Source organism: Pandoraea sp. NPDC090278 (genome assembly GCF_044772185.1).
Lineage (GTDB): Bacteria > Pseudomonadota > Gammaproteobacteria > Burkholderiales > Burkholderiaceae > Pandoraea.
This window is the reverse complement of the sequence record NZ_JBIVYJ010000002.1, coordinates 805,463-862,559: the sequence shown is the minus strand read 5'-3', so window position 1 is coordinate 862,559 and position 57,097 is coordinate 805,463. Positions and strand designations below refer to the sequence as shown.

General features: G+C 64.1%; 52 protein-coding genes and 2 pseudogenes (1 of these 54 only partly in view). 39 read left to right on the top strand and 15 right to left on the bottom strand.

The annotated features are described in order from the left end of the window. Window positions 1–640 carry the 5' portion of an ABC transporter ATP-binding protein gene (locus ACIQWO_RS12255; RefSeq protein ID WP_402823781.1) on the bottom strand. Its footprint begins 296 nt before the window's first position, so 640 of the gene's 936 nt are visible here — the first part of the coding sequence; it begins with the start codon at window positions 638–640; its stop codon lies off the left edge, out of view. Next, the gene (locus ACIQWO_RS12250) at window positions 640–1,761 is read right to left on the bottom strand and encodes an MlaE family ABC transporter permease (protein WP_402823778.1); all 1,122 of its coding nucleotides are present in this window, start codon (window positions 1,759–1,761) and stop codon (window positions 640–642) included. Before ACIQWO_RS12250 ends, ACIQWO_RS12255 begins: the two co-directional genes overlap by 1 nt. A gap of 239 nt (window positions 1,762–2,000) precedes the next feature. Between ACIQWO_RS12250 and ACIQWO_RS12245 the strand changes: the two genes are divergently transcribed. From ACIQWO_RS12245 to ACIQWO_RS12235, 3 genes and pseudogenes are all read left to right on the top strand, one after another. Then, complete coding sequence (locus tag ACIQWO_RS12245; RefSeq protein WP_402823775.1) at window positions 2,001–3,017, top strand: biotin--[acetyl-CoA-carboxylase] ligase; 1,017 nt, start codon at window positions 2,001–2,003, stop codon at window positions 3,015–3,017. Window positions 3,018–3,082: 65 nt separating this feature from the next. Beyond that, window positions 3,083–4,072, top strand: a pseudogene (locus ACIQWO_RS12240) (type III pantothenate kinase); the annotation flags it as partial. Between the two features lie 31 nt (window positions 4,073–4,103). Continuing rightward, a complete protein-coding gene (locus ACIQWO_RS12235; RefSeq protein WP_402823772.1) occupies window positions 4,104–4,970 on the top strand; it encodes an SPOR domain-containing protein in 867 nt (288 codons plus the stop codon). A 124-nt stretch (window positions 4,971–5,094) separates the two neighbouring features. On the opposite strand, the gene ACIQWO_RS12230 is transcribed toward ACIQWO_RS12235, so the two are convergent. The 3 genes from ACIQWO_RS12230 to ACIQWO_RS12220 form a co-directional block, all read right to left on the bottom strand. Further along, window positions 5,095–6,102, bottom strand: a complete 1,008-nt coding sequence (locus tag ACIQWO_RS12230; RefSeq protein WP_402823769.1) for an asparaginase — start codon at window positions 6,100–6,102, stop codon at window positions 5,095–5,097. After that, entirely contained in the window at window positions 6,099–6,602 is a 504-nt protein-coding gene (gene rfaE2, locus ACIQWO_RS12225) for a D-glycero-beta-D-manno-heptose 1-phosphate adenylyltransferase (RefSeq protein ID WP_402823766.1), read from the bottom strand. The genes ACIQWO_RS12230 and rfaE2 overlap by 4 nt, the downstream gene beginning before the upstream one ends. A 131-nt stretch (window positions 6,603–6,733) precedes the next feature. Then, complete coding sequence (locus ACIQWO_RS12220; RefSeq protein WP_174555920.1) at window positions 6,734–7,606, bottom strand: ferritin-like domain-containing protein; 873 nt, start codon at window positions 7,604–7,606, stop codon at window positions 6,734–6,736. A 716-nt stretch (window positions 7,607–8,322) separates the two neighbouring features. On the opposite strand from ACIQWO_RS12220, the gene ACIQWO_RS12215 reads away from it, so the two are divergent. The 3 genes from ACIQWO_RS12215 (at window position 8,323) to ACIQWO_RS12205 (ending at window position 10,098) form a co-directional block, all read left to right on the top strand. Then, window positions 8,323–8,919: a chalcone isomerase family protein gene (locus ACIQWO_RS12215; RefSeq protein ID WP_402823763.1), complete on the top strand. Its 597-nt coding sequence runs from the start codon at window positions 8,323–8,325 to the stop codon at window positions 8,917–8,919. 24 nt (window positions 8,920–8,943) lie between these two features. Then, window positions 8,944–9,381, top strand: a complete 438-nt coding sequence (locus tag ACIQWO_RS12210) for a nuclear transport factor 2 family protein (protein WP_402823760.1) — start codon at window positions 8,944–8,946, stop codon at window positions 9,379–9,381. A gap of 129 nt (window positions 9,382–9,510) precedes the next feature. Then, window positions 9,511–10,098 carry a LysE family translocator gene (locus ACIQWO_RS12205; protein WP_402823757.1) on the top strand — a complete coding sequence of 196 codons (588 nt, stop codon included), beginning with the start codon at window positions 9,511–9,513 and terminating at the stop codon, window positions 10,096–10,098. Between the two features lie 16 nt (window positions 10,099–10,114). On the opposite strand, the gene ACIQWO_RS12200 is transcribed toward ACIQWO_RS12205, so the two are convergent. The 6 genes from ACIQWO_RS12200 to ACIQWO_RS12175 form a co-directional block, all read right to left on the bottom strand. Next, window positions 10,115–10,981: an AraC family transcriptional regulator gene (locus ACIQWO_RS12200; protein WP_402823754.1), complete on the bottom strand. Its 867-nt coding sequence runs from the start codon at window positions 10,979–10,981 to the stop codon at window positions 10,115–10,117. A 53-nt stretch (window positions 10,982–11,034) separates the two neighbouring features. Then, the gene (locus tag ACIQWO_RS12195; RefSeq protein ID WP_402823751.1) at window positions 11,035–12,321 is read right to left on the bottom strand and encodes a patatin-like phospholipase family protein; all 1,287 of its coding nucleotides are present in this window, start codon (window positions 12,319–12,321) and stop codon (window positions 11,035–11,037) included. A 79-nt stretch (window positions 12,322–12,400) separates the two neighbouring features. Further along, window positions 12,401–13,360 (bottom strand): PhaM family polyhydroxyalkanoate granule multifunctional regulatory protein, encoded by a 960-nt coding sequence (locus ACIQWO_RS12190; protein ID WP_402823748.1) that lies wholly within the window; start codon window positions 13,358–13,360, stop codon window positions 12,401–12,403. Between the two features lie 87 nt (window positions 13,361–13,447). Further along, complete coding sequence (locus ACIQWO_RS12185; protein ID WP_150736572.1) at window positions 13,448–14,269, bottom strand: enoyl-CoA hydratase/isomerase family protein; 822 nt, start codon at window positions 14,267–14,269, stop codon at window positions 13,448–13,450. A 134-nt stretch (window positions 14,270–14,403) separates the two neighbouring features. Beyond that, a complete protein-coding gene (locus tag ACIQWO_RS12180) occupies window positions 14,404–15,555 on the bottom strand; it encodes an ABC transporter substrate-binding protein (protein ID WP_039395246.1) in 1,152 nt (383 codons plus the stop codon). Between the two features lie 293 nt (window positions 15,556–15,848). Then, on the bottom strand, window positions 15,849–16,835 hold the full coding sequence (locus tag ACIQWO_RS12175) for a fumarylacetoacetate hydrolase family protein (protein ID WP_402823743.1): 987 nt from the start codon (window positions 16,833–16,835) through the stop codon (window positions 15,849–15,851). 187 nt (window positions 16,836–17,022) lie between these two features. Between ACIQWO_RS12175 and ACIQWO_RS12170 the strand changes: the two genes are divergently transcribed. From ACIQWO_RS12170 to ACIQWO_RS12155, 4 genes are all read left to right on the top strand, one after another. Next, window positions 17,023–17,889, top strand: a complete 867-nt coding sequence (locus tag ACIQWO_RS12170; RefSeq protein ID WP_402823740.1) for an IclR family transcriptional regulator — start codon at window positions 17,023–17,025, stop codon at window positions 17,887–17,889. A 177-nt stretch (window positions 17,890–18,066) separates the two neighbouring features. Continuing rightward, window positions 18,067–19,152 (top strand): DUF3108 domain-containing protein, encoded by a 1,086-nt coding sequence (locus ACIQWO_RS12165; RefSeq protein ID WP_402823737.1) that lies wholly within the window; start codon window positions 18,067–18,069, stop codon window positions 19,150–19,152. 209 nt (window positions 19,153–19,361) lie between these two features. After that, on the top strand, window positions 19,362–20,156 hold the full coding sequence (gene pcaD, locus ACIQWO_RS12160) for a 3-oxoadipate enol-lactonase (protein WP_402823734.1): 795 nt from the start codon (window positions 19,362–19,364) through the stop codon (window positions 20,154–20,156). A 196-nt stretch (window positions 20,157–20,352) separates the two neighbouring features. Then, the gene (locus tag ACIQWO_RS12155; RefSeq protein ID WP_039395232.1) at window positions 20,353–20,610 is read left to right on the top strand and encodes a DUF3567 domain-containing protein; all 258 of its coding nucleotides are present in this window, start codon (window positions 20,353–20,355) and stop codon (window positions 20,608–20,610) included. A gap of 120 nt (window positions 20,611–20,730) precedes the next feature. Here the strand turns inward: ACIQWO_RS12155 and ACIQWO_RS12150 are convergent, their stop codons facing one another. Then, window positions 20,731–21,123: a rhodanese-like domain-containing protein gene (locus ACIQWO_RS12150; protein WP_402823730.1), complete on the bottom strand. Its 393-nt coding sequence runs from the start codon at window positions 21,121–21,123 to the stop codon at window positions 20,731–20,733. Window positions 21,124–21,267: 144 nt separating this feature from the next. On the opposite strand from ACIQWO_RS12150, the gene ACIQWO_RS12145 reads away from it, so the two are divergent. From ACIQWO_RS12145 to ACIQWO_RS12130, 4 genes are all read left to right on the top strand, one after another. Continuing rightward, a complete protein-coding gene (locus tag ACIQWO_RS12145) occupies window positions 21,268–22,359 on the top strand; it encodes a homocysteine S-methyltransferase family protein (RefSeq protein ID WP_402823727.1) in 1,092 nt (363 codons plus the stop codon). A 54-nt stretch (window positions 22,360–22,413) separates the two neighbouring features. After that, window positions 22,414–25,119 carry a methionine synthase gene (gene metH / locus ACIQWO_RS12140; protein WP_402823963.1) on the top strand — a complete coding sequence of 902 codons (2,706 nt, stop codon included), beginning with the start codon at window positions 22,414–22,416 and terminating at the stop codon, window positions 25,117–25,119. Window positions 25,120–25,377: 258 nt separating this feature from the next. Continuing rightward, complete coding sequence (locus tag ACIQWO_RS12135) at window positions 25,378–26,088, top strand: MgtC/SapB family protein (RefSeq protein WP_402823960.1); 711 nt, start codon at window positions 25,378–25,380, stop codon at window positions 26,086–26,088. Window positions 26,089–26,286: 198 nt separating this feature from the next. Further along, window positions 26,287–26,613: a hypothetical protein gene (locus tag ACIQWO_RS12130; RefSeq protein WP_150664076.1), complete on the top strand. Its 327-nt coding sequence runs from the start codon at window positions 26,287–26,289 to the stop codon at window positions 26,611–26,613. Between the two features lie 248 nt (window positions 26,614–26,861). Here ACIQWO_RS12130 and ACIQWO_RS12125 read toward each other — a convergent pair whose 3' ends face one another. Continuing rightward, a complete protein-coding gene (locus ACIQWO_RS12125) occupies window positions 26,862–27,179 on the bottom strand; it encodes a DUF1840 domain-containing protein (protein ID WP_402823723.1) in 318 nt (105 codons plus the stop codon). Window positions 27,180–27,411: 232 nt separating this feature from the next. On the opposite strand from ACIQWO_RS12125, the gene argS reads away from it, so the two are divergent. From argS to ACIQWO_RS12095, 6 genes are all read left to right on the top strand, one after another. Continuing rightward, on the top strand, window positions 27,412–29,175 hold the full coding sequence (argS, locus tag ACIQWO_RS12120) for an arginine--tRNA ligase (RefSeq protein WP_402823721.1): 1,764 nt from the start codon (window positions 27,412–27,414) through the stop codon (window positions 29,173–29,175). 60 nt (window positions 29,176–29,235) lie between these two features. Then, a complete protein-coding gene (locus tag ACIQWO_RS12115; protein ID WP_402823718.1) occupies window positions 29,236–29,916 on the top strand; it encodes an SPOR domain-containing protein in 681 nt (226 codons plus the stop codon). Window positions 29,917–30,196: 280 nt separating this feature from the next. Beyond that, on the top strand, window positions 30,197–30,877 hold the full coding sequence (locus ACIQWO_RS12110) for a thiol:disulfide interchange protein DsbA/DsbL (protein WP_039395208.1): 681 nt from the start codon (window positions 30,197–30,199) through the stop codon (window positions 30,875–30,877). A 55-nt stretch (window positions 30,878–30,932) separates the two neighbouring features. Then, window positions 30,933–31,754, top strand: a complete 822-nt coding sequence (locus ACIQWO_RS12105) for an SDR family oxidoreductase (RefSeq protein WP_402823714.1) — start codon at window positions 30,933–30,935, stop codon at window positions 31,752–31,754. A 90-nt stretch (window positions 31,755–31,844) separates the two neighbouring features. Further along, a complete protein-coding gene (locus ACIQWO_RS12100; protein WP_402823711.1) occupies window positions 31,845–32,324 on the top strand; it encodes a hypothetical protein in 480 nt (159 codons plus the stop codon). 254 nt (window positions 32,325–32,578) lie between these two features. Next, the gene (locus ACIQWO_RS12095) at window positions 32,579–33,898 is read left to right on the top strand and encodes an MFS transporter (RefSeq protein ID WP_402823708.1); all 1,320 of its coding nucleotides are present in this window, start codon (window positions 32,579–32,581) and stop codon (window positions 33,896–33,898) included. Window positions 33,899–34,009: 111 nt separating this feature from the next. Here ACIQWO_RS12095 and ACIQWO_RS12090 read toward each other — a convergent pair whose 3' ends face one another. Then, a complete protein-coding gene (locus tag ACIQWO_RS12090) occupies window positions 34,010–35,092 on the bottom strand; it encodes an MBL fold metallo-hydrolase (RefSeq protein ID WP_402823705.1) in 1,083 nt (360 codons plus the stop codon). Window positions 35,093–35,246: 154 nt separating this feature from the next. Between ACIQWO_RS12090 and ACIQWO_RS12085 the strand changes: the two genes are divergently transcribed. The 16 genes and pseudogenes from ACIQWO_RS12085 (at window position 35,247) to ACIQWO_RS12010 (ending at window position 53,153) form a co-directional block, all read left to right on the top strand. Then, complete coding sequence (locus ACIQWO_RS12085) at window positions 35,247–35,681, top strand: MerR family DNA-binding transcriptional regulator (RefSeq protein WP_150736906.1); 435 nt, start codon at window positions 35,247–35,249, stop codon at window positions 35,679–35,681. Between the two features lie 267 nt (window positions 35,682–35,948). After that, complete coding sequence (locus ACIQWO_RS12080) at window positions 35,949–36,422, top strand: PaaI family thioesterase (RefSeq protein ID WP_402823702.1); 474 nt, start codon at window positions 35,949–35,951, stop codon at window positions 36,420–36,422. A 118-nt stretch (window positions 36,423–36,540) separates the two neighbouring features. Continuing rightward, the gene (locus ACIQWO_RS12075) at window positions 36,541–37,722 is read left to right on the top strand and encodes an isovaleryl-CoA dehydrogenase (protein WP_402823699.1); all 1,182 of its coding nucleotides are present in this window, start codon (window positions 36,541–36,543) and stop codon (window positions 37,720–37,722) included. A gap of 94 nt (window positions 37,723–37,816) precedes the next feature. Beyond that, complete coding sequence (gene aceK, locus ACIQWO_RS12070) at window positions 37,817–39,637, top strand: bifunctional isocitrate dehydrogenase kinase/phosphatase (RefSeq protein ID WP_402823696.1); 1,821 nt, start codon at window positions 37,817–37,819, stop codon at window positions 39,635–39,637. Window positions 39,638–39,700: 63 nt separating this feature from the next. Beyond that, window positions 39,701–40,381, top strand: coding sequence for a carbonate dehydratase (can, locus tag ACIQWO_RS12065; RefSeq protein WP_150736557.1), 681 nt, complete (start codon window positions 39,701–39,703; stop codon window positions 40,379–40,381). Between the two features lie 132 nt (window positions 40,382–40,513). Further along, the gene (locus ACIQWO_RS12060) at window positions 40,514–41,698 is read left to right on the top strand and encodes an acetyl-CoA C-acetyltransferase (RefSeq protein ID WP_402823693.1); all 1,185 of its coding nucleotides are present in this window, start codon (window positions 40,514–40,516) and stop codon (window positions 41,696–41,698) included. Between the two features lie 72 nt (window positions 41,699–41,770). Beyond that, the gene (locus tag ACIQWO_RS12055) at window positions 41,771–42,448 is read left to right on the top strand and encodes an SDR family oxidoreductase (RefSeq protein WP_402823690.1); all 678 of its coding nucleotides are present in this window, start codon (window positions 41,771–41,773) and stop codon (window positions 42,446–42,448) included. Between the two features lie 113 nt (window positions 42,449–42,561). Continuing rightward, entirely contained in the window at window positions 42,562–43,167 is a 606-nt protein-coding gene (locus tag ACIQWO_RS12050; RefSeq protein ID WP_150736554.1) for a 2-hydroxychromene-2-carboxylate isomerase, read from the top strand. Between the two features lie 29 nt (window positions 43,168–43,196). Then, a complete protein-coding gene (locus ACIQWO_RS12045) occupies window positions 43,197–43,604 on the top strand; it encodes a YchJ family protein (protein ID WP_150736553.1) in 408 nt (135 codons plus the stop codon). 78 nt (window positions 43,605–43,682) lie between these two features. Continuing rightward, entirely contained in the window at window positions 43,683–45,290 is a 1,608-nt protein-coding gene (locus tag ACIQWO_RS12040; protein WP_150575285.1) for a carboxyl transferase domain-containing protein, read from the top strand. 42 nt (window positions 45,291–45,332) lie between these two features. Further along, a complete protein-coding gene (locus ACIQWO_RS12035) occupies window positions 45,333–46,124 on the top strand; it encodes an enoyl-CoA hydratase/isomerase family protein (RefSeq protein WP_233326887.1) in 792 nt (263 codons plus the stop codon). 319 nt (window positions 46,125–46,443) lie between these two features. Then, window positions 46,444–47,814: an adenosylmethionine--8-amino-7-oxononanoate transaminase gene (gene bioA / locus ACIQWO_RS12030; protein WP_402823683.1), complete on the top strand. Its 1,371-nt coding sequence runs from the start codon at window positions 46,444–46,446 to the stop codon at window positions 47,812–47,814. Continuing rightward, complete coding sequence (bioF, locus tag ACIQWO_RS12025; protein WP_402823680.1) at window positions 47,811–49,019, top strand: 8-amino-7-oxononanoate synthase; 1,209 nt, start codon at window positions 47,811–47,813, stop codon at window positions 49,017–49,019. The genes bioA and bioF overlap by 4 nt, the downstream gene beginning before the upstream one ends. Next, the gene (bioD, locus tag ACIQWO_RS12020; protein ID WP_402823677.1) at window positions 49,012–49,815 is read left to right on the top strand and encodes a dethiobiotin synthase; all 804 of its coding nucleotides are present in this window, start codon (window positions 49,012–49,014) and stop codon (window positions 49,813–49,815) included. The genes bioF and bioD overlap by 8 nt, the downstream gene beginning before the upstream one ends. Before the next feature lie 136 nt (window positions 49,816–49,951). Beyond that, a pseudogene (gene bioB / locus ACIQWO_RS12015) lies at window positions 49,952–50,941 on the top strand (biotin synthase BioB); the annotation flags it as partial. 190 nt (window positions 50,942–51,131) lie between these two features. After that, complete coding sequence (locus ACIQWO_RS12010) at window positions 51,132–53,153, top strand: acetyl-CoA carboxylase biotin carboxylase subunit (RefSeq protein ID WP_402823674.1); 2,022 nt, start codon at window positions 51,132–51,134, stop codon at window positions 53,151–53,153. Between the two features lie 45 nt (window positions 53,154–53,198). Here ACIQWO_RS12010 and ACIQWO_RS12005 read toward each other — a convergent pair whose 3' ends face one another. Beyond that, window positions 53,199–54,002 (bottom strand): AraC family transcriptional regulator, encoded by an 804-nt coding sequence (locus ACIQWO_RS12005; RefSeq protein ID WP_402823671.1) that lies wholly within the window; start codon window positions 54,000–54,002, stop codon window positions 53,199–53,201. 34 nt (window positions 54,003–54,036) lie between these two features. Between ACIQWO_RS12005 and ACIQWO_RS12000 the strand changes: the two genes are divergently transcribed. From ACIQWO_RS12000 to ACIQWO_RS11990, 3 genes are all read left to right on the top strand, one after another. Continuing rightward, window positions 54,037–55,134 (top strand): NAD(P)-dependent oxidoreductase, encoded by a 1,098-nt coding sequence (locus ACIQWO_RS12000; protein ID WP_402823668.1) that lies wholly within the window; start codon window positions 54,037–54,039, stop codon window positions 55,132–55,134. Between the two features lie 221 nt (window positions 55,135–55,355). Further along, complete coding sequence (locus ACIQWO_RS11995; protein WP_402823957.1) at window positions 55,356–56,570, top strand: porin; 1,215 nt, start codon at window positions 55,356–55,358, stop codon at window positions 56,568–56,570. 205 nt (window positions 56,571–56,775) lie between these two features. Beyond that, complete coding sequence (locus tag ACIQWO_RS11990) at window positions 56,776–57,069, top strand: hypothetical protein (protein ID WP_402823665.1); 294 nt, start codon at window positions 56,776–56,778, stop codon at window positions 57,067–57,069. Window positions 57,070–57,097 lie beyond the last annotated feature (28 nt).

The following is a 57,097-nucleotide window of genomic DNA, read 5'->3' as shown; positions in this document are numbered from 1 at the left end:
GCCCGGCCGTCGGTTCGTCGAGGAACAGCAGTTCCGGCTCCAGCGCGATGGCGCGCGCAATGCCGACGCGCTTGATCATGCCGCCCGACAACTCCGACGGCATGCGATTGGCCATGCGCCCCGACAACCCGACCATCTCCAGCTTGTACATCACCACATCGCGAATCAGATCTTCCGAGAGCGTATGCAACTCGCGCAGCGGTTGCGCGATGTTGTCGAACACCGTCATCGCGGAGAACAGCGCGCCACGCTGAAACAACATACCCGAGCGACGGCGCAGCAGATGCGCCGTGCGCCGGTCGATCATCGTGATGTCGTGCCCGAAGATACTGATATGGCCGCTGGTCGGCCCTTCCAGACCGATGATCTGCCGTATCAGGGTGGTCTTGCCCGACCCCGATCCGCCCACCAGCGCAATGATCTCGCTTTGACGCACGGTCAGATCCAGATGTTCGTGAATCGTGTGCGTGCCGTAGCGCTTCGTGAGATCGCGAACTTCGATGACCGGCTCGGCTTCGCCCGGCAACGTTGACGACACCGGCGGGCAACTGGCGGACGCACCGAACAGCACATCGCTCTGGGATGGCGGCGACGAGACCGCAGCGGGGTTGGCAGGATCGCGCACGATAGGTTCGCTCATCAGCCAATCCCCACATTGCGGAAGAGGATGGCGAAGACGGCATCCGCCAGAATCACCACGGTGATCGACGTAACGACCGATTGTGTCGTGCCCTCGCCAAGGCTCTGTGTGTTGGGTTTGACGCGCATGCCGAAGTGACATGCCACCAGCGCAATCAGCATGCCGAAGACAACGCCCTTACCCAGACCGATCCACAAGTTCGCGATACGAACGGCGTTGGGCAGCGTCGTGAAGAAATAGTGCAGCCCGATACCGAGCTCGTACTTCGCTGCGATGGCGCCGCCGAGCAGCGCGACGATGTTCGTCCACATCACGAGCAACGGCATGGCGATGGCCAGCGCAATGACCTTCGGTAGCACGAGTCGTAAACCATGCGGGATGTCCATTACACGCATGGCATCGAGTTCTTCGGTCACGCGCATCACACCCAGCTGCGCTGTGATCGCCGATCCTGAGCGCCCCGCGACGAGAATCGCGGAAAGCACCGGCCCCAACTCCCGGATCACCGACAGGCCGAGGATGTTCACGATAAACGTACTTGCCCCATACAACTTCAGTTGCTGGGCAGACAGATAGGACAGAACGATGCCAATCAGGAACGCGACCATCGCCGTAATGCCGAGCGCCTTCGCTCCGGCACTGTAGATGTTCGCGGACATCTCCAGCCATGGTGCGCGCGACGGATGGCGAACGACACGGCCGAGGTCGATCACGAATCGGCCGAACATCGAGATGCCGTCGCGCAGATGCTCGCCCAGCGTGAACAGCGAATAGCCCAGTTGGCTAACGGGATCGACGCGGCGCTTGGGCACCGGACTCTGACGCGTGCGGTCGAATTCGGCGAGGTGATCGAACAGCGCGCGCTGCGTGGCAGTCAGCGCGATACGCTGAGGGTACTTGCGTTGCCAGTAGCGCCACAGCGCCTGCGCCCCCACGTGATCGAGGCGCTCCACACACGTGAGGTCCCACGCCAGCTCGCCGTGCGGCAACGCACGCACCAGCCCGATGAGCGTCTTCTTGCGCTGAGAAAGCGCCAACGCCGTCCACAGACCGCGCAGCATGACCACCGGGCCTTGTGCCGAGGGGGTCAGCTCGAGAGTGGGTACGGCATCGAGGTTCAAAACGGGGGATCTCCTGACAACAAACTCGCCGGAATCCAGCGTGGATCCGGCATGGATCCGGCAAAATGCGCGGCAAAACGCGGTCATTGTACGGTACAGGCGCGGCCATATGATGGCAACCCGGTGGCGGCTGAAAACCTGCCGGAATTGTCCGATGCGCGCCTCGGATGATGCCGAAATACGGCCTTCGGCGCAGGACAGACCGGCGCGGCGCCAACCTCGCCGCTACAATAGCAGCCATGAATAACGCCGCACCTTCTTCGCCTATCGCTCCGCTCGACGCCACGGCCACCGGTTCGCCGGAAAGCCGCTCCGGCGCGGATGCAACATCTGCCCACGGCACCGCCGCGCGTCGGCTCGACGGTGAGCGCATTCGCTCGCGTCTGGCGGCGATTTGCCGCGACTGGCAGATCGAAGTCGTCGACACCACGGGCTCCACCAATCTCGACCTGCTCGCGCGCCTTCGTGAAGACGCATCGTGTGCACCGGTCGTGCGCGCCGCCATGCAGCAGACCGCCGGTCGCGGCCAACGCGGGCGCGCATGGCAGAGCTTGCCGGGCGACAGCCTGACGTTCTCCCTAGCGTATGTGATGTCCGGTGGCCCGGCACAGTTGGCCGGATTGTCGCTGGCAACGGGCGTCGCCGTGGTGGAGGGATTGTCGGATCTGCCGGTATCCGCCCCGCAGGCACTCGGCCTCAAATGGCCCAACGACGTCCTGCTGCGCGGCGGCAAGCTCGCGGGCATTTTGATCGAGACGGTCCCGGCAGGGCCGGGACGCATCGGCGTCGTCATCGGCATTGGCGTCAATCTTCGTCACGCGGGCGATGTGGCGACGCGCATCGACAGCGCTGCGGTTCAGAGCGCAACGACAACCGCGCCCAGCACCGCCACCCAAGCGGTTCCTGCCACGCCGCCCGCTGCGCTTGAATCGGTCCTCGTGGATCCGGACATGTCGTCGGTCCTGGTCGCCTTGGTTCAGCGACTTGCGGCCATGCTCGCGCGCTTCGACGCGCAGCGCTTCGACGCGTTCCGCGAAGACTGGGAAGCGATGCATGCCTACGGCGGGTCGTCGATTCGTGTGATCGAACACGGGCGCGACGTGTTGCACGGTGTCGCACTCGGCGTCGATTCGCAGGGCTGCCTGCGTGTCGCCACGACCGAAGGCGAGCGCACGATTGCCAGCGGCGAAGTCTCGGTGCGGTTGCTCGATCCGTCTACCGCAGCGACACTTCCCGGAACGCAGGGAGGCCGCTGATGTCCGCGCCCCGTAAAGCGTCGTCAGCCTCACCGAGGTCTGCAAGCATGCAGGGCACGGACGGCATGCCTGTCGCATCGAACGGCAGCGTCAATGGCAGTGCCGCTCCCTGGCTGCTGGTTGACGCCGGGAACAGTCGCATCAAGTGGGCATTGGCACCGGCTGTGCGACCGGCACACTGGCGCGCCGCATCGCCGTCTTTCCTCGCCAGCGGCGCGGTCGATCACGCCGAGTGGCGCACGCTGGCCACACAAATTCGCGCTGGCTGGTCGGCCCTAGCGGCCGATACTTCTGCGTCGACGGATGCCGACAGCACCGAGAGCCAAACCGGCGGTCGGCACTTCGCGCCCAACGATGCACCGCTCGCGATCGGGCAGGGCGGGCAGCATGAGGGATTCATCTGTCCGGCCCCCTCCGGCGTGTGGCTCACCAATGTCGCGGGCGACGCCGCCGAACAAGCCGTCCGCATGACGTTGCAGACGCTGTGGGGCATGGCGTCGTCCGACTGGCTTCAAGTGCTGCGCGCGAGCGACGCACGAGCGGGTGTGCGCAACGGCTATCACACGCCTTCGCAACTCGGTAGCGACCGCTGGGCCAGCCTGATCGGCGCGCACGCTGCTTGGCCGGGCGAACACCTCCTGATCGTGACACTGGGTACCGCCACGACCATCGAAGCGTTGCGCGGCGATGGCGACTACCTCGGCGGGCTGATCGCCCCGGGCCCCGCGCTGATGCTGCAATCGCTCGCGCAGGGCACCGCGCAGTTGCCCACACTCGACGCCACGATGCCTTCGGGTGGTCAGGCATTCGCGCGCAGCACGACCGAGGCCATTCTTCGCGGATGCGCTGCCGCTCAAGCCGGTCTCGTCGAACGCAGCTACGCACAGCTCGAAGCACAGCTCGGCGCCCCCGTGCGCTGTGTGCTTTCCGGCGGTGCGCGTCATGCACTCGCGCAAACGCTCGCGTTGCCCTTCACCGAGCACGATCAGCTTGTGCCGACAGGACTCTATGAAGTCGCGTTACACGCGGCTAAATCGTCGGCGGCAAAAACCACCGAGCCCCATACCCCGGTAGAGGCTTCACGCGATGCCGGACAAGCACGAGGAGGCGTTTGAGATGTTGCGCGCGTTGTTGCTCGTCATGTTTCTCGCGGCAAATGCGGCACTCGCGGCCGTGCAACTGGGCTGGCTGCAATGGCGCGACGTGCTGCCCGAAACCGGCCGCGAACCGGCCCGCGTCAAGACGCAACTCGACCCGACGCATATCCGCCTTACAGGCGCGGACATCAGTGGCGGGACGCCGGTACAGGCTTCGGCGGTGGTGGCAGAACCGCCGGACAGCGCAAGCGGAAATGCAGCGTCTCTTGACGCCACTGCATCGGCAGCGACGCAGGCGGTGGCTGCCGCTACGCCAAGCGTCGTCGCCAGCGACGCCAGCGCGGCTCAGGCCGCCGCAGCCGCCGCGACGTCGACCTGCCTCGATATCGGCCCGTTTGCCGCAAACGACGCGCAACAGGCGCGCGGTCTGTTGCTCGCTGCGCTGCCCGCCGGTCAGGGCGACATTCAGTCGGTCGCTGTCGACAAGCGCTACTGGGTGCATCTCGACCCGGTGCCGAACAAGGCCGCTGCGGACAAACAGGTGGCGCAATTGCGCTCGGCAGGCGTGACCGAATACTTCCTGCTCAACGACGAAGGTTCGAATATCGTCGTCTCGCTCGGGCTGTTCAACGACAAGGACCGTGCGACGCGTCTGATGGCGACCGCACAAAAGAAAGGCCTGACGCCGCAGTTGAGCGAAAGGCCGAATGCCAAGAGCAGGATCATCTATCGCATTGCCGGTATCAATGCGAACGCGGCAACGCAGGTGCGTGGCGTCGTCACGCAGCAATGGTCGGCACAGTTGGTGAAAGCATGCCCGGCACCGGCGGGAAGTCCGCCCGCCGGGGTGCATTAGCAGGCATTCGCGCGAGCCGACGATCACTCGCGGAAAACGACAGCGGTCAGTAGTTGCCGTGGCAGTCACTGTGGCGAGCGCTGCGCATGTCGCGCAGACGCATCGTCCGCCGTTCGTCAGGACTTCAATTCACCCGCTTCAAGTCGACGACAGGCCGCACAACGCCGGTTTGCGTACCCCGTGCGTTCTTGACGACGGGCGACACCCAAGGGGCAAGACCGGTGGCTTCCGGTGCATCGACAAGGCCCAGTGCTTTGAGAACGGCTACTGCTGCGGTGTAGAGCGCGCGCATGTTGCCGTCGACCACCTTGATGGCGATGCCCAGGCCAGCGGAGCGAACGCCGATGGTCTGCACACCGTCCGCGCCGATTTTCGCCACCCAGTCTCGGGGCGCCATGCGCATGAAGGCGAGGTCGTTGCGTGCGGTCCCGGACACCATCTCCGGCTGCTGCGTCATGGCGTCGAACAGCGTCGAGAGCGCTGCGTCGTCACTCGCTGCGAGACGCGCGTAGGCCGCCGCCAGCTTGTCGAGGGGCAATGCGTAGTTCGGTGCGGAGCAACCGTCGATGCCCAGCGGCAGCGCATCGCCCGAAACACCCACCACGTCGCCCACCCGTGCGCGAATGCGCTGCTGCAACGGGTGCGAGGGATCGAGATAGGTGTCGAGCGGCAAACCGTGTTGCGCACAGTACGCGAGGAAGCCCGCGTGTTTGCCCGAGCAGTTGTGGTGCAACGGCGTCGGCTTCAGATCGGCCGGTGCGCGCTTGCCTGTGGCGGAATAGAACGTCGGCACGTGGCATCCGCACTGCAACTGATGCTCGTCGCAACCCGCCTTGCTCAACAGGCTTTTCACACCGTCGACGTGGAACGACTCGCCGGAATGGCTCGCGCACAGCAGCGCCAGCTCGGGTTGCGTCAGACCGAAGTGCGCCACGCCGTCACCTTCCACGAAGGGCAGCGCCTGAAACGGTTTGAGCGTGGAGCGCGAGAACGTGAGGAACGACGGATCGCCTGCGGCATAGCGCAAGCGCCCTTGCGCGTCGACGACAGCCACCGAACCGTAATGGATGCACTCGACGGTATCGACACCGTTGGCACCGCGCGTGACTTCAACGAGAGGCGCGAGACTCACGATTGGGCTCGCACTTTCTTGAGCAGCGACGTCGTCGAGCGCTGATGTTCGAACGGAATGGCCACTGCCTTGCCGCCCCAGCCGCGCACCAGCGCAGACTCCGGCAGCTTGTCCATGTCGTAGTCGCCGCCCTTCACCAGAATGTCGGGGCGTACCGCTGCGATCAGCGCTTCAGGCGTCGTTTCGCCAAACGTCACCACGTAATCGACGCTTTGCAAGGCCGCGAGCAAGGCCGCACGATCGTTCTCATTGTTGATGGGGCGATCGTCGCCCTTGCCGAGGGTGCACACCGAAGCGTCGGTATTCACGCCGACGATCAGACATTCGCCGAGCGCGCGTGCTTGCGCCAGATAGGTCACATGACCGCGATGCAGAATGTCGAACACGCCGTTGGTGAACACCACCGGGCGCGGCAGCGTCGGCGCCAGCGCGGCAAGCGCTTCGCGCGAGAGGATCTTGGCCTCGAAATCGGCCTGAGGAATGACTTGGGAAGTTGACATGACGCTCGATCGAAGTGGACGCGCTATTCGCGAAGATGGTCGCTATTGTCCCACGAGCCCCACCGCCCCAAACAAAAAAGGGGCCGAAGCCCCTTTCTTGCTGATACCGCGAAGTCTGCCTGCGTATTGGATTACGCAGATGCCGCGACGGCCGGTGCCGGTGCGGTCACGGCCGCGAGGCGGACGGTGATTTCCTTGCGGTAACGGTTCAGGTCCTGCGCCGTCGCGAACGTGCGCTCGAACAGCAGCGACATGTTGTGCAGAATGCGCTCGACCACCTTCTTTTCCCAGCTGTCGTCGAACTTGATTTGCTCGTCGAGCCAGTGTTCGAGCCATTCCGGCTCCGGCAGACGCGACTGCACCGTATCGTTCGGGAACAGTTCCTTGTTCACGTGCAGATTGGTCGGGTGCAGCGGCTTTTCCGTGCGACGCGCGGCAGCCATCAACACGCCGATCTTCGCGAACGCAGCACGTGCGTTGTCGCCGAAGGTCGTCATGGCCTTCTTCATGTAGCGCAGGTAAGCGCCGCCATGACGCGCTTCGTCGCGCGAAATGACTTCGTAGATGTGCTTGATAACCGGCTCGGTGTGCCATTCGGCAGCACGGCGATACCAGTGGTTCAGGCGGATTTCGCCGCAGAAGTGCAGCATCAGCGTCTCGAGCGGCGGTGCCGGGTCGAACGGGAAACGCACGGCGTGCAGCTCGGCTTCGGTCGGCACGAGTTCCGGACGGAAGCGGCGCAGGTACTCCATGAGCACCAGCGAGTGCTTCTGCTCTTCGAAGAACCATACGCTCATGAAGGCGGAGAAATCGCTGTCGTCACGGTTGTCGCGCAGGAACATCTCGGTAGCCGGCAGCGCCGCCCATTCCGTGATGGCATTCATCTTGATGGTGCGCGCCTGATCGTCGGTGAGTTGGCTGGCGTCGAATTTGTCCCACGGAATGTCCTTCTCCATGTTCCAACGCACTGCCTCCAGCGACTTGTACAGTTCGGGATACAGCATTTCGGTCATTTCAATTACCCCCAAGGTCGCGAGACCTTACACCAGGACTCAAGATAGTATTGTGAAAGTTTACGCCGAATTTCGACAGACAAAACGGTGAGCGGGTCTCGGTCGGCCCCCGCCTTCCGGTTCCACGTCTTGAACCCTGCCGTCGCAGAAGGACGGCGATTTCACGCCTGTTTTCTGGCCGCATCCTGGCAAAATGGCTTAGAGCGACCCTACTAAAATATGGGCAAACTCTTGAATCATAACATAATTCCCCTTCATTTCCGTGACGTTTGACACTCACGTGACGGTAATGCGTCGTAATTTTGACGCCCGTCAAATTGTCACGCAAACCTCCTAAGCTGAGGGGGCGAGAGACTTCCCGGCACACCTCTCCTGATAGACGGTTGCACGCAGTCGATGCTTAGCCTGCCCCGGTCGTCCCGAGGGCGATTTCAGGTGAGGTGTCAGGGTATGTCCTTGTGCCACGGGCCTGCGCAGGCGGCGTCCCATGGTCTACGCTGAAAGCAATCGTTCCGAATTTGCGACGACACCCCCTCAGACCGGCCGCGGCAACCGCCGCTCGCCACGCCGCACTTTGAGGATAGTTCTCAGTCGCAATTACGCAACACGTATGACGGGCAGACGCACCGGCTGAACGAGCCAGGCGCCGCCATTGGGCCTACCGACTCGACTTAATCCTTGATCCCTTCACCGATAGGGAGCCGAGCATGGCACTTCGAGCACATCGGGCAAACCGGGCGCAGACAGTTCATCGTCCCCACTTTGCCGCCTGGTTGCGCACCGCCTGTTTTTTGATGGCAGTGGCGGCAGCGCCTGGCGCTCTGGCGTTCGACGCCGAGCAACTCGCCTCGCAGGAAATCCCGTCCGCACATCTCGTCGGGCAGGGATCGTTCTCGCGAATGGGCTTCCATCTTTACGACGCCGCCCTCTTCTCCGGTGCGAACCACCTCAGCGCCAACTGGAGCACGCATCCGCTCGTGCTAGATGTGCGCTACGCGCGAAGTTTCAAGTCCCACACGCTCGTACAACGCAGCCTCATCGAGATGAGCAAGCTGCAAGTGGGGACGGACGCCGAGCGCCAACACTGGGCCGAAGAGCTCGCGCGCATCTTGCCCGACGTTTCGGCAGGGCAGCACCTCACCGGCGTCTTCCGGCCGGGTGACGGCACACGCTTCTTCTCGGACGGCAAGCTCATCGGTCAGATCGCAGGCGACGCCTTCGGACGCGCCTTCTTCGCCATCTGGCTGGACCCGCGCACCAGCGCGCCCGACCTTCGCGCGGAACTGATCAGCGACGTCCGCTGAGCCCGCGCCCGGACACGCGTGCCTATGGACATCGATCACGCTGCCGCGCTCACGCGCCTGACCCACTTCTTCGAGACGTTGACCCGCCAGAGCATCGGGAATCTGGGGGAGTTCTACACCCCCAACGTCTACGTCAAGACACCGCTGCACGAAGTACGCAGCGCCGCCGAAGTCGCATCGCTCCTCACGCATCTGTTCGAGCGCCTCGACGTGCCGCGCTTCGAAATCACGGCGCACCTGCTTCAGCACAATCAGGCGTTACTCGTCTGGAACCTCCACTTCCACGCCAAACGTTGGCTCGACGACGAACAGGTCATTCATGGCGCGTCGCATCTTCGGCTCGCGGTCGACGGTCGTGTCGTCTACCAGCGCGACTATTGGGATGCGACTGAAGACGTTTATATGAAACTCCCCTTTCTGGGACGGTTAATACGCTGGCTGCGTGAGCGCATGTGTCTTTGAGCCACCACCGCCCGGCATAGAGCAGTTTTCTTCAATACACCGCGCAAGCCTCCCCCTACAGTCGGAACCTCACACACGCCGTCATGTGACGGACGTGATGTTGTGAACTTGTTCGCAATGAGGATTCCGATGACCGTTTTCTATTCGATGGCCGCGTTCGCGCTGGCGGCCTCCATCACGCCCGGCCCCGTGAACGTCGTGGCACTCGGCTCGGGCGCGCGCTACGGGCTCGTGCCGAGTCTGCGTCATGTGACGGGGGCGACCGTCGGCTTTGTCGCGTTGCTCGTCGCAGTGGGTTTCGGCGTGTACGAACTGCTGCAACGCGCGCCGGTGCTGCTGCACGCGATCCAGTGGTTCGGCGTGGCCTTCCTGCTGTACATGGCGTACAAGCTCGCCGTCGACAACGGTGAACTCGGCGACGCCAGCACACAACGCGGACCGACCCTGTCGCACGGAGCCGTCATGCAGTGGCTCAATCCAAAGGCGTGGCTCGCCGCGCTTGCTGGCATGGGCGCTTACACGGGCGGCGACCCCACACGCATCTGGCAATTCGCCGCGATCTACTTCGTCGTGTGCTGGTTGTCGGTTGGATGTTGGGCGGCGGCGGGCGCGATGCTACGGCATCACATGCGCGATCCGAAGCGGGTGCGACGGCTCAATCGCGTGATGGCCGTGCTGCTGGCGGGAAGTGCGGTGTATCTGGTCGCGGCGGGATGATGCGGTGAGATGACGCTCAGGCCACACGCGACTCGCGGTAATGTCCCGGTGTCGCGGCAAGAAACTGCTTGAAGGTTCGCTGGAAATGCGCCTGATCGGCAAAGCCCGCATCGAGCGCGACTTCGGCGATGGCGTGTCCGCGCCGTAGACGCGCCCGAGCATACTGAATGCGCTGGTTCATGAGAAACGCATGCGGCGTGAGGCCGAACTGCGCGCGGAATGCCCGCGTGAGATACGACGCCGACAAGCCCGCCGCCGCACTGATCTGCGCCAGCGTCAACGCTTCGCAGCAATGCGCGCGAATGAAGTCGGCGGCGTCACGCAGTTTGTGTGAATCGTCGCGCATCGGCTTCGGCGCAGGATTCAACCGCTCGTGCACATCGATAAAGAACTGCTGAACGACACTCTCGCGCTCCAGCCGATCGCGCGACGCGTCGGTGCAAACGTCGTAAAGCCGGTTCAGCCCGTCGTACAGCGCAGGGTCGGTCGACGACATCGGGTCGAAAAGATGCAGATCCTGCCCGTGCGCAAACCCCAGTTCGCGCTGAAGATCGCCCAACCACGCCGTGTCGACGAAAAGCATGCGATAAGCCCATGCCTCGTCGCCGATGGGATTGCAGGCATGTACCGCGTCGGGGTTCATTACGACGACGCTGCCGCGCCCCACCGTCTCACGTGCGTGGCCGTTCAGATACGTGCTGCGGCCGCCCGTCACGGCGCCGATGGAAAACGTCTCGTGACTATGCAGCGCGTAGCACACGCGCCGCCCGTCGAGCACTTCGCGGGCTTCGATGAACGGCAATGCCGGGTCGCGCCAGAACGTCGACGGGTAGGGACATTTAACGGCGGGGTATGCGACAGCAGAACGGAACGATTTCGACATACGCGCGACTCAGTGAAGACGGCAATGATAGCGGGACATGCAATCCATGCACCTCATGCCGCAGGCTTTCCGGTATCCGCCACGGCATCGGGATCGATCGACAGCGGCGAGTTGGCTGGCGGCTCGACACCACCGACCGCACCGGCTTCGACGTCGTCGAGCGGGCTCGTGCCATCGGCTTCAGCCACCAGCCACGCGGCAATCGCGTCGCGCTGCGCGTACGCATCGGCTTCACCGAGCGCGATCAGCTCCTGCGTGTAGGACGACTCGAACAGCAAGTAGCTCGCAAACGCCGCGCCACGCTCGGCATCCGCACCAATGGCACCGAGCATCGTGCGAACGGCGCGTGGCAGTTGCTTCAGATGTCGCGCCGCAATCGGCTCCAGACGCTGGCTCGGCGAAATCAGCAGCGTCTCGATGGGACGCCATCCGCTCGACGCGCGCTGCGCCTCCGGCACGTATCGCAGCACATTGTTGATGTGTTGCAGACGCTCGAGATCCGCCGACAACCCGTCGATGAACACGCTCGCCAGGGCCTGCCCGCCGATCTGCGCAAGGCTCGGATAGCCGCCGATGCGCTCGCCGCTGCTGTCGAGCCCATATTGTCCGTGCGACGCACCGATGATCAGCACACGCGAGGCCCCCAGATGAATCGGCGGACTGAGCGGCGCGATCTGACGCATCGAGCCGTCGCCGAAATACTCGGGCTGTCCGTCGAGATCGAGTTCGATGGCCGGAAAGAGGAATGGGATCGCGCTCGACGCGAGCAGGTGCTCGACTGTCAACGGCACGGCCCGTGCGAGCCGTAACGAACGCTTCCACGCCTGAATCGGCTCGGCGCTTTGATAGAAGGTGACGTGTTTGCCCGAGGAGTACGACAACGCTGTGACCGACAGGGCTTCGAGCGCACCGGAAGCGAAAACGTCCGGCAGCCGGTCCAGACGAATCGCCTGGCGCAGCATGTCCGCCAGCGGCGACCAGTCGAACAACGAGCGCGGCGAGCGGCGCAGCGCCCAGCCGAGGGAGATGGCGGCGAGCCAGCGCGCACCGGTGCCCGCCATGCCCAACGAATCGGCGCGAAACACCTGCCCCGCGTGAAACTGACGCCAGACTGCGTCGAGCTTCATCACACCGTGCTGGAAATCGTCTGCATGCGAGGCGAGTGCAGCGGCATTGATCGCACCCGCCGACGTCCCACAGACAATCGGAAACGGGATCGCCCGCCGCGACGGCAAGACCTCGCGTTGTATCGCGGCAATCGCCGCGAGCACGCCGACCTGATACGCGGCGCGTGCGCCTCCGCCCATCAGGACGAGACCGGTACGTTCGCCTGAGATCATGGGGGGCCTCCTCTGCCTTCGCAGTCGTTATTCTTCCCTCGCCGTCAGCCGTCCGGGCACGCGACCGAAGTCGCGCGCCCTACCACTTCCAGGCGGATTGTTTCCCTGTGCTGCCCGATGCGCGGCCCTTCGGTGTGTCGCCCTCGGTCTTTGCCGACGACGTGCGTCCCGTGGTTTTCGCGGATGTTTTCGCCGATGTCTTAGCCGCAGCGGATTTTGCAGGCGTCTTCTTGGCGGCTGGCGCACGTTTGGCTGCCGTCTTGGATGCCGTCTTCGTTTCCGGTGCGGCGCGCTTTGCAGGTGCCGCCGTCTTGTCCGATGCTTTCGCTGCGGACGGTGCGGCGGCCTTCGTGGCTCCCGAGGCCTTCGTTGCCTTGGCCGCCGCGTCGGACATTTGCGCCGCCGCAGCTTCGGTCATTTGCGCGGCCGAGACGCCTGCCGCCTGCGCAGCAGCGGCAATCTGATCGAATTGCGCGCGCATGGCGTTGAACCACATCGACGGATCCAGCGCGCCGTAGGCGCTGCTCGCCTGCCCAAACGGCGACGACGAGGCCCCCGCTTCGTTTTCTGCACCGGCTCCAGGTGCAGCTTCCGGCTCGACTTGCGGCTCAGGTTCGGGCGCACTCGCCTGCGGCTCCGGCTCGACGTCCTGCGCCGGTTCGGCGGCGGCAAACGGCGAACGCCAGAGGTTGGCCGCGGCGGCCTGTCCGAACGGGGACGCACCGGTGTCGGTCGTACCCGAAGCGTCCGTCGCGCCGAAGCTGCCCGTGCCGAACGCGCGCAGCGTCGCGTACGTGGCGCGCTGCACTTCGAAGGCCTGAATCGTCGAGCGCAGCACGTTCAGGTTGAGCGTGAGCCACTGCTCCACCGCACGCATCTCGGCAATACGATTTTCGATTTCATTGGGATCGAGCAACGGCGCGGCGCTTTGCATCAACTGCGTCAGCGGCGAGGTGAATGTCGCGGGCGGACTGAACGCCTCCCACATCTTCTTGAGAATGTCGAAGCCGTTAGGCATGGCACTCGTCGAATCGCTCATTACAGTCTCCAGTCGGGCACGGACGGCAGGTGAAGCACATAGGGCGTATGGCTATCGATCATACGCCGAGCTTGCGCCACCGGTGTGTCAAAAGGGGGCGTCGCCACCGAAGTCCGGCGCGCGGCGATCCCGCAGCGACGCCAGCCCCTCGCGCACGTCCGGCCCGGAGAAACCCATGAATTCGAGCGCCAGCGACGCGTCGAACGCCGGTCCGGCGCTGCGCAACCAGTTATTCAGCGCGTATTTCGTCCAGCGAATCGCCGTGCTGGAGCCGCGCGCCAGCTTGTCGGCCACTTCGAACGCCTTCGGCAGCAGGTCCGCTTCGTCCACGGTGAGCGACACGAGTCCGATACGCTCGGCCTCCTCGCCCGTCACCGGTTCACACAACAGCAGGTAGTACTTCGCTTTCGCCATGCCGCACAGCAGCGGCCAGACGATGGCGGCATGGTCACCCGCTGCCACGCCCAGTCGCGTGTGGCCGTCGATGATGCGCGCCGTCTTCGCAGCAATCGAGATGTCCGCGAGCAAGCCCGCCACCAGCCCCGCGCCGACCGCCGGGCCGTGCATCGCGGAGACGATGGGCTTGCTGCAATTGATCACGTTGTAGACGAGATCGCGTGCCTCGCGCCACACCCGCGCGCGCACTGCGAAGTCGTCGGCCATGTCTTCGACGAGCGACAGATCGCCACCGCCGGAAAAGCCCTTGCCCTCACCGCGAATGACGACGGCGCGGGTCTCGGCGTCGCGGTCGATATCGCGCCACACGTCGGCCAGTTCCTGATGCATGCGATGGTCGGCCGTCGACAGACCGCTCTTGTTCGCCCCGGCACCCATGATGAGTTCGAGCACGCCGTTCGGATGCCGCTTGAATTGCAGCGACTGGTAGTGTTGATACGGGTCTTGCGACATGGCTTACCGCTCCAAAAAAATATCCCCGCACAGGCGGGGATGGGAAACAGCGGCACCGGACATGCCAGCGCCGCCGACGGTCAACTGGTTGTTGCAGGACGAACATGACGTCCTGCATTCGGAAGTCTCAGTGATTACGGGGCGATCACCCACTTGCCGTTTTCGATCTTGACCATCACGCGGGCGCGCTGATCGAGGCCGAGGTGATCGGTCGGGCTCATGTTGGTGATGCCGTTCGTGACGTGCACGTCCTTGGTCGTTTCCAGCGCGTCGCGCAACGCCTTACGGAATTCCGGCGTGCCCGGCTTGGCCGTCTTCAGTGCAATCGGAATTGCACGCTCAAGCAGAATGCCAGCGTCCCATGCGTACGAACCGAAGGCCGCTACCTTGCCCGCACCGTACTTGGCGTCGAACTTCTTGATGTAGTCGAGCGCGACCGCCTTGGCCGGATGGTCGTTCGGCAGTTGCGCCGCCACGAGCACCGGGCTGGCAGGCAGATACGTGTTGTTGCAGTCCTTGCCGCACACGCGCAGGAAGTCGTTATTGCCCACGCCGTGGTTGTGATACACGAGACCCTTGTAGCCGCGTTCGGCGAGTGCCTTCGGCGGCAGCGCTGCCGGGGTACCGGCGGCACCCACGACAACGGCGTCCGGGTTGGTCGCCATGATCTTCAGGATCTGGCCGGTAACGCTCGGGTCGGTGCGGGCGAAGCGCTCGCTTGCGACCATCTCGATGTGATTCACCTTGGCGAACTTGGCGACTTCGTCATAGAAAGCCTCGCCGAGCGCGTCACCCTGGCCGATGAAGGCCATCTTCTTCACCCCGTGACGGGAAGCGTGGGCCACGATGGCCGAGGCCATCTGCGCGTCGGTCTGCGGGGTCTTGAACATCCAGTAGCGCTTGGCGTCGACCGGCTCGATGATGCGGGCGGACGAGGCGAGCGAGATCGTCGGCGTGGTGCCGGCGGCGATCACATCGAGCATCGCCAGGGTGTTCGGCGTGATCGACGAGCCGATGATGGCGTCGACGTGATTTTCGGAGATGAGCTTCTTGGTGTTCTGAACGGCGGTCGTGGTGTCCGACGCGTCGTCCAGCACGATCCAGTCGACCTTCTGTCCGCCGATTTCCTTCGGCAGCATGGCGACAGTGTCGCGCGCAGGCAGGCCGAGTGAGGCCGCCGGGCCGGTGAGCGAGATGTTCACACCAATCTTGACCTGAGCGGCAGCGCCGCCGGCCAACGCCAGCAACATCGCACCCAGCAGGGCAGTGCGCACGGGGTTTCGCATGGAATTCTCCTGGTCTGGCCCGCGCTTGTTTTTTGAAACGCAGATGCCCCGGGACGGACACCTCGCGCCGCGCCGGCGAAAGTAACGGCCGGTGCGCGAACCTGCCAAGCATGCGCACCGACTCAAGGAGACAAAGAATAGCGGAGGCAGAATTCCCCGCCATATCCGGGTTCACCCTATGGACGTATCGTCCGACACCCCGTGAAGTCACGCCGGATATGGCTTGCAGCCATCTTCACTTTTCCCGTCCGCGCGGTTGGGTGTACCCGTTGGCTGTACCGTTCGGACTACGATTACTCGTCCAGCGGCGCGACGGCCTGCTCGATCGCCCCGAAGATCGTCTTGCCCTGCGCGTCGAACATCTCGATGCGCACACGGTCGCCGTAGCGCATGAACTCGGTCACCGGCGCGCCCGTCTCGATGGTCTCCAGCATGCGCTTCTCGGCGATGCACGCGCTGCCACGGCTGCGATCCTTGTTCGAGATCGTGCCCGAACCGACGATGGTCCCGGCGCGCGCGTTACGGGTCTTGCACACGTGCGCAACTAGCTGACCGAAGTCGAACACCATGTCTTCGCCGCACTCCGGTGCGCCGAACTTCTTGTCGTTCCACTTCACCGTCAGCGGACGATGCACACGACCGTCGCGCCAGGCATCGCCCAACTCGTCGGGCGTGATGGCGACCGGCGAGAACGCGCTGGCCGGTTTGCTCTGGAAGAACCCGAAGCCCTTGGCAAGTTCGGCCGGGATCAGGTTGCGCAGGCTTACGTCGTTGACCAGCATGAGCAGACGCACGCCTTCGAGCGCGCGCGCCGGGCTCGCGCCCATCGGCACGTCCGACGTCACCACGGCAACCTCGGCTTCGAAGTCGATGCCGAAGTCTTCCGAGGCGCAGACGATGTCGTCCGTCGGCCCGATGAAGTCGTCGCTGCCGCCCTGATACATCAGCGGGTCGGTCCAGAATTCGGGGGGCATTTCTGCGCCGCGTGCCTTGCGCACCAGCTCGACGTGATTCACATAGGCCGAGCCGTCGGCCCATTGATACGCGCGCGGCAACGGTGCCATGCACTCGGCCGGGTCGAACGCGAAGGTGTTGCGCGCGCGGCCGTGGTTGAGTTCGGTGTAGAGCGAGTGCAGTTGCGGGGCGTAGAACGTCCAGTCGTCGAGCACGCGTTGCAGCGTGGGGGCGATGGCGTCGGCGATGCAGGCAGTCGACAGGTCGCGCGAGACGACGATCAGTTGACCGTCGCGCGTGCCGTCCTTACGGGTAGCGAGTTTCATGTGATGGCGTCTGCAGGCAATTACGGCAGTTTTAGCGGATTCGGATAAAGCGGATTCCAATTTGAGGCCCGACGATTTTGGCCCGATAGAATGGCGCTTGACGCCGACGATTCTACCTGAGGGCATCGACCGGGCACGGGTCGAGCAGCGCCTTGGCAAGCGGCCATGACAACTATTCAAGAGACACATGACAGCGCCAGAACATCACAACGAGAGCGAGATTGAGCGCGAGAAGGACGGCAGCGCAGCCCCCGACGAGGAGAAGACCCGCTCGGGCATCCAGTCCATCGAAGTGGGCTTCCGCCTGATCGAAGTCCTCACCGAAGCGTCGAACGCCATGATGCTGCGCGACCTCGCGCACGCGGCGGGCATGAACCCCGCCAAAGCGCACCGCTATCTCGTGAGCTTTCAACGGCTCGGACTCATCGTTCAGGACCCGATCAGCGGACGTTACGACCTCGGCCCCTTCACGCTGCGCATGGGACTCGCGCACCTCGCGCGCATCGACGCCTTCAAGGCTGCGCGCTTCGCCATGTCGGAACTGCGCGACGCCATCGATCAGACCGTGGGGCTGGCCGTCTGGGGCAATCAGGGGCCGACCGTGGTGCACTGGCTCGAATCGACATTCCCGATGCGTGTGCCGCTGCGGCTGGGCGACGTGATGCCCATGCTCGAATCGGCCGCCGGTCGACTCTTCGCCGCGTACTTGCCCGAACGTCAGACTGCGCCGCTCATCGACGCCGCGCTGGCCGACTTGCAGCACGCCTCGCGTCATCATCTGCCCGCGACGCGCGCGGAGTACGAAGCGGTGCTAGACGATGTGCGCGCGCATCGGGCGGCACGTGTCGAAGGCACGGTGCTGCCGTCCGTCAACGCGTTCTGCATGCCCGTGTTCGACGCGACGGGACAACTCGTGATGGGTCTCATGGCGCTCGGCCCCGAAAGTCGCTTCGATGCGCGCTGGGGCGGCCCCATCGACACGGCCCTGCGCACGCTCGCACAGAATCTCTCCGCCGACCTCGGACACGCACAGGCGCCCGGGGGAACGCGCTGAAAGTTGAGGGATGAACGGCCCGCAGCGGGTGCTGTCGAACCGTGGTCGTCGCAATATGAGATCCTGAGCTTCTGACGTCCCAATCGATTCCATCTCGTGTCTTCGCGCCATCCCGATACTCCTCGCCAAGCGCCATCCGACATGCCTGGGGCCCCCGATGCATCGGAGGCCCCAGGCATGGCTGACGCCTTTGGCCAAACGCCGGGCGGACCGTCAGGCACCGGGAGACAGGGCAGACGCTGGGGGCTGTGGGTCGGCGTGCTGGCGGCAGTGTTCGTCGTACACGTGTTCATCGCGTTTTGGGTCGCCGTCCATCGCACGACGCTCGACGACACGCCGATCCCCAGCATTCCGATCACGCTGATCCCGCTCAAGCCGGTCGCGCCGCCTGAGCCGCCAGCGCCGCCGCCGCCCAAACCGAAGCCGGTCGTCAAACCGCGTCCACCCGCCCCTGCACCGCCTGACACGCTCGCCGCCCCAGTCGCGACGGATACGCCGGGCCCTGTGGCCGCGTCGGAGACGGTGGCGGGCGAAGGCGACACGCCCGGCGCGAAGGCGTCTGACGCCGCAGCCGCACCCGGCGTGCCGCTCACGGCCGCCGCCGCGAATGGCGACAAGTTCGATCCGCCGCCCTCCGTCACGCTGACCTACGACGCGCTCATGAACGGTGTGCGCAACCAGACGGGACAGCTTCACTGGATCAACGAGAACGGGCATTACACGCTACGCGTGGCCGTGCCGATCATCTTCTTCGGCACGTTCGAGTTCATCAGCGAAGGCGGCTACGACGCGAACGGCATCGCGCCGTCCCGTTATGTGGAAAAACGCGGGCGTCGCGCGGAATACATCACCGATTTCCACCGTGACTCCACGCCCACGCTCCACTTCTCCCGCTCAGGCCAGTCGGTGCCGCTTGCGCCCGGCGCGCAGGACCGGTTCAGCGTGATGATGCAACTGGCGAGCTACGCCCGAGGCAATCCCGAACGCTATACCCAGGTCGGCGTGACGCACGAGTTCACCGTGGTCGACACGGATAGCAGCGAGGTGTGGCCGGTGCAGTACGTTGGCAGCGAGACGATGGCCACGCGCAACGGCTACGTCGAGACGCGCCACTTCACGCGTCTGCCGCGCAAGGCGGGCGATGAGCGGCGCGTGGATATCTGGCTCGCGCCGTCGCTCGACTGGCTGCCGGTGCGCGTGAAACAGACGGAGCCGTCCGGCAACGAGTTCGAGCTGATTTTCACCGAGAAATCGCCCCCCTGACACAGGGTTTTCCGTCTCGAAATCCGACGCAAAATTCCTTAGAATTTTGAGTGATGCAGGCTACATGCGGGTGAGCAGCGAAGTGTTGCCCAACTACGACGAAACGGTCTGCAAAATCCCGATGTTCCTGACATAATCAGAAACATCCCAGTGCATCGACGCCCATCGACATCACCTCGCAACGCATCGACGAACCCAGGGGGCCGCCCATGAAAGTCAGTGCCAACGGAGCATCGATTCATTACGCGGTGGACGGCCACGGTCCGTGGCTCACGCTGGCGCACCCTCTGGGTGCAGATCTCACCGTCTGGGACGACCTCGTCCCCGAACTGACGGCCCACTTCCGAGTACTCCGATACGACAGCCGTGGTCACGGCCGCAGCGATATCACGCACGGCCCTTATTCCATCGAACAACTGGCTGCCGACGCGACCGCCCTACTCAGTTCGCTGGAGATCCCCTCGACGCATTTCGTCGGCATCTCGATGGGGGGGGCGGTGGCGCAGCAAGTGGCGCTGGACGCCCCCGAGCGCATCGCCAGCCTGACGCTGATCGATACCACGGCCGGTTACGACGACGCCGATGCCAAGCTGTTTCTGGAGCGCGCAGCGACGGCCCGCGCGCACGGCATGAAGGATCTCGCGGCCGGTACGCTGGAACGCTGGCTGGGCGCGCACTTTCGCAAGCATCACCCCGCGCAGGCCGAGCGCATCCGCGCCCTCGTCGCGCATGCCGCCCCGGAAGGGTTCGCAGCGTCCTGCGAGGCGCTCGCGGCGTTCGACGTGCGGGCGCGCCTGTCCGAGATCGACGTGCCGACGCTGGTGCTGGTCGGGGAAAACGACCCGTCGACACCGCCCGCTGTGGCGCGCCGGATCGCCAACGGCATTGCGGGGGCGCAGTTGGAGATCGTGCCGGACGCCGCCCATCTGTCGATCGTCGAGCAGAAACAGTTCGTAACCAATGCCCTTGCAACGTTTTTGCTGGGGGCCGCATCTAACGTATGAACCCTGCAAAAAGAACGACTTGCAGGGGGTGTTTGCAGGACTTGTAGCGTGACCTTTACAAAAGGAGGGCCAAAACCATTGAATTCGTCAGCCGGTGTGCCGATAAGCGAATCATGGGGCGTTGCCTCTTGAAATCGCGCCGCGTCGCCCCTATGTGGGTTACTCAGGACCATGCAGGAACACCAGGAGAGTTGCCATGCTCATGATTTACAACAGCCCGAACTACTGTGTCGTTGAGTTTGCCGCGGATAACGGCAATCACTCGCTGTCCGCCGGCGGCTATGAAATCGTGGACAAATCCGCCGGCCGCGAGATTTTCCTCGACGGCTCGCTTGCCCGGCAATTCCGTGAAGAAGTGCAGAAGTTGATCGCCAGCGAACCCTCCGAGGACGAAGTCGACGAATTCCTCGGGCAGTTCGACACCTTCATGACGAACCCGGTTGTGCTCCACTGATACCGACTCCATTCGGTAGTACCCACGAAAAACCCTCGCCAAGGCGAGGGTTTTTTCATGCTGCGAGAATCTAGCCTACCCCCTGACGCCATGTCAGGGTTCGGCGTCCCGATTTTCCGCTCAGCACTGCTGCCACGGCAGACCGTCGAACCGCCAGCCGTTCACGGCGTTTCGGTGATGCGAGGCGTCCAGATCGCCCTCGAAGCCGTGTAACACCCCGTAGACGTTCAGGAAACCGGCTGCCTCCAGCGCCTCACCGGCCGCCGTGCTACGGTTGCCGCTGCGGCAGATCAGCATGACCGGGCGCTCACCGCCCGCGCCCGCCAGCTTGCGCACGCTCTGCACGAAGTGCGGATTGACTTCCCAGTCCGGGCCGTCGTTCCAGGCCACGTGGATCGCCCCCACCGGGTGGCCCACGAACAGATGTTCGATCTCACTGCGGCAGTCGACGAACAGCGCGTTGGCGTTGGCTTGCAGGAACTTGTGTGCGGCGTTCGGGAGCAGGAATTCCATGTCGTTGGGCAAACACTGGCAAGAAGTTGGCGGAAAAGTGCCGGATCGTCCGACAGCCCCGCCCATCCGGCGGCGGCACGCGGCGATACGCGCGAAAACCATTACAATTATAGGTTTTCCGGCCACTCCAGGGCGACGTCCTCCATGACCACCGCAACCCCATCCGCCTCGATCGCACGACCGGCACTGCAATACACGCGCGGTCAGGCGCTGCCCGCACTGCTTGAGAAGCGCATCCTGATCCTGGACGGCGCGATGGGGACGATGATTCAGCAGTACAAGCTGAACGAAGCGCAGTACCGTGGCGAGCGCTTTGCCGACTTCGCCCACGACGTGAAGGGCAACAACGAGTTGCTCTCGCTCACGCGCCCGGACGTCATCAGCGAAATCCACGGCAAGTATCTGGCCGCCGGTGCCGACATCCTCGAGACGAACACCTTCGGGGCGACGACGATCGCGCAGGGCGACTACCACATGGAAGACCTGGCCGACGAGATGAACCGCGAGTCGGCACGTCTCGCGCGCGAAGCCTGCGCGGCGTACAGCACGCCGGACAAGCCGCGCTTTGCCGCCGGGGCCATCGGCCCGACGCCCAAGACCGCGAGCATCAGCCCGGATGTGAACGACCCCGGCGCGCGCAACGTCGACTTCGACCAGCTGCGCGACGCGTACTACGCACAGGCGAAGTCGCTGATGGAAGGCGGCGTGGATCTGTTCCTCGTCGAAACCATCTTCGACACGCTCAATGCCAAGGCCGCACTGTTCGCCATCGACGAACTGTTCGAGGACACCGGCGAGATTCTGCCGATCATGATCTCCGGCACCGTGACGGACGCCTCCGGGCGCATTCTGTCCGGCCAGACGGTCGAGGCGTTCTGGAATTCGCTGCGTCACGCGCGCCCGCTCACGTTCGGCCTGAACTGCGCACTCGGCGCGACGCTCATGCGTCCGTACATCGCCGAGCTGGCCAAGCTGTGCAACACGTACGTGTCGGTCTACCCCAACGCCGGTTTGCCCAACCCGATGAGCGACACGGGCTTCAACGAAACGCCCGACGTCACGTCCGGCCTGCTGCGCGAGTTCGCGCAGGCGGGTCTGGTGAATCTGGCGGGTGGCTGCTGCGGCACGACGCCGGAGCATATCGCCGAGATCGCGAAGGCGCTGTCGGACGTCAAGCCGCGCCGCTGGCCCTCGCAGTATCGCAATGACGCCATCGACGCCGACGCGAACATCTAATACAGAACGGATTGCCCCATGAGCCAAACGTCTCTCAATGCGCCGGTCCCGCCGATGCGCCTGTCGGGCCTTGAGCCTTTCAACATCGGCGAGGGCACGCTTTTCGTGAACGTCGGTGAGCGGACCAACGTCACCGGTTCGAAAGCGTTCGCACGCATGATCCTGAACGGCCAGTTCGACGAAGCGCTCGCGGTCGCCCGCCAGCAGGTCGAGAACGGCGCGCAGGTCATCGACATCAACATGGACGAGGCCATGCTCGACTCCAAGGCCGCGATGGTTCGCTTCATGAACCTGATCGCGTCCGAGCCGGATATCGCGCGCGTGCCGATCATGATCGACTCGTCGAAGTGGGAAGTGATCGAAGCGGGTCTGAAGTGCGTGCAGGGCAAGGCCATCGTCAACTCGATCTCGCTCAAGGAAGGTCACGAAGCGTTCGTGCACCACGCGAAGCGCATTCGCCGCTATGGTGCCGCCGCCGTCGTGATGGCGTTCGACGAGCAGGGTCAGGCCGACACCTACGCCCGCAAGACGGAAATCTGCCAGCGCAGCTATCGCGTGCTGGTCGACGAAGTCGGCTTCCCGCCCGAAGACATCATCTTCGACCCGAACATCTTCGCGGTCGCCACCGGCATCGAGGAACACAACAACTACGCGGTCGACTTCATCAACGCCACGCGCTGGATCAAGGAGCACCTGCCCGGTGCGAAGATCAGCGGCGGCGTGTCGAACGTCTCGTTCTCGTTCCGTGGCAACGACCTCGTGCGCGAGGCCATCCATACCGTGTTCCTGTACCACGCGATTCAGGCGGGCATGGACATGGGCATCGTCAACGCCGGTCAGCTCGGCGTGTACGAGAACCTCGACCCCGAGCTACGCGAACGCGTGGAAGACGTGGTGCTCAACCGTCGCGACGACAGCACCGAGCGTCTGCTGGAAATCGCCGACCGCTTCAAGGGCGGCGCGGCCAAGCGCGAAGAGAATCTGGAGTGGCGCAATCAGCCGGTCGAGGCACGCCTCGCCCACGCGCTGGTGCACGGCATTACGACCTTCATCGTCGAAGACACCGAGGAAGTGCGTCAGAAGATTTTCGACGCGGGCGGCCGTCCGATTCAGGTGATCGAAGGCCCGCTCATGGACGGCATGAACGTCGTGGGCGATCTGTTCGGTGCGGGCAAGATGTTCCTGCCGCAGGTCGTGAAGAGCGCGCGCGTGATGAAGCAGGCCGTGGCGCACCTGGTGCCGTTCATCGAAGAAGAGAAGGCGCGCATGGCCGCCGCCGGTGAAGACGTCCGCTCCAAGGGCAAGATCGTGATCGCCACGGTCAAGGGCGACGTGCACGATATCGGCAAGAACATCGTCACCGTGGTGCTTCAGTGCAATAACTTCGAAGTCGTCAACATGGGCGTGATGGTGCCCTGCGCCGAAATTCTCGCCAAGGCAAAGGAAGAAGGCGCGGACATCATCGGTCTGTCGGGCCTGATCACGCCGAGTCTCGAAGAGATGGCTTACGTCGCCGCAGAAATGCAGCGCGACGACTACTTCCGTCTGCGCAACATTCCGCTGCTCATCGGCGGTGCCACGACCTCGCGCGTGCACACGGCCGTGAAGATTGCCCCGAACTACGAAGGTCCGGTGATCTACGTGCCGGACGCGTCGCGCTCCGTGTCCGTGGCGTCGAACCTGCTCTCCGACGAAGCGGCCGAGCGTTATCTCGCCGACGTGAAGACGGATTACGAACGCGTGCGTCAGCAGCACGCGAACCGCAAGGCCACGCCGATGGTGTCGCTCGCGACCGCGCGCGAGAACAAGTACAAGATCGACTGGTCGAGCTACGTGCCGCCCAAGCCGAAGTTCATCGGCCGTCGCGTGTTCAAGAATTACGATCTGGCCGAGCTGGCCGAATTCATCGACTGGGGTCCGTTCTTCCAGACGTGGGACCTCGCCGGTCCGTACCCCGCGATTCTCAAGGACGAGATCGTCGGCGAGTCGGCAACACGCGTGTTCGCCGATGGCAAAGAGATGCTCGACCGCCTGATCAAGGGCCGCTGGCTGACCGCCAACGGTGTGATCGCGATGCTGCCCGCAAACGTCGTCAATGACGACGACATCGAGATCTACACGGACGAGTCGCGCTCGGAAGTGGCGTTCACGTGGCACAACCTGCGTCAGCAGACCGAGCGTCCGGTGGTGGACGGCGTGCGTCGCCCGAACCGCTCGCTGGCCGACTTCGTCGCCCCCAAGGACAGCGGTGTGGCCGACTACATCGGCGTGTTTGCCGTGACGGCAGGGCTTGGCGTCGACGCGAAAGAAGCGGGCTTCCTTGCCACGCACGACGACTACAGCGCGATCATGCTCAAGGCGCTGGCCGACCGGCTGGCCGAAGCGTTCGCCGAATGCATGCACGCGCGCGTGCGCCGCGACTTCTGGGGCTACGTGAGCGACGAACAGCTCGACAACGATGCGCTCATCAAGGAACAGTACGTCGGCATCCGCCCTGCACCGGGCTACCCGGCCTGCCCCGAGCACTCGGTCAAGGGGCCGATGTTCCACTATCTGCAAGCGCATGAAATCGGCATGAGCGTGACGGAATCGCTCGCCATGCTGCCTGCGGCGAGCGTGTCGGGCTTCTACCTGTCGCATCCGGACAGCACGTACTTCAGCGTCGGCAAGATCAGTCCCGATCAGGTCGAAGACTTCATGGAACGCACCGGTGTGGACGAAGCGACGGCGCGACGCCTGCTGGCACCGCAACTGTCGTAACAACGCTGTATTCAAGACCGGCCATCGTCGAACGTGACGTCCGATGGCCGGTCGGTTTCACCGCCTCCCCTTCTGGGCTACGTGCCCTATCTGCCCTACCTGCCCCATGTTTCGCCGTGCGATACCCCAACGCCATTCCGGCGGGATGACTTCCGTCCGTCAGAACCCAATGCCATAATGCGGCGGCGCAACATGCCCGCCTGGCCCGTTGCATCCGCCCATGTCAGCCGCCTCAAGTCGAGACGTTCCATGCAAGCACTGAACAGCTTCCAGAATTTCCATCTCCTCCCGCTGCTCAACACGCTCATCTCGCTGTTCGTCGCGTTCGTGCTCGGCACGATCATCGGCGTGGAACGGCAAGTGCGTCAGCGTACGGCGGGTTTGCGTACCAACGTGCTCGTGGCCGTCGGTGCTGCGGCCTTCGTCGATCTTTCAATGCGGCTCATGCCAGGCGATACACGTGTGATTGCGTATGTGGTGTCGGGCGTCGGCTTCCTCGGCGCGGGCGCGATCATGAAGGACGGCGCGTCCGTGCGCGGCCTGAATACCGCCGCCACGCTGTGGGGCTCGGCCGCCGTAGGGGCCGCTGCCGGGGCGAGCCTGATCGTCGAAGCGGTCGTCGTGGCGTTCTTCGTGCTCGCCGCCAACACGCTGCTGCGCCCGGTCGTGAACCGCATCAACCGCGCGCCGATTAACGAGGCGACGTCGGAAGCCACCTATGCGTTGTCCGTCATCTGCGCCCGCACTACGCAGCGTGAAGTGCTCGACAAGGTGGAAGCGTGGCTCGAAGCGTCGAACTATCCGGTACGCGCGCTCGACATCCATCCGTTTGGCGAAGCAGAAGTCGAAATCGAAGCGCTGCTGTTGCCGACGGCCGTCAAGGCAGGCGAACTCGACGCCCTCACCGACCATCTCGAAACGCTGCCCGGCGTGAATCAGGTGTTCTGGTCAAGCCGTTCGGATGACTAACTAACAAACGAATGTGGCGGGTCGCCTCCCACGTACGTGCGCGGGAAATGGCCTAGAAAAAAGCCGAATTACATTCAATTACAAACCCTTACAGCACCGCACGTCGCGGCTTCTTAGACTGGAATCTCACTAACGCAAGTGATGCTTGCACGAAAGACGTTCCTACCCAGTGCAACGCAAAGCAAAGGAGTCCATCTGATGAAGAAGCTGATTATTTCGGTTGCTGCCCTGACCCTCGCCGGTGCTTCGGCACTGAGTTTCGCTCAAGGCTCTGCGGGCGGTGGCGCTGCCGGTCCTGGCGGCGGCACGACGACGGACCCGTCTGCCACGATGCCTAGCCAGGCGAACCCGAATGCGCGTCAGTCGGCCCCGACACCGGGCGCTCAAACGATGACGCCGTCGGATCCGCACCCGAACTCGAAGGCCCAGAAGCCGCGTCACAGCACCAAGAAGACGCCGAGCAACGGTAACACCGGTAACGGTGCGACCAACGCGCCGGATAACGCACCGGGCAAGGCCCAGTAAGCGGGCATCCAGCGGGGCCAACGTCGAGCGCGGACGTCGTAGCGTGAGACGTCGCGTCGCACGGACCGGCACCCGCGCCGCCACTGCTCAGGCCCTCGTGGCCTGATTCAAACCCCTCGCCCGGGGGCGGCCCGGTCCGATCGTTTCCCGCAGCACATAAAAAAAAGCAGGCCCGCGATTCGCGGCCTGCTTTTTTTCGTACCCTGTGCAGACGATGCTGTCTGCGACGCCTTACGACTATCTGGCGCTCACACTTCCCACGCCACCGCACAGCCTTCGGCGTGCGCTTCCTTGAGCATGTTCAGCAGCGGATAGGCCCGTTGCGAGAGGCGCAGACGATTGTCCTCGTCGCGGTCCTCGGACTTCTTGCCCTCGCTGTCCTTGTCGGCTGCGGCTTTATCTTCCGCAATCGCGGCTTCCAGCTTGGCGATAGCGTCGCCTGTTTCGTCCGCCCCGATCGCGCCGCGCTCACCTAGCTTCTTGCCGACGATACCCAGCAGCAATTGCGCGAGATTCTCGAGCATGTTGATCGTGGGCGATGAGTGCGCCTTAAACGTTACCATCATGTTTGGCTCCCTTTTCGAGTTATCACCACCGCCGCCCCGAACCTCCACGGCCTGTCGTCTGCCCGATGGCCGCGTGGCGCTTGCGTGGCACCTGAGTGTGGCCTGAGTGAGCCTGTTACGCAATGAGGGGTACCGGCGGGCACCGTGACTTCATCATACACCTGTTAAAATCCGGTGCTGACGATTCAATTGCCTGTCCGGACGCGTCCGGACGCACCCGAAACACCCGCCAATGCTACCCGCACAAAAGAATGCTCTCGTCGCGCTGATCGGCGACGTCGTCGCCGGTTTGATGCCCGCAGACGGCACCGCGCCTGCCGCGCCCGTCATCCTGCTCGAACGCCCCAAAGTGGCCGCCCACGGCGATCTGGCCTGTAACGTGGCCATGCAGCTCGCCAAGCCGTTGCGCGCCAACCCGCGCGAACTGGCCCAAAAGATTGCCGACGCCATCCTCGCCGACGCCCGCGCCAAGGGCCTCGTCGACGCCGTCGAAATCGCCGGTCCAGGCTTCATCAACCTGCGTCTGGCCAATGCCACCAAGCAATCGGTCGCGCGCGCGATCCTGACCGAGGGCGCAGCCTTCGGCCGTCGCGCCGCCAGCAACGAAGCCGCCCCGGTGCTCGTCGAGTTCGTCTCGGCCAACCCGACCGGCCCGCTGCACGTGGGTCACGGCCGTCAGGCCGCGCTCGGCGACACGATCTCGGCACTGCTCGGCACGCAAGGCCGCCCGGTACATCGCGAGTTCTACTACAACGACGCCGGTGTGCAGATCCAGACGCTCGCCACTTCCGTGCAGGCACGCGCCCGCGGCTTCAAGCCGGGCGACGCCGAATGGCCGGAATCGGCTTACAACGGCGACTACATCGGCGACATCGCGCAGGACTTCCTCGCTGGCAAGACGGTGCAGGCCTCCGACGGCGCACCCGTCACGGGCAGCGGCAGCGTCGAAGACATCGATTCGATCCGCGCCTTCGCCGTGGCCTATCTGCGTCGCGAGCAAGACATCGATCTGCAAACGTTCGGCGTCATCTTCGATCAGTACTACCTCGAATCGTCCCTGTACGCCGACGGCAGCGTCGAGCGCACGGTGCAGGCGCTCATCGATGCAGGTGTCACGTACGAACAGGAAGGCGCGCTGTGGCTGCGCACGACCGATTACGGCGACGACAAGGACCGCGTGATGCGCAAGTCCGACGGCACCTACACGTACTTCGTGCCGGACGTCGCGTATCACACCCGCAAGTGGGACCGTGGCTTCCATCAGGTCATCAACGTGCAGGGCTCGGACCACCACGGCACCATCGCCCGTGTGCGCGCCGGTCTGCAAGCACTGGGCATCGGCATTCCGAAGGGCTACCCCGACTACGTGCTGCACAAGATGGTCACCGTCATGCGCAATGGCGAAGAGGTGAAGATCTCCAAGCGTGCAGGCAGCTACGTGACGGTGCGCGATCTGATCGAATGGTCGGGCGGCATTACGGCAGAAACGCCGGTGACGGACCCCGCCGAGCGTGAAGACGCCCTGCGCCGTGGCCGCGACGCCGTGCGGTTTTTCCTAATTTCGCGCAAAGCGGACACGGAATTCGTGTTCGACGTGGATCTCGCGCTCAAGCAGAACGACGAAAACCCGGTGTATTACGTGCAGTACGCCCACGCGCGCATCTGCTCGATCCTCACGCAGTGGGCGGGTGACGAAGCGTCGCTGGCGAACACCGACCTCGCGCCGCTCGACAGCGAACGCGCGCTCGCGCTGCTGCAACTGCTCGCCGAGTACCCGGACATGCTCACGCGTGCCGCCGAGGAACTTGCGCCGCACGCCGTGGCCTTCTATCTGCGGGATCTGGCGGGTGCGTTCCACTCCTTCTACAACTCGGATCGCGTGCTGGTCGACGACGAGACCGTGAAGCATGCGCGTCTGGCGCTGCTCGCGGCGACGCGTCAGGTGCTGCGCAACGGGCTTGCCGTGCTGGGCGTGTCGGCCCCGGCCAAGATGTAAGTTATCCAACCACTCCGAACGGCAAACGCATCGGAACTCTGTAAGGACGGAATCGACTCGATGGCATATACACGTCGACCACCCCGCCAGCGGGGCGGTACTTTTCTGGGCATCGTGCTCGGCCTGATCGTTGGGCTGGCCGTTGCCGTCGTCGTCGCGCTCTACATTACGAAGACGCCAACCCCGTTCGTCGAAAAGACGCCGCCGCGTCCGGCCGAGAACTCACCGGCCGCGCAGGCGCCAGACCCGAACAAGTCGCTCCAGCCGCGCACGCCGCTGCCGGGCGCCGCATCGGGTTCCACCGCGCCGGAAGCGCCCTCGGCAGCCGAAACGTCGCCGCTCGTGCCGGGCAATCCGGTGACGCCGGTGACACCGCCGACCGCCTCGGCACCGACGGCGCCCGCGCCGACGAAGCCCTCGCCAGCCGACATCCTCAACGGCAAGTCGACGGTGCCGGTCGCCCCGCCGACCACGCCGCCCGCGAGCGCCACGGATAACGCCAGCACGGGTTACTACCTGCAAGTCGGCGCATTCAAGTCGCAGACCGACGCCGAGCAACTGCGCGCCAAGCTGGCCCTCTCGGGCTTCGAAGCGAAGGTCACGCAGCGCGACGCCAACGGTCTCACGCTCTACCGCGTGCGCCTCGGCCCGTACGGCAAGCTCGATGAAATGAATCACGTGCGTCAACGCCTGCAGGATGGCGGGTACGACACGGCAGTGATCCGCTTCACGAAGCAATGAACGCGAAAGGCGTTGCCCCACAAAGGCAACGCCTTTTGTTTCTGCCGCACCGCATGGGCACTGTCTGAGCGCTCGTTCAGCGCCGCTCGGCACGGATTCGCAAAAGCCTGCATCATTGGGGGCCCGGCGGCATCCACGCTGGCGAGACGTTGAACCCGGCGAGACATCGCCGGTCATACGCACTAGCTAATTTGGCTGAATCCGGGATATGGTTTTGCTGGCGCGCCGCTCACCGACGATGGACAAACCGGCGTGTTGGTCTCACTCCTATACAAAGATCATGAAAAAACTTCTTGGTGCCGTTCTGATTTCTTTCGGTTTCCTCTCGGGTGTCGCCTCGGCGTCGCCTGAAGCGCCGGTCGCGGGGACCGACTACCTGACGATTTCGCAGCAACCGCTGACGGCGGGTCCGGGCAAGATCGAAGTGACCGAGTTCTTCTGGTATGGCTGCCCGCATTGCAATGCGCTGGAGCCGTCGCTGGAGAAGTGGGTCAAGGCGCAGGGCAAGGACGTCGTGTTCAAGCGCGTGCCGGTCGCCTTCCAGAGCCGTTTCGAGCCGCACACGCGCATGTACCTCGCGCTCGTGGCCATGGGTAAGGATGCAGAGCTCACGCCGAAGGTCTTCAACGAAATCCACGTCAAGCACAACTACCTGCTGACTGCCGATCAGCAAGCCGATTTCCTGGCCACGCTGGGCGTCGACAAGCAAAAGTACCTCGACACGTACAAGAGCTTCGGTGTCGACAACGGTGTGAAGACGGCCAACAAGACCTGGCAGGATTACAAGATCGACGGCGTGCCGACGATCGCGATCCAGGGCAAGTACCTCGTCTCCCCGGCCACCTCGGGCGACGCGCTGCAAAAGCAGGGCAAACCGGCGACGACCGAGCAGCAGACGTTCGATGCGGCGCTCAAGACGGCCGACTCGATCATCAACCAGATCCGCGCGAAGAAGATGTAAGCTTCGCGGCTCCTGAAGCCCGGCCCCGGCCGGGCTTTTGCGTTCTATGGCGACAATGGCAGCACATACGACATCACCGAAGGTTTTCATCACCGGCGCGTCCAGCGGGCTGGGGCAGGCGCTCGCGCGTCACTACGCGGCGCAGGGCGCGATTCTCGGGCTCGTCGGACGCCGTGGCGACAAGCTGACCGATCTCGCCGCCACGTTGCCGCATCCGCATGCCGTGCATTGCTACGCGCTCGACGTGCGTGACGCCCTCGCGTTGCGTGCTGCGGCGGAAGACTTCATGGCGCGTCACGGCGTGCCGGACATCGTGATCGCTAACGCTGGCATTAGCCACGGTGTGAACACGGAAGACCCTGCGGACCTGCCGCACTTCGCATCCGTCATGGACACCAACTGGACGGCGATGGTCGCGACGTTCAGCCCCTTCGTGGGTCCGATGCGTCAGCGCAAGCGCGGCACGCTTGTGGGCATCGGTAGCGTGGCCGGTGTGCGCGGTCTGCCGGGGCATGGCGCGTACAGCGCCTCCAAGGCGGCGGCGATGACGTATCTCGAAAGCCTGCGCGTCGAGCTGCGCGCAGACAAGGTGGCTGTCGTGACGATTGCGCCGGGCTACATCCGCACACCGATGACCGACGGTAATCCGTTCCCGATGCCGTTCCTGATGGACTCGGACAAGTTCGCACGCAAGGCGGCAGCGGCCATTGCGCGCCGCAAGCGCTTCGCTGTGCTGCCGTGGCAGATGGGTGTTGCAGCCTTTGGGATGCGATGCCTGCCACGCTGGCTGTACGACATGCTGTTCGCCCGCGCCCCGCGCAAGCCGACGATGGCGCAGCGGCAAGCACGCGATGCAGCGAAAGACCGGAAAAGCTGACTCGGACATCCCCCAAAATGCAGGACGAAGCGGGGAAATACATGACCCCGCGCGTTAGAGTGCCCCGCCTTCTTAACGCGCGGTGCCCTCATGAATGCCATCCTCTCTCGCTTCACAATGCGTCTCGCCGGACTCACGGCTGCAGCGATCCTGACGGGTTGCGCTGCAGCAGATCCGGGCAACTGGCAGGTCTTCGGACCGCCATCCTCATACGTCCGACCTGCCCCCGTCATCGTCGGCCCGGCACCGGCCATCGTTCAACCTGCGCCCGTCATCGTGACACCGGCCCCCGCAGTGGTTCACCCCGCCCCTGTCATCGTGACGCCCGCCCCTGCCTTGGTTCGACCCGCGCCCGTCATCGTGCAGCCAGCACCGGTCGTCATCGTGCCAGCTCAACCCCGTTCGTCGCGTGACGCCGCGCACTTCCTGCGCGAGCGCTGCTATCTCGAGAAGGGCGGCTGCTATACGAGCGAGTATCGGGCAGGCTACGAGTTCGATCCGTCCACCGGCACCTGGCGTTGGGTCGGTCAGCGCGACTATCGATGGAAAGGCAGCCGGGGGAATCGCTGACATCTCCGCAAACCTCAGCTCTCGCATTCCATGCGAGAAACACGCCGTCTCACGCAAGATTCGGTCGTAATTTTGACCCGTTGTGGTGCATTCCAAACCTGCGTTAGAGTGCTCGTGTAACTTGAACAGAGGTATACACGACGTTAAACCGGATTCGCCGCCATAGAGCGGACGCGTGTGCAGACGGCAATAGTAGCGATAAGCCGGTCCATACCGATCCGACTGCGGCACTCCCAACCAAGCAGGAGAGGCACATGCAGACAACCCCCGCCGGTACGCCGGTCATCGATCCGGCGCTGCGACGCAAAGCGGTGATCGGTTCTACCCTGGGCAACGCGTTCGAGTGGTTCGACTTCACGGTTTACGGTCTCTTCGCGGTAGTCATCGCGAAACTCTTCTTCCCTGCGGATAACGATACGACGTCGCTGCTCGCGAGCGTGGCGTCGCTTGGCGTGGCGTTCTTCTTCCGTCCCATCGGCGGGCTAGCCTTCGGTCTGTACGCCGACCGCGCGGGCCGCAAGTCGGCGCTGTCGGTCATGGTGCTGCTCATGGCACTCGGCACGGGTCTGATCGGCATTGCACCGACGTACGCCACCATCGGCTTCGCGGCCCCGTTGCTGATCCTGCTGGCCCGCGTGATTCAGGGCTTCTCGGCAGGTGGCGAATTCGGCGGCTCGACGGCCATGCTGATCGAGTTCTCGCCGCCGAATCTGCGCGGCTTCTACGGCAGTTTCCAGATGTGCTCGCAGGCGCTGGCCGTGGCACTTGCCGGGTTGTGCGCTTACGTCCTCACGACGGGTCTGTCGAAAGAAGCGCTCGAATCGTGGGGCTGGCGTCTGCCGTTCCTGTTCGGGATTCTGATCGGGCCGGTGGGCTTCTACATTCGGCGCCGCATGACGGAGTCGCCGGAGTTTCTGGCCTACGCCGCGACACGCGAACCGACGCGCCGCACGCCGCTCTCCGATGTCTTCTCGAAGCACTACCGCGCGCTCATCGCGGGCTTCGGTCTGACGGTGGCGGCCACGACGTCGTTCTACGTCACGCTGATCTACACGCCGATTTACGCCGTCAAGCAACTCGGTCTAACGCAAGGTTCCGCCAGCCTGTCGACGTTCATTGCCGCGATGCTGATCGCTGCGCTCTGCCCGCTCACGGGATGGATTTCGGATCGTGTCGGCCGCAAGCCGCTGATTTTGCTGTTCGTGCTGCTCTACGGTCTGACGTCGTTCTGGATGTTCACGCGTCTGCACGGTTCGCCGTCGATGGGCAATCTGCTGCTCGCGCAGATCCTTCCGGCGGTGTGCATGGGCTTCGTGTGGGGCGCGTTCCCGACGGCCGTCACGGAAGTGTTCCCGGTCGGCGTGCGCTCGACGGGCGTCTCGATTCTGTACAACGTTTCGGTGATGCTCTTCGGCGGCCTCGCGCCGTTCTGGATCACGTACCTGATCAAGGTCACGCAGAATCCGCTCGCCCCGGCGTACTACATTCTGATGACCGTCGCGATCAGTCTCGTGACGTACGGTCTGCTCGGTCGCGAAGGACGCAACGTTCAAGCATCGGCGCAGCACGCCTGAGTTCACTGGCGACGCGTTTGCCACCCTACGATGCAAAACGCCCCGGAGGCTATCGTCTCCGGGGCGTTTTTATCTTCGCTTACGTCAGCCGCTTAGGCGCCGACGCGATCCTCACACAGGCGAGAAGCGCCAGACACCCTGGGCATCGCGCTCGCGCTTAAGTTCGCCCAAACGCCACAGCATGTGCAAGTGTGCCAGTGCTTCGCCCATCGCGAAGGTGGTCTGGTGCGCATCGAGCTTGCGATGGAACATGATGGGCACGATGTCGCCCGCGCTTTGCGGCGACTTCGCACAGGCGTCGCGCACTTCCTGCAAGCGCGCGGCATGGTGATCGCGAAGTTGACGAATGCGCGTGTGCAAGCCCGTGAACGGTCGGCCGTGCGACGGCAGCACGAGGCAGTCGGCAGGCAGATCCAGATAAACGCCCAGCGAATCGAGGAACAGTTGCAGCGAGTTGGCTTCCGGCTCGATATCGAAGACGCTGACGTTGGTGGAGATACGCGGCAGCACCATATCGCCGGAGATGAGCACGTTGTGCTGCTCGGAGTACAGCGCCATATGCTCGGGCGAGTGACCATAGCCCGCGATCAGACGCCAGTCGCTGCCGCCGATGCGCAGCGTGTCGCCATCCTTGAGACGGTAGTAGCGCGACGGCACTTCGGGCACGAGGTCGCTGAAGTACGACTTGCGATTGCGAATCTGGTCGATCATGGCTTCGTCAGCGAGACCATGCGCGATGAAGTGCGCGACGGCAAACTCACCGCCAGCGTTGGCGGCATTGTTGTTGTCGCCCTCGGACATGAGACGTCCCCACGCATAGTCGCCGAGCGACATGGCGAGCCGCGCTTGCCAGCGCTGTTTGTCGCCGCCCTTGCAGATCCAGTGCGCGAGGCCGAGGTGGTCCGGGTGGCAGTGCGTGACGACAACCCGCAGCACCGGCTCGCCGCCGAGCGCGCTGTCGAACACCTGCTCCCAGTAAGCCTTGATCTGCGGATGCGTGATCCCGCAATCGACGACCGTCCAGCCCTTCACCCCATCGACTTCATCGCGCAACAACCACAGGTTGATGTGATCGAGCACGAACGGCAGCGGCATGCGCACCCAGAAGACGCCCGGCACGACTTCGTGCACGGTGCCGCCGTCGGGCAGGAAATCGCCAAGGGGATAGTTCAGTTGCTGTTCAAGGGCATTCACGGGGGCCACGCTCCAGATGGGCTTGTTCTCTTGTTGTCAGGTTGACGCCATCACCGATTGCATACGATGCAAGTTGACGCTAACGTAAACGGCAATTCTATCTGCAATGGTAAGCACCCGCTTAAACTTGCTAATCCGATCCCCTGCCGATCCGATGCTCACATACACGATCACCGACCTCGCCCGCGAGTTCGACATCACGCCCCGCGCGATCCGCTTTTATGAGGATCAGGGTCTGCTCACGCCTGCCCGAGAAGGCCCCGGCGGACGTCACCGCGTCTACACCGGACAGGACCGCACGCGCCTGAAGCTCACACTGCGCGGCAAACGCCTCGGCCTCACGCTCTCCGAAATCAAGACGATTCTCGATCTCTACGAGTCGCCCAAGGACACTGTGCCGCAGTTGAAGGTGTTTCTCGACACGCTCGCTCAACACCGTCAGGTGCTGGAGCAGCAGCTCGAAGACCTCCACGCCACGCTCGATGAAGTCTCCCAGCACGAAGCGCAATGCCTCGCCTTGCTTGAGGCTGCCGGTGAAACCGCGCCTCCCTCCGCTCGACGGGTTAAGGCCGCTGCGGCTTCTCACTAACTTTTTAGCACCACACCCCGCTCCAACCTCCCCCGGCCCTGTCCCACCCCCAGGGCCGCGGGAATCGGCACTACTCTGACTCCGTTCCACCTGAAAGTCACTGCGTCAGGGCAGCACCGATCCCCGCCCATCTATTTCCCCACCTCCCCGTTTGGCTGCGCGCCCAGTTCTTTTCCCCGACTCAGGAAAGTCCTTACTTTACGTTTACGTAAACGTTAAGTAGTATCTGCGAATCTGGCTTTTCAGCCGCTCGCGCCCCTGCCGATCATGCACAACGTCCCTTCGTCTCACGCTGCCCATGCCGCTCCCGTCGCCCCCGCCGTCGACGCGAAAATCCGCGCCAGCTTCGACAAACAAGGCGTCATGACCCACTGGGGCGCACAACTCACGCATATCGCCGACGGATTTTGCGAGATTTCGCTGCCGTTCTCGGACAAAGTGAATCAACAGCTCGGCTATTTCCACGGCGGCGTCATCGGCGCCATCGCTGATTCGGCTGGCGGTTACGCAGGCTACACACGCATCTCGCCCGATCAGGAACTGGTCACCGCCGAATACAAACTGAACATTCTCGCGCCCGGCAAGGGCGATACACTGATCGGACGCGGTCAGGTCGTCAAATCCGGACGCACGCTCATCGTCGCCACGGCCGAACTGTTCGCCATCGATAACGGTAAATGGACGCTCTGCGCCCTCATGCAGCAAACGCTTTTCGTGCTGGCACCTAATCCGTCTGCCTGACGAACGACTGCCGCAGCACCGCTTCAATATCGCTTAATACCGCTTACCAAGCACCTTCAAGCACCATCGAACATACGCGCGGGCCGACCCGCCACGCGCCACCTCTGGAGACTGTGTCATGACGACGTTGCCCGGCCTCAATTTCATGCTCGGCGAAGACCTGGACATGCTGCGCGAATCGGTCGCGAACTTCGCCTCGAAGGAGATCGCCCCGCGCGCCGCTGAGGTCGATCGCACCGACCAGTTCCCGATGGACCTCTGGCGCAAGATGGGCGACCTCGGCGTGCTCGGCATGACGGTCTCCGAAGAGTACGGCGGCGCGAACATGGGCTATCTGGGCCACATGATCGCGATGGAAGAAATCTCACGCGCGTCCGCCTCAATCGGTCTGTCGTACGGCGCACACTCGAATCTGTGCGTGAACCAGATTCACCGCAACGGCACGGCCGCGCAAAAGGCGAAGTACCTGCCGAAGCTGGTGTCGGGCGAACACGTGGGCGCCCTCGCCATGAGCGAGCCGAACGCCGGCTCGGACGTCGTCAGCATGAAGCTGCGCGCCGAGAAACGCGGCGACCGCTACGTGCTCAACGGCACGAAGATGTGGATCACGAACGGCCCGGACTGCGACACGCTGGTGGTCTACGGCAAGACGGACATCGAAGCCGGTGCACGTGGCATGACGGCCTTCATCGTCGAGAAAGGCATGAAGGGCTTCTCGGTCGCGCAAAAGCTCGACAAGCTCGGCATGCGCGGCTCGCACACAGGCGAACTGGTGTTCGAGAACGTGGAAGTGCCGGAAGAGAACGTGCTGGGTCAGGTCGGCGGTGGCGTAAAGGTGCTGATGAGCGGTCTGGACTACGAGCGCGCCGTGCTCGCAGGCGGTCCTATCGGCATCATGCAGGCCGCCATGGACGTGGTCGTGCCGTACATCCACGACCGCAAGCAGTTCGGTCAGTCCATCGGCGAATTCCAGCTGATTCAGGGCAAGGTCGCCGACATGTACACGATCCTTCAGGCAAGCCGCGCGTATCTGTACGCCGTCGGCCGTCAGTTGGAATCTCTGGGCAGCGATCACGTGCGTCAGGTGCGCAAGGATTGCGCGGGCGTGATTCTCTACACGGCGGAAAAGGCCACGTGGATGGCCGGTGAGGCGATCCAGATTCTCGGCGGCAACGGCTATATCAACGAGTATCCGGTCGGCCGCCTGTGGCGCGACGCCAAGCTGTACGAGATCGGCGCAGGCACGTCGGAGATCCGCCGCATGCTGATCGGCCGCGAACTGTTCTCCGAGACGATGTAACCCCAAGGAAAGCCCAAAAAACTGACGGACATTCAGGCACAGGCAGCGGCGCTACAATCGTCACAAGCCTCGCCCTGCGCCTGTCCCGACCGGTATGAATCACTTCCCGAAACTCCTGTCGTCGCAGTTTGCTTTCGACGTCGCCCGCACGATGCTGGACGGCTTCGACAAGCATTACCGCATCTTCCGCGAGGTATGTGTCGCGGCGCAGGCATGTTTCGAAGCCGGTGACTTCATAGGCCTCCAGAAGCTCCAGCGCGACCGCATCGCCTATTACGACGAGCGCGTGCGCGAATGCATCGTGACGCTGGAAGACGAGTTCGACGCGCAGTCGCTCGACGACGATGTCTGGCAACAAGTGAAGCTGCATTACATCGGCTTGCTCACGGAGCATCGTCAGCCGGAACTCGCCGAGACGTTTTTCAACTCGGTGTGCTGCAAGATCCTGCATCGCTCGTACTTCAATAACCGCTTCATCTTCGTGCGCCCCGCCGTGGCGACGGAGTACATCGAGAACGACGCACCCGCCGCGAAGCCGACGTACCGCGTCTACTATCCCGCGCAGGACGGCATGGCTGCCACGCTCGCGCGCATCGTCACGAATTTCCAGCTAAAGCGCCCGTTCGCCGATCTGCCGCGTGACGTGGGTTATGTGATGCGCGCCATCGAAGAGGCGTTCGGCACGTTCGATGCTGCGCCGAATTTCCAGATTCACGTGCTGGCGTCGCTGTTCTTCCGCAACAAGGCGGCGTATATCGTGGGACGCATCGTGAACGGCGATACCACGACGCCATTCGCCGTCCCGATCATGCACGACGACCACGGCAAGCTGGCGCTCGACGCCGCCCTGCTGCGCGGCGAGCAACTGCGCGTGATGTTCAGCTTCTCGCACGCGTATTTCATGGTCGACATGGAGGTGCCGTCGGCCTACGTGCAGTTTTTGCGCACGATCATGCCGGGAAAGCCGAAGGCCGAGATCTATACGTCGGTCGGCTTGCAGAAACACGGCAAGAATCTGTTCTATCGCGATTTTCTGCATCACCTGAAGCATTCGAGCGACAAGTTCGTAAGCGCACCGGGCATTCCCGGACTGGTGATGCTGGTGTTTACGCTGCCCTCGTATCCGTACGTCTTCAAGCTGATTCGCGAGCGCTTCGCGCCGCCCAAGGAGACGACACGCGAACAGGTGAAAGCGAAGTATCTGATGGTCAAGCAGCACGATCGCGTGGGCCGAATGGCCGACACGCTGGAGTTCTCCAGCGTCGCCTTCCCGCTCTCGCGCTTCGACGACGCCCTGCTCGCCCAGCTCCGCACCGAAGTGCCCTCGCTGCTCGAATTCGACGGCGACGCGCTGGTGATCCGCCACTGCTACATCGAGCGCCGCATGACGCCGCTCAATCTGTGGCTGCAGTCCGCCTCGGACGACCAGGTGGACCACGCCATGCGCGAATACGGTAATGCGATCAAGGAGCTGATGGCGGCGAACGTGTTTCCGGGCGACATGCTGTACAAGAATTTCGGTGTGACGCGTCACGGCCGGGTGGTTTTCTACGATTACGACGAACTGGAATATCTGACGGATTGCCACATCCGTCGAGTGCCGGAACCGCGTAACGAAGAAGAGGCGATGTCGGGGGAAGTCTGGTACCGTGTAGGCCCGCACGACGTGTTTCCGCAGACGTTTGAGACGTTTCTGACGGGCGATGCACGCGTGCGGCGCTATCTGAGCCAGCATCATCCGGATTTCTTCGACCCCGACCTGTGGCAAGGCTTTCAGGATCGGGTGCGAGCCGGACAGATGCACGACTTCTATCCGTACGATGTCTCGCTGCGTTTCGTCAATCGCTACGGTGCCGCCCGCGGCATCACGGATTCAGGTGCTTCGGCCGCTCCGCCTCGCGCGGCAGCCGCCTGAGCGCCGGACTTCCTCGCCATTGACGCCTCCCAGCTCACGACAAGCCCGCCGGATGACACGATCATGACCGAAGACAAAGACCAACCTCTCATCCATCTGCTCGATAACAACCGCGCCTGGGTTGCCAGCGTGAACGCGGAAGATCCCGCGTTTTTCGAGCGACTGGCCAAGCTACAGACCCCGGAATACCTCTGGATCGGGTGCTCGGATTCGCGCGTGCCAGCGAACCAGATCACCGGACTGGCGCCGGGCGAAGTGTTCGTCCACCGCAATATTGCGAACGTGGTGGTGCACAGCGACCTGAACTGCCTGTCGGTGTTGCAGTTCGCCGTCGAAGTGCTGAAAGTGCGTCACATCATGGTCGTCGGCCACTACGGCTGCGGCGGTGTGGGCGCAGCACTGGACGGCGCGAAGATGGGCCTCGTCGATAACTGGCTGCGCCATGTGCGCGACGTCTATGAGCGCCACGTCGACCAGATCGACGCGCTGCCCTCGCGCGACGCCCGTCACGATCGACTGTGCGAGTTGAACGCCATCGAACAGGTCGTGAATATTTGTCACACCACCGTCCTGCGCGACGCCTGGGCCCGCAACCAACCGGTCACGGTGCACGGCTGGGTGTACGGCCTGCGCGACGGTCTGGTGCGCGACCTGCGCATGTCGGTGAATAGCCTCGAATCCCTGCCGCGTATCTATGATCGCTGCGTGGAAGCGATGGCCGAATTACGTCATCCACGCACCTGATCGCTTAGGCCAACTCAGGCGTGCAAGCGGGCGCGTGGACGACGGAAGATTGAAGCATTGGATATTCGGGGCTGACGCACCGGTCCGCAAGGACGCAGCGTCAGCCACGCAACCCCTTTTATGGAGATTGCCATGCAACAAGACCCGATCGTCATCGTTTCCGCCGCCCGCACGCCGATGGGCGGCCTGCAAGGGGTATTCGGCGATGTCGCCGCGCCCCAACTCGGTGCCGCCGCCATTCGTGCAGCCGTCGAACGCGCCGGCCTGAAGCCGGAGCAGGTCGACGAAGTCGTGATGGGCTGCGTGCTGCCCGCAGGTCAAGGGCAAGCGCCTGCGCGTCAGGCGTCGCTCGGTGCCGGGCTGCCGCTCGCAGCCGGTGCGACCACCGTCAACAAGATGTGCGGCTCCGGCATGCGTGCCGCGATGTTCGCCCACGACATGCTCGCCGCCGGTAGTGCCGACGTCATCGTCGCTGGCGGCATGGAAAGCATGAGCAACGCCCCTTATCTCTTGCCCAAGGCGCGCGCCGGTATGCGCATGGGCCACGGTCAGGTCATCGACCATATGTTCTTCGACGGTCTGGAAGACGCTTACGACAAAGGTCGCCTGATGGGCACCTTCGCCGAAGAGTGCGCCGACCGTTACGCCTTCACCCGCGAAGCGCAAGACGCCTTCGCCATCGCCTCCCTCGAACGCGCGCAGAACGCCACCAAAGACGGCTCCTTCGCGTGGGAAATCACCGCCGTGACGGTGCCCGGCCGCAAGGGCGACACCGTCGTCGAGCAGGACGAGCAGCCGTTCAAGGCCAATCCCGAAAAGATTCCGACGCTCAAGGGTGCCTTCCGCAAGGACGGCACGGTGACGGCCGCCAACTCGTCGTCGATCTCCGACGGCGCTGCCGCACTCGTGCTCATGCGCGAATCGACGGCCAAACGCCTCGGCCTCACGCCGCTCGCACGCATCGCCGGGCACAGCACCTTCGCGCAACAACCGGGCCTGTTCACCACGGCACCGGTCGGCGCGATGCGCAAGCTGTTCGAGAAGACCGGCTGGTCGACGGCCGACGTCGATCTGTTCGAGATCAACGAAGCGTTCGCTGTCGTCGCGATGGCCGCGATGCACGAATTCGATCTGCCGCACGACAAGGTCAACATTCACGGCGGCGCATGTGCGCTCGGCCACCCGATCGGCGCGTCCGGCGCACGCATTCTCGTCACGCTGATCGGCGCACTGCGCAAGACCGGTGGCAAGCGTGGCGTAGCGAGCCTGTGTATCGGCGGCGGCGAAGCGACAGCGATGGCCATCGAGCTCGTCTGATCAACGTACGGGTCTGAACTCACACCGGCGTCCAACGCCGATTCACCGTTTCTACGGGGACACATCGACGTCATGAAAACAGCGCTCATCATCGGTGCCTCACGCGGCATCGGCATGGAATTCGTACGGCAGTATCGCGAAGACGGCTGGCGCGTGATCGCCACCGCACGCAACGAGGACGGTCTGGCCGCCCTGCGCGAACTGGATGCCGAGGCCCTGAAGCTCGACGTCACGCGTGTGGAGTCGCTGTCCGGCCTGTCGTGGCAACTCGATGGCGTGGAACTCGACGTGGCGGTCTACAACGCCGGTGTGAACTCCGAACGCACGACCGGACTCGCGCCGATCACGAAGGACGAGTTCGATCGCGTGTTCCACACCAACGTACTCGGCGCGATGCAGGTCGCGCCGCTCGTGCTGCCCTTCGTGGAAGCAGCGGGCGGCAGCTTCGGTTTCCTGTCGAGCCGCATGGGCAGTGTCGAATTGATGGAGTCGAACGGCAGCTGGTTGTATCGCGCGAGCAAAGCCGCCGTGAATTCGGTCGTCAAGGCGGTGTCGCTCGAAGCCCAGCGCGCGACGTGCGTCGCCATGCACCCGGGTTGGGTGCGCACCGACATGGGCGGCGAGAACGCCGACATCGACGTTGAGACGAGCGTGGCCGGGATGCGCCGCGTGCTGGCCCGCGCCCCGGGCGAGCGCGCTACGCACAACGGCGGCTTTTACAACTACGACGGCGCGCCGTTCCCCTGGTAAATCACGCAGCACCGCAGCACTTGCATCACCCGTAGCACCCATAAGACGCTGTTGCCACACCGCCGTATCTTTTGATTCGCGGGCCAGAAACGTCACTCGGAAACGGAGCCAACATGACGTCCGCCATCGACTTTTATTTCGACTTCGCATCCCCGTATGGGTATTTTGCGAGCACCTGCATCGACGACATCGCTTCGCGCAATGGGCGTGGCGTCGCGTGGCATCCGATCCTGCTCGACATCGTCTACAAGGTGAACGGCACGGGCGCACCGGTGCAGCATCCGATCAAGACGGAGTATCTGAAGAACGACGTGGCGCGCACCGCGCGCTTTCACGGCATCGACTACAAGCGGCCGACGCATTTCCCGATCCCCACGCAAGCCGCCGAGCGCGCCGTGTTGTGGGTACAGGACCATCGCGGCGGCGACTTGTCGGCAGAGTTCGCGAAGTCGATCTTCCGCGCGCTCTACGTCGACGACGTGAACATCGGCGACCCGGCGGAACTGGTCCGGCTCGGCGAAGCGCTCGGCATCGATGGCGCAGCCCTCGACATCGGCATGCACTCGCCCGCCGCCAAGGACCATCTCAAAGCCGAGATCGATCTGGCGATGGCGCGCGGCGTGTTCGGCTCGCCGTTCGTGATCGTGGACGGCGAACCGTTCTGGGGCTTCGACCGCTTCGCGCAGGTCGAGGCCTGTCTGAAGCACGGCAAGATCTGACACTGAAACACCACAAGGCACGACATACGATGGCAAGCCCCCAATCGCCGCAAGACAAAGACCGTGAAGGCTGCCCGTGCGGCGGCCTCGCGTTCGAGGATTGCTGCGCGCGTTACCTCGAACACGGCGAGATTCCGCCCACGGCGGAAGCGCTGATGCGCTCGCGCTACACGGCGTTCGTGCGCCAGAACGCACCGTATCTGCTCGACACGTGGGCGGCACGCACGCGTCCCGCGACGCTCGATTTCGGCGACGCCCCGCAGTGGCTCGGCCTTCAGGTCAAAGCGCATCTACAACGCGACGAGCACCACGCCGAAGTCGAATTCGTCGCCCGTTACAAGGTCGGCGGACGCGCTCACCGGCTGCACGAACGCAGCCGCTTCGAGCGCACCGACGACGGTCGCTGGCGCTACATCGACGGCGACCTGTTCGACTGATCTCGCGACGACGTTCAGCACATCGCTCGCCAAGCACAAGTACTCAACTAAAACTCACACTCCACCGGATTTCGTCACATGCCGATTCTCGAAAGCAAACTCAACCCGCGCGGCGAAGACTTTGCACGCAACGCGTCCGCCATGCAGACCGTAGTCGACGAACTGCGCGCCCGTATCGCGCAACTGGCCGGTGGTGGCGGTGAGGCTGCGCGCAAGAAGCACACCGGCCGTGGCAAGCTGCTGCCGCGCGATCGCGTGCAACAACTGCTCGATCCGGGTTCGCCCTTTCTCGAACTGTCGCAACTCGCCGCGACCGGCATGTATCACGACGACGCACCGGGCGCGGGCATCATCACGGGCATCGGCCGCGTGTCCGGTCAGGAATGCGTGATCGTCTGCAACGACGCCACGGTCAAGGGCGGCACGTACTACCCGATGACGGTCAAGAAGCACCTGCGCGCGCAGGAGATCGCCGAGCAGAACCATCTGCCGTGCATCTATCTCGTCGACTCGGGCGGCGCAAACCTGCCGAATCAGGACGACGTCTTCCCCGATCGCGATCACTTCGGTCGCATCTTCTACAACCAGGCGCAGATGTCGGCGCAAGGCATTCCGCAGATCGCCGTGGTGATGGGCTCGTGCACCGCTGGCGGCGCGTATGTGCCCGCCATGAGCGACGAGTCGATCATCGTCAAGGAACAGGGCACGATTTTCCTCGGCGGTCCGCCGCTGGTGAAGGCCGCCACGGGCGAAGAAGTCAGCGCCGAAGATCTCGGCGGTGCGGACGTCCACACGCGCCTGTCGGGTGTCGCCGATCACTTCGCACAGAACGACGCACACGCGCTGTCCATCGCGCGCAGCATCGCCGCGAACCTCAACCGTCGCAAACCGGCGACTGTGGCCACGAAGACGCCCGTCGAGCCGAAGTACGACGCGCGTGAACTGTACGGCGTGATCCCCGCCGACACGAAGAAACCATTCGACGTGCGCGAAGTGATCGCGCGTCTGGTCGATGGCTCCGAGTTCGACGAATTCAAGGCACGCTACGGCACCACGCTGGTGTGCGGCTTCGCGCATCTGTGGGGCTACCCGGTCGGCATCGTGGCGAATAACGGCATTCTGTTCTCGGAGTCCGCGCAAAAGGGCGCGCACTTCATCGAGCTGTGCTGCCAGCGCAAGATCCCGCTGATCTTCTTGCAGAACATCACGGGCTTCATGGTCGGGCGCAAGTACGAAAACGAAGGCATCGCCAAGCACGGCGCGAAGATGGTGACGGCTGTCGCCACCGCGAACGTGCCGAAGTTCACCGTCATCATCGGCGGCTCGTTCGGCGCGGGTAACTACGGCATGTGCGGTCGCGCCTACTCGCCGCGTTTCCTGTGGATGTGGCCGAACGCGCGCATCTCCGTAATGGGCGGCGAGCAGGCCGCGTCGGTGCTCGCCACGGTCAAGCGCGATGGCATCGAGGGCAAGGGTGGCCAGTGGAGCGCCGAGGAAGAAGACGCCTTCAAGCAGCCGATCCGCGATCAGTACGAACGTCAGGGACATCCGTTCTACGCGAGTGCGCGCTTGTGGGACGACGGCGTGATCGATCCGGCGGACACGCGCACGGTGCTCGGTCTCGGCCTGTCGGCCGCGCTCAATGCGCCGATTCCGGAAACGCGCTTCGGCCTGTTCCGCATGTAATCGCGCGTCATCGCCCACATCGGCTCATCGAGGAATTCCGTCATGCAACTCGCTACGCTCAAGCTCAGTGTCGACGCCCACGTCGCCACCGTTACGCTCAACCGCCCGGACGTGCGCAACGCATTCAACGAGACTGTCATCGAAGAACTGACCGGCACGTTTCGCGCGCTGGCGACGAACGACGACGTGCGCGCCATCGTGCTTGCCGCTGAAGGCGTCGCGTTCTGCGCGGGGGCCGATCTGAACTGGATGAAGAAGATGGCCGGTTACTCGGACACCGAGAACCGTGCCGACGCGATGACGCTCGCCGTCATGCTCAACACGATCTATCGCTGCCCGAAACCGGTGATCGCGCGCGTGCAGGGCGACACGTACGCGGGCGGTGTCGGCCTCGCCGCCGTGGCAGACATCGTGGTCGCCGTCGACACGGCGCACTTCTGCCTGTCCGAAGCCAAGCTCGGCCTGATTCCCGCCACCATCGGCCCGTACGTGATTCGCGCGCTGGGCGAGCAGGCGTCGCGTCGCTATTTCGTGACGGCGGAACGCTTCACGGCCGCCACGGCACAGCGTCTCGGCCTGGTGCACGAGGTCGTGACCGCCGATACGCTCGACAGCACCGTCGGTGCGCTGGCGAAGGCGCTTGTCGACAACAGCCCGAACGCGGTGAAGGAGTGCAAGCGCCTTGTGCAGGACTTCGCCGGGCGCGCCATCGACGAGGCGGCCATTGCCGACACCGCCGAGCGCATCGCGAAGATCCGTGCTTCCGACGAGGGTCGCGAAGGGGTGCGTTCGTTCCTGGAGAAGCGTTCGCCGTCGTGGCGCGACGCGTCCTGAGCGGACCCACGGAAATCATCCAATTCGACGGTTACAAAATTTTTTTGGGAGGGGTGACGGCGGAGATGCCGGAACGTTATCGGCGGGTTTTACGAAATTGTCGATAACGTCTCTTTACGGCTCATAAATCAGCGAATTTTCGCACCAAATCCGCCTATTGCCCTGCCAAATCGCTTTGCCTACCATGCGCCCATCCCCCACCTCCGGCCACGTGCAGCAGCGCAGCGCGCCATGCCCCGCACCGGCCAGCCAGACGGACGACGAGCGTCGGGCATCTCGCCCGGCTTATCGCCCGTCACGGCCCTCCAAGGAGTCAAAGATGGACGCCTCCCCGCGCCCCCCCAACGGTCCCGGCGATCTCGCCGCGCGCAGTCTGCGACAGGTCTGGCACCCCTGCACGCAGATGAAGCAACAGGCAAAGCTGCCCCTCGTCGCGCTGTCTCACGGCGAAGGGCCCTGGCTCGTCGACACCGGCGGCGAACGCTACCTCGATGCGATCAGCTCGTGGTGGGTCAATCTGTTCGGCCACGCGAACCCGCGCATCAACGCGGCGCTGATCGATCAGCTGGGCCGCCTCGAACACGCAATGCTCGCAGGCTTCACGCATGAGCCCGTCGTGTCCTTGTCCGAACGTCTGTCGGCATTGACCGGCGGCGTGCTCGGCCATGCGTTCTTCGCGTCCGACGGTGCGTCGGCCGTCGAGATCGCCTTGAAGATGAGCTTTCACGCGTGGCGCAATCAGGGCCACAGCGACAAGCGCGAATTCGTCTGCGTGCGCAACGGCTATCACGGCGAAACGCTCGGTGCGCTGGCCGTCACCGACGTCGCCCTGTTCCGTGACGCCTACGATCCACTGCTGCGGCACGCGCATGTCGTGGCGTCGCCGGATGCGCGCAATGCCGTGGATGGCGAGACCGCCGTCGACGTGGCCCGTCGCGCCGCCGCCGAACTCGACACGCTGCTCACGCAACGCGAAGGACGCATCGCCGCCGTCATCGTCGAGCCGCTCGTGCAGTGCGCCGCAGGCATGGCGATGCACGACCCCGAATACCTGCGCCTCGTGCGTGCGCTCTGCGACAAGCACGGCGCACACATGATTGCAGACGAAATTGCCGTCGGTTGCGGCCGCACCGGCACGTTCTTCGCGAGCGAGCAGGCTGGCATCTGGCCCGATCTGCTCACGCTCTCCAAGGGCATCAGCGGCGGTTATCTGCCGCTCTCGCTCGTGCTCTCGCGCGATGCGATCTACGACGCCTTCTACGACGACGACACCGCGCGCGGCTTCCTGCACTCGCACTCGTACACCGGCAATCCGCTGGCGTGCCGTGCCGCGCTGGCCACGCTCGACATCTTCGCAGACGACGACGTCCTCGCCAGCAACGCCGTGCGCGCAGCGCGTCTGACGCAAGCCCTCGCATCGCTGGCCGACGATCCGCGCGCGAAGCATTTCCGTCATCGCGGCATGATCTGGGCCTTCGACGCCGTGTTGCCGGACGCCCCCGGCGCGGCAGGTGCCTTCGCGAAGCGCTTCTACACCGAAGCCCGCGCGCGTGGCGTGCTGCTGCGTCCGATCGGCTCGACGGTCTACCTGATGCCGCCGTACGTCCTGGACGACGGCACCACCGACTGGCTGGCCACGCAAACGCTCGCCGCCTTCGATGCGACGATGCAGCAGGAGGTGTCGGCATGACGACCCATCCCCTGCTCGACCGCCTCGACGCCGGACTCGCCGAGATCGACCGTCAGCACCTGCGTCGCCGTCATCGCGTGGTGAGCACGCCGTGCCAGCCGCATCTGAGCGCCGACGGTCGCGACGTCCTCGCCTTCGCGAGCAACGACTATCTCGGGCTGGCCGCACACCCGAAGGTCGTCGAAGCCCTTATCGAAGGCGCGCAACGTTACGGCGCAGGCAGCGGTGCCTCGCACCTCATCAGCGGCCATTCGCAGGCGCACGCGGAACTTGAAGACGCCCTCGCCGACTTCATGTCGCCGCATCTGGTCGACGGTCGCGCGCTGTACTTCTGCACCGGCTACATGGCCAATCTGGCGACGATCTCCGCGCTCGCCAACAAGGACTCGGAGATCTTCTCCGAAGCGCTCAACCACGCCTCGCTGATCGACGGCGCACGGCTCTCGCGCGCGAAGACACACGTCTATCCGCACGGCGACGTCGACGCCCTCGCCGCCCTGCTCGACGCCAGTACGGCCGAGACAAAGCTGATCGTGACCGACGGTGTCTTCTCGATGGACGGCGATATCGCGCCGCTGCCGCAGCTGCTCGCGCTCGCCGAGCGCCACAACGCGTGGCTCATCGTGGACGACGCGCACGGCTTCGGCGTAGTCGGCGAGAACGGACGCGGCGTGTTCGAACACTTCGACATGCGCTCGCCGAACCTCGTGATCATCGGCACGCTCGGCAAGGCGGCCGGTGTCGGTGGCGCGTTCGTCGCGGCCCATCGAAGCGTGATCGAGTGGCTGATCAATCGCGCGCGTCCGTACATCTTCACGACGGCGGCCGCGCCCTCGCAAGCGCATGCGTTGCTCACGAGTCTCGCGATCATCGCGGGCGACGAAGGTCGTGAGCGTCGTGCGACGTTGCAGGCGCGCATTGCGCAACTGCGCGATTCGCTCACGTTGAAGCACTGGCATCACATGGTGTCGCCGACAGGCGTGCAGCCGATCATCCTCGGCGAGAACGCGGCCGCGCTGCACGCGCAGGCCGGGCTGGCCGAGGCCGGACTGTGGGTCCCCGCGATTCGTCCGCCGACGGTAGCGCCTGGCACGTCGCGTCTGCGCCTTACGCTGAGCGCCGCGCATACGGCCGACGACGTCGCGCGACTGACCCGCGCCATCAACCAACTCGACAACGACTGGACGGAGCACGCGCATGGCTGAACGCAACCTCATCACTGCCGCCAATGCCCCGACCGAGCGTGCGACGCCCGCGCGTCACGCGTTCTTCGTCACGGGCACCGATACCGAAATCGGCAAGACGCTCGTCTCGTCGGCGTTGCTGCATGCCGCAGCGCGTCGCGGGCTGGTGTGCGCCGGGCTGAAGTCGGTGGCCGCAGGCGCATCGGAACACAACGGGCGTTTCGTCAATGAAGATGTGGAGCAGTTGCACGACGCGAGCAATCTGAAGCTGCCCGACGACTGGTACTGCCCGTACGTGCTCAAGGACGCGACCGCGCCGCACATCGCCGCCGCCGCCGAGGGCATCGACCTCGATTGCAGCGTGATCCGGGCAGGCTATGCGCGAGTTGCCGCGCGCGCGGACCTCGTGATCGTCGAAGGCGTCGGCGGCTTTCGCGTGCCGCTCGGTCCTGATGCCAGCGCACCCGACACCGCCGATCTGGCGCGTCAGCTCGGCCTGCCGGTGATCCTCGTCGTCGGCCTGCGTCTGGGCTGCATCAGCCATGCGCTGCTCACTGCCGAGGCGATCACGTCGCGCGGTCTCACGATTGCCGGATGGGTCGCCAACCACGTTGATCCGGACATGCGTCATGTGGATGCGAACGTCGATGCGATTGCCGCGCGGCTGGGTGCACCGTTGCTGGGGCGCGTGCCGCATCTGCCGCACCCCGACGCGGCGACCGCGTCCGGCTATCTCGACATTGCGCCGCTGGTCGACAACGCACTGCATCGCACTGCGCAGATGTCGTCCGGCCCTCGTCCGCATACCGCCCCCTGAGCGCGATCCACTCACCGACATCGCGCCAACACCGAACACACAGAATTCAAGGAATCTCACCATGCAAGTTCACGCCCACACCGCCGCTCACGGCCACGACGAAGCCCTGCGCCGTAACGACACGCCCTGGACCGTCGCTGACATTGAGGCGCTGTTCGCCCTGCCTTTCAACGACCTGATCTTCCGCGCACAGCAAGTGCACCGCGAGCATTTCGACGCCAACGCGGTTCAGCTCTCGACGCTGCTTTCGATCAAGACCGGCGGTTGCCCGGAAGACTGCTCGTACTGCCCGCAGTCGGCCCGCTACGACACCGGCGTGGAAGCCGAGAAGCTGATGCCCGTCGAAGAAGTGGTCGCAGCCGCACAACGCGCCAAGGAAGCCGGTGCTACGCGCTTCTGCATGGGTGCCGCGTGGCGCAGCCCGAAGCCGCATCAGGTCGACGCCGTGGGCGAGATGGTGCGCAGCGTGAAGGCGCTCGGTCTGGAGACGTGCGTGACGCTCGGCATGCTGCGTGACGGTCAGGCGCAACAGCTGCGCGACGCAGGTCTCGACTACTACAACCACAACCTCGATACGTCGCCGGAGTTCTACGGTCAGATCATCACGACGCGCACGTATCAGGACCGTCTCGACACGCTCGCCCGCGTGCGTGACGCCGGTCTCAAGGTGTGCTGCGGCGGCATCGTCGGTCTGGGCGAAACGCGCCGTGAGCGCGCCGGTCTGATCGCGCAACTCGCGAACATGTCGCCGTATCCGGAGTCGGTGCCCATCAACAACCTGATGAAGGTCGAGGGCACGCCGCTGGAGAACAACGAGAGCGTGGATCCGTTCGACTTCGTGCGCATGATCGCCGTGGCACGTATCACGATGCCGCGCGCGATGGTGCGTCTGTCGGCCGGACGCGAAATGATGGACGACTCGCTGCAATCGCTGTGCTTCCTCGCCGGGGCGAACTCGATGTTCTACGGCGAGAAGCTGCTCGTGACGCAGAACCCGCAGGCCGAAGCCGACCGCGCGCTGCTCGCACGCCTCGGCATGCGCACGTCGACCGAAGAGAAGCTCGGTGCGGAGAATGCTGGCGACGCAAGCGATTGCGACGCATTGAAGCCCTGCGCGACCCACTAAGTGGCGTAATGCGGTTGCCGCGCAGGTGTTGAAGGATGAATGCGGCCACAACGATCAGATCGCAACAGACGGTCCGTTGTGGCGGCAAAGCTGAATAGCAAAGAGAATGGTGTCATCGCGCCGACGCTCCGTCACAAGCGGAGACGTTAGTCACTGACGCCGCCCAAATCGATCATTTTCCGGAGGCAACATGTTCGACAAAATCCTCATCGCCAACCGCGGCGAAATCGCGTGCCGCGTGGCCGCCACGGCCTCACGGCTGGGCATCCGCACGGTCGCTGTCTATTCCGACGCCGATGCACACGCCAAGCATGTGGCCGTGTGCGACGAGGCGGTACATGTCGGCGGTGCGGCCGCGCGCGAGAGCTACCTGCGCATCGACGCCATCATCAATGCCGCCAAAGCCACGGGCGCGCAGGCGATCCACCCGGGCTACGGCTTCCTGTCCGAAAACGAAGCGTTCGCCGCCGCCTGCCATGAGGCCGGGATCGTCTTCATCGGCCCGCCGGTCGGCGCCATCCACGCAATGGGCAGCAAGAGCGCCGCCAAGACGCTGATGGAAGGCGCGGCCGTGCCGCTCGTGCCGGGCTATCACGGCGACAATCAGGACGCCGCCTTCCTCCACGCGCGCGCCGACGAGATCGGCTACCCGGTGCTGCTCAAGGCCAGCGCCGGTGGTGGCGGTAAGGGCATGCGCGTGGTCGAGCGCAGTGAAGATTTCCGCGCCGCGCTCGCCTCGTGCCAGCGTGAAGCCGCGAGCAGCTTCGGCGACGAGCGCGTGCTCGTGGAAAAGTATCTGACGCGTCCGCGTCACATCGAAATTCAGGTGTTCGCCGACACGCACGGCAACTGCGTCTATCTGTTCGAGCGCGACTGCTCGGTGCAGCGTCGCCACCAGAAGGTGCTGGAAGAAGCGCCTGCCCCGGGCATGACCGAAGCGCGTCGCCGTGCGATGGGCGAAGCAGCGTGCAATGCCGCGCGCGCCGTGGGTTACGTCGGTGCGGGCACCGTCGAGTTCATCGCCAATCAGGACGGTTCGTTCTACTTCATGGAGATGAATACGCGTCTTCAGGTGGAGCACCCCGTCACCGAAATGATCACCGGCCTCGATCTGGTCGAATGGCAACTGCGTGTGGCCGCTGGCGAAGTGCTGCCGCGCAAGCAGGACGAACTGCGCATTCACGGCCACGCGCTCGAAGCGCGTATCTACGCCGAGAATCCGGACAACAACTTCCTGCCGTCGACGGGCACGCTCACGACACTGCGTCCGCCCGCTGCGGTGCAGTTCGAGATCGGCGGCACGACGTCTCCGGCGGGCGTGCGGATCGACTCGGGCGTGCGCGAGGGCGACACCATCTCCCCGTTCTACGATCCGATGATCGCCAAGCTGATCGTGTGGGGGCAGGACCGCGACGAAGCGCTCGCGCGCATGCGTCGTGCGCTGGGCCAGTATCGTGTGGTCGGCGTGCAGACGAACATCGCGTTCCTCGGGCGTCTCGTGGCGAGCGAACCGTTCGCCGGGGCCGACCTCGATACGGGCCTCATCGAACGCCATCGCGACACGCTGTTCCCGGCTGCCGCCCCCGTGCCCGCCACGACGCTCGCGCTGGCCGTCGCCGCACAACTCTCACGCGAAACGGTCGTCGGCTTCCGTAAGTATCAAGACAGCATCGACCGTCATTCGCCGTGGCAACTCGCGACGGGCTGGCGGCTGAACGGCGACTATCAGCGCACGCTCTCGTTCGATCATGGCGAGACGCGCCTTGATGTCGTGCTCACGAGCGGTGCACAAGCCAGCACGCTGACCGTCGACGGACAGACTTACCCGTATCGCTATGCCCACGATGGCGGCGTGTACCGCGTGACGCTCGGCGAGCGCCGCGTGCAAGGCTACGTCGACTTCGAACATGAGACGGCCCACGTCTTCGCCGACGGTCAGTCGTGGACGCTGCGCTGGCACGATCCGCTCGCACAGGCAGGCGCGCAGGAAGGCGGCGAAGGCCGTCTGACCGCACCGATGCCGGGCAAGGTCATCGCCGTGCTTGCGGTGCCGGGTGCGAAGGTCGAGAAAGGCGCGCCGCTGCTCGTGATGGAAGCGATGAAGATGGAACACACCATCAGCGCACCGGCCGACGGCGAGATCGAAGAAGTGCTGTACGCCGTGGGCGATCAGGTGCCGGAAGGCGCGCAGTTGCTGGCGTTCAAGCGGTGAGTTTTATAGCGTTGTAAGTACCATGTCGCGCACGAAGGCCCGAAATCATGCCGAATCGTGCGCGGACGCGCTGAGGATCGTCTGACGCCGGAATTGCTCCGGCGTCAGTCCCGACTGACGCGTGAACATCTCGATGAACGCCGACGGTGTGGCGTAGCCCAGATCGAACGCAATCGACTTCACCGTCCGCCCAGCCTCCAATCCCTCGATGGCCCGCAGAAAGCGCATGCGCTGCCGCCATTGCCCCAGTGTCATTCCCAACTCCGTCAGGCAGTGACGCGCCAATGTGCGCTCCGTCATTGACATCGTTTTCGCCCACGCGGCGAGCGTGCGATTGTCGGCGGGCTCGCTCTGTAACGCGTCCAGCACACGTACCAACGAGGGCGAACTCGCCTGCGGCAGGAAGCGCGGTTCCGCCGGGGCCAGCGCGATCTGGTCGATGAACACCTGCGCGAGCCGACGGTCGGCGTCGGTCTGCGGACACGCGACGCCGCGCTCCGCGAAGTCCAGCAGGATCGCGCGCAGCAAGCCGCTAATGCGCAACGTCGCTGCCTTCGCCGGGAGGGCGCTCGCGAGCGAGGCGTCGATGTACACGGAGCGGTAGATCACGGCGTCCGCGTTGAAGCTCGCGTGCGTCGCCTTTGGCGGCACCCACACGGCGTATTGCGGCGGCGAGAGAAAGCGCGTGCCCTCGATCTCGATCTGCATGACACCGTTCGCCACATAACTGAACGTGCCCCAGTCGTGACGATGCGGCACCCAGGCGGTCTGCGCGTCGAACTCGTCGTAGCGGAAGTAGACCGGGTACGGCAGCGTCTTGAAGGTCGGCCAGTTGTAGCGAACGGTCATGGTGAGGGGGCAAACGTAGAGGGGCAGCCTGCCCGTGCGGGTCGATGGCGCCCATCTTACCGGTCGCCGGTCTCCTCTGCGCAAACTCTCGCTTCCGGTGTCATGCTGCTGGCTGACGCGCGTCACCCCGTCGGGTGGTCGATGGACTCGACCGGCCCGATGGCCGTTGGCACCACGCGCTGCAACGCATTCCCTTGCATCAGGAGAACGTATGAATATCGGATTTCTCGGACTCGGCACGATGGGCGCCCCGATGGCGCGCAATCTGTTGAAGGCAGGCTACTCGCTGCGCGTGTGGAACCGTTCGCGCGGCCCCGTGGACGCCCTCGCGGCCGAGGGTGCCACGCCGACGGCAAGCCCCGCACAGGCCGCGCTGGGTGTCGACGTGCTGATCGCCATGCTGGCCGACGACGACACCTCGCGCACGGTGCTGTGCGACGGTGGCGCGCTGCACGCGCTCACGCGCGGCGCCATCGTGGTGAATATGGCCACCGTCTCACTCGACTTCGCCCGCGAGATGCGCGCGCAGTGCGAGACGCTGGGCCTGCGCTATCTGGCCGCACCGGTGTTGGGACGTGTGAACGTGGCCGAAGCCGGAAAACTCAACGTGCTGGTGGCAGGCGAAGCGTCCGTCATCGATACGGTCCAGCCGCTGCTCGACGTACTCGGTCAGCGCACCTGGCGGTTCGGTGACACGCCGGAACAGGCGAACGTCGTGAAGCTCGCGTCGAACTTCATGATCGCCAGCGCCATCGAGTCGATGAGCGAGGCGGCTGCGCTCGCACAAGGTCATGGGGTCGCAGGCAGCGACTTCATCGAGATGGTCACCTCGACGGTTTTCAACACGCCCGCCTACACCGGATACGGCGGGGCGATTTCGAAGCAGGTGTTCGAACCGGCGGGCTTCAAGCTCGCACTCGGCGCGAAAGACGTGCGCCTGGCGTTGCTCGCCGGTGAAGCCGCAAACGTTCCCATGCCGTTCGCGAGCGTGCTGCGCGACAACCACCTCGACAGCCTCGCGCACGATGAGGGACAGCTCGACTGGGCCGCGCTTTCGCGTGTTGCCTTGCGCCGCGCGGGTTTGCCGCGAGGTCAGGGCGAGGGCAGCGAGGAAGGTAACGACGGATCGTGACGTTAGCTACGCGTCCAGCGGGGAACTTCGTCAGCACGCGTATCGCGGTGTTTGCGCAAGGTTCCTAAGGAGGGTTCCTAGAAAATCTGGCAGCGGCCTCGGACGACGGTCGCTGCCATGCGGATCTCCGGGGTTTCGGAATTTTCATAAGGATTCCGAATAGGTGTTCGCCAATATTCTCGATGTCGATTTCAACCATGCGCGCCAACGCGCTCGACATCATGAACCAACGTCCACACCTGAACACCGGCCTGCGCACCCTCGCGCTCGCCGCGACGCTCGCGTTGCTCGCACTGCCGTCCGGCGTCAATGCACAAAGCGACGTGACGCTCTACGGCACGATCGACTCCGGTATCGTGCACGCCAATCACACCGCGGTCGCGAGCGGCCCCGAGTCGTTCACCGGCATTACGAGCAACATCATCGGCGGCAGCCGCTGGGGCCTGCGCGGCACGGAATCGCTGGGCAACGGCCTCTCGGCGCTGTTCCAGATCGAAAGCGGCTTCAATGCCGTCAACGGATCGATGGGCAACGGCGGTCTCGCATTCGGGCGCAAGGCCATCGTGGGTCTGCGCAGCAGCGAATGGGGCGAAGTGACGATCGGCCGTCAGTACGACCCGGTCGTCAATCTCGTGCAGGGTCTGACGGCAGACGGCTACTTCGGTGGCTTCTTCGCCACGCCGGGCGACGTTGACAACTACGACAACGGCGCACGCATCAACAACTCGATCCGTTACGCCACGCCGAACTTCGGTGGTCTGCAATTCGAAGGGATGTATGCGACCGGCAACGTCGCAGGGAAGACCGGTGCGGGTCGCTCATACGGCCTTGCGGGGGCCTACAGCAATGGTCCGGTGGCCTTGGCGGCCGGTTACTTCTTCGCGGATGGCGGCAGCAATCGCGGGAACCCGCTCGCCAACGGTGACTGGCCGTATCGCGAATGGACGAGCAGCGCGGGTTCGCTGTTCAATTCGCCGATCAATGCCGGTTTCCGAACGGCAAGCAAAGTAAGCATCGCACGGGTGGGTGGTAAGTACGCGATCGGTCCGGCGATTCTCGGCGTGACGTTCTCGAACGCGCAGTACGCGAGCGACGCCATGTCGCTGTTCACCGGGACGGCGAAGTTCGACAGCGTGAATGCGTTCGCCACCTATGCGCTGACGCCAGCCATCAACACCGGTATCGGCTACAGCTACACGCGCATGCGCGCCGACGGCACCCTCGGTGCGCATTACAACCAGTTCAATGCGGGCGTCACCTATGCATTGTCCAAGCGCACGTCCACCTATGTGATTGGCGGCTATCAGCAAGCGGTCGGCAAGACACTGAATCAGGGACGAGCGGTGGAAGCGACGGCCTCGGTCGGCTCCTATGGCATCGACGCCGGTGCCCGCACGCAGTTGCTGCTTGGCATGGGACTGAAGCACAGCTTCTGATCGTCCGTCTCCGGCCCATCGGCATTCGGCCCGAACCCGTGAAGGCATGCGGGTTTGGGCCGGTTTTCCCGAGGAATCAATGGCATTCGAATTCAAACGGATGTTTGGAATAACTCATTAATTCGTCTAGAAAAATACACTATTTACGATTTTAAGGGTTTACCCTATTCGGGAATCTATTTAGAATTCACTCCATTGAAGATTCATGCAGTTGCGACCGGCGCTCACCACGCTTTTTGATTTCCCTTCGAATTCGATGCGTACCGGTTTATCCCGGATCGTCTCGGCGCTGCACTCAACGGGGAGAAGTGTTGTGGTTTTCGTCAGTTGGTTGGTTGTCGCGGCATTGGCCGTTTCGGTGTCGGCAGCACGTGTGAAGCAGTTGCACCGCCGTGCAGTGCGCAACGCCTCGGCAGCGCACATGGACCGCGTGTTGCGTTATCGCCGTAGCCACCGTGTCGCGCCGTGCCCTCGCATTCAGTTTAAAGACGCCGCGTAATTCCGCGTCGTCTTGCAGCAGGTGGTAG

Excerpts from the sequence above, each read along its gene's own strand:
- ACIQWO_RS12115 (WP_402823718.1), top strand. The coding sequence starts at position 29,236 with ATGGCATATACACGTCGACCACCCCGCCAGCGGGGCGGTACTTTTCTG.
- argS (WP_402823721.1), top strand. The coding sequence starts at position 27,412 with ATGCTACCCGCACAAAAGAATGCTCTCGTCGCGCTGATCGGCGACGTC.
- ACIQWO_RS12110 (WP_039395208.1), top strand. The coding sequence starts at position 30,197 with ATGAAAAAACTTCTTGGTGCCGTTCTGATTTCTTTCGGTTTCCTCTCG.
- rfaE2 (WP_402823766.1), bottom strand. The coding sequence starts at position 6,602 with ATGTCAACTTCCCAAGTCATTCCTCAGGCCGATTTCGAGGCCAAGATC.
- ACIQWO_RS12200 (WP_402823754.1), bottom strand. The coding sequence starts at position 10,981 with ATGTCGAAATCGTTCCGTTCTGCTGTCGCATACCCCGCCGTTAAATGT.
- ACIQWO_RS12045 (WP_150736553.1), top strand. The coding sequence starts at position 43,197 with ATGGCAAGCCCCCAATCGCCGCAAGACAAAGACCGTGAAGGCTGCCCG.
- ACIQWO_RS12130 (WP_150664076.1), top strand. The coding sequence starts at position 26,287 with ATGAAGAAGCTGATTATTTCGGTTGCTGCCCTGACCCTCGCCGGTGCT.
- ACIQWO_RS12170 (WP_402823740.1), top strand. The coding sequence starts at position 17,023 with ATGACAGCGCCAGAACATCACAACGAGAGCGAGATTGAGCGCGAGAAG.
- ACIQWO_RS12050 (WP_150736554.1), top strand. The coding sequence starts at position 42,562 with ATGACGTCCGCCATCGACTTTTATTTCGACTTCGCATCCCCGTATGGG.
- ACIQWO_RS12235 (WP_402823772.1), top strand. The coding sequence starts at position 4,104 with ATGCCGGACAAGCACGAGGAGGCGTTTGAGATGTTGCGCGCGTTGTTG.
- ACIQWO_RS12245 (WP_402823775.1), top strand. The coding sequence starts at position 2,001 with ATGAATAACGCCGCACCTTCTTCGCCTATCGCTCCGCTCGACGCCACG.
- ACIQWO_RS12155 (WP_039395232.1), top strand. The coding sequence starts at position 20,353 with ATGCTCATGATTTACAACAGCCCGAACTACTGTGTCGTTGAGTTTGCC.
- ACIQWO_RS11990 (WP_402823665.1), top strand. The coding sequence starts at position 56,776 with ATGCAGTTGCGACCGGCGCTCACCACGCTTTTTGATTTCCCTTCGAAT.
- ACIQWO_RS12185 (WP_150736572.1), bottom strand. The coding sequence starts at position 14,269 with ATGTCGCAAGACCCGTATCAACACTACCAGTCGCTGCAATTCAAGCGG.
- ACIQWO_RS11995 (WP_402823957.1), top strand. The coding sequence starts at position 55,356 with ATGAACCAACGTCCACACCTGAACACCGGCCTGCGCACCCTCGCGCTC.
- ACIQWO_RS12035 (WP_233326887.1), top strand. The coding sequence starts at position 45,333 with ATGCAACTCGCTACGCTCAAGCTCAGTGTCGACGCCCACGTCGCCACC.
- pcaD (WP_402823734.1), top strand. The coding sequence starts at position 19,362 with ATGAAAGTCAGTGCCAACGGAGCATCGATTCATTACGCGGTGGACGGC.
- ACIQWO_RS12215 (WP_402823763.1), top strand. The coding sequence starts at position 8,323 with ATGGCACTTCGAGCACATCGGGCAAACCGGGCGCAGACAGTTCATCGT.
- ACIQWO_RS12075 (WP_402823699.1), top strand. The coding sequence starts at position 36,541 with ATGACGACGTTGCCCGGCCTCAATTTCATGCTCGGCGAAGACCTGGAC.
- ACIQWO_RS12040 (WP_150575285.1), top strand. The coding sequence starts at position 43,683 with ATGCCGATTCTCGAAAGCAAACTCAACCCGCGCGGCGAAGACTTTGCA.
- ACIQWO_RS12055 (WP_402823690.1), top strand. The coding sequence starts at position 41,771 with ATGAAAACAGCGCTCATCATCGGTGCCTCACGCGGCATCGGCATGGAA.
- aceK (WP_402823696.1), top strand. The coding sequence starts at position 37,817 with ATGAATCACTTCCCGAAACTCCTGTCGTCGCAGTTTGCTTTCGACGTC.
- ACIQWO_RS12175 (WP_402823743.1), bottom strand. The coding sequence starts at position 16,835 with ATGAAACTCGCTACCCGTAAGGACGGCACGCGCGACGGTCAACTGATC.
- bioF (WP_402823680.1), top strand. The coding sequence starts at position 47,811 with ATGACGACCCATCCCCTGCTCGACCGCCTCGACGCCGGACTCGCCGAG.
- ACIQWO_RS12080 (WP_402823702.1), top strand. The coding sequence starts at position 35,949 with ATGCACAACGTCCCTTCGTCTCACGCTGCCCATGCCGCTCCCGTCGCC.
- ACIQWO_RS12100 (WP_402823711.1), top strand. The coding sequence starts at position 31,845 with ATGAATGCCATCCTCTCTCGCTTCACAATGCGTCTCGCCGGACTCACG.
- ACIQWO_RS12195 (WP_402823751.1), bottom strand. The coding sequence starts at position 12,321 with ATGATCTCAGGCGAACGTACCGGTCTCGTCCTGATGGGCGGAGGCGCA.
- ACIQWO_RS12095 (WP_402823708.1), top strand. The coding sequence starts at position 32,579 with ATGCAGACAACCCCCGCCGGTACGCCGGTCATCGATCCGGCGCTGCGA.
- ACIQWO_RS12105 (WP_402823714.1), top strand. The coding sequence starts at position 30,933 with ATGGCAGCACATACGACATCACCGAAGGTTTTCATCACCGGCGCGTCC.
- metH (WP_402823963.1), top strand. The coding sequence starts at position 22,414 with ATGCGCCTGTCGGGCCTTGAGCCTTTCAACATCGGCGAGGGCACGCTT.
- ACIQWO_RS12060 (WP_402823693.1), top strand. The coding sequence starts at position 40,514 with ATGCAACAAGACCCGATCGTCATCGTTTCCGCCGCCCGCACGCCGATG.
- ACIQWO_RS12145 (WP_402823727.1), top strand. The coding sequence starts at position 21,268 with ATGACCACCGCAACCCCATCCGCCTCGATCGCACGACCGGCACTGCAA.
- ACIQWO_RS12210 (WP_402823760.1), top strand. The coding sequence starts at position 8,944 with ATGGACATCGATCACGCTGCCGCGCTCACGCGCCTGACCCACTTCTTC.
- bioD (WP_402823677.1), top strand. The coding sequence starts at position 49,012 with ATGGCTGAACGCAACCTCATCACTGCCGCCAATGCCCCGACCGAGCGT.
- ACIQWO_RS12150 (WP_402823730.1), bottom strand. The coding sequence starts at position 21,123 with ATGGAATTCCTGCTCCCGAACGCCGCACACAAGTTCCTGCAAGCCAAC.
- ACIQWO_RS12220 (WP_174555920.1), bottom strand. The coding sequence starts at position 7,606 with ATGCTGTATCCCGAACTGTACAAGTCGCTGGAGGCAGTGCGTTGGAAC.
- ACIQWO_RS12190 (WP_402823748.1), bottom strand. The coding sequence starts at position 13,360 with ATGAGCGATTCGACGAGTGCCATGCCTAACGGCTTCGACATTCTCAAG.
- ACIQWO_RS12085 (WP_150736906.1), top strand. The coding sequence starts at position 35,247 with ATGCTCACATACACGATCACCGACCTCGCCCGCGAGTTCGACATCACG.
- bioA (WP_402823683.1), top strand. The coding sequence starts at position 46,444 with ATGGACGCCTCCCCGCGCCCCCCCAACGGTCCCGGCGATCTCGCCGCG.
- can (WP_150736557.1), top strand. The coding sequence starts at position 39,701 with ATGACCGAAGACAAAGACCAACCTCTCATCCATCTGCTCGATAACAAC.
- ACIQWO_RS12180 (WP_039395246.1), bottom strand. The coding sequence starts at position 15,555 with ATGCGAAACCCCGTGCGCACTGCCCTGCTGGGTGCGATGTTGCTGGCG.
- ACIQWO_RS12205 (WP_402823757.1), top strand. The coding sequence starts at position 9,511 with ATGACCGTTTTCTATTCGATGGCCGCGTTCGCGCTGGCGGCCTCCATC.
- ACIQWO_RS12005 (WP_402823671.1), bottom strand. The coding sequence starts at position 54,002 with ATGACCGTTCGCTACAACTGGCCGACCTTCAAGACGCTGCCGTACCCG.
- ACIQWO_RS12010 (WP_402823674.1), top strand. The coding sequence starts at position 51,132 with ATGTTCGACAAAATCCTCATCGCCAACCGCGGCGAAATCGCGTGCCGC.
- ACIQWO_RS12165 (WP_402823737.1), top strand. The coding sequence starts at position 18,067 with ATGGCTGACGCCTTTGGCCAAACGCCGGGCGGACCGTCAGGCACCGGG.
- ACIQWO_RS12125 (WP_402823723.1), bottom strand. The coding sequence starts at position 27,179 with ATGATGGTAACGTTTAAGGCGCACTCATCGCCCACGATCAACATGCTC.